At 40.1% G+C, this 57671-nt stretch carries 56 protein-coding genes and 1 pseudogene (2 of these 57 cut by a window edge); 52 read left to right on the top strand and 5 right to left on the bottom strand.

What is annotated here, in order from left to right:
• The 10 genes from DWX65_RS02815 to DWX65_RS02770 all read left to right on the top strand — a co-directional run.
• A protein-coding gene (locus DWX65_RS02815) for an alpha-amylase family glycosyl hydrolase (RefSeq protein ID WP_242997787.1) crosses the window boundary here: on the top strand, positions 1 to 3774 show its 3' portion. 801 nt of this gene lie to the left of the window's left edge; only the last 3774 of its 4575 coding nucleotides appear in the window; the start codon falls outside the window, past its left edge; the stop codon is at positions 3772 to 3774.
• A 254-nt stretch (positions 3775 to 4028) separates the two neighbouring features.
• Complete coding sequence (nifS, locus tag DWX65_RS02810) at positions 4029 to 5207, top strand: cysteine desulfurase NifS (RefSeq protein WP_117946666.1); 1179 nt, start codon at positions 4029 to 4031, stop codon at positions 5205 to 5207.
• Positions 5208 to 5231: 24 nt separating this feature from the next.
• Positions 5232 to 5669, top strand: coding sequence for a Fe-S cluster assembly scaffold protein NifU (nifU, locus tag DWX65_RS02805; protein WP_022242477.1), 438 nt, complete (start codon positions 5232 to 5234; stop codon positions 5667 to 5669).
• A 78-nt stretch (positions 5670 to 5747) separates the two neighbouring features.
• A complete protein-coding gene (locus tag DWX65_RS02800; RefSeq protein ID WP_117698181.1) occupies positions 5748 to 6182 on the top strand; it encodes an RrF2 family transcriptional regulator in 435 nt (144 codons plus the stop codon).
• Positions 6183 to 6336: 154 nt separating this feature from the next.
• On the top strand, positions 6337 to 7269 hold the full coding sequence (gene cysK, locus DWX65_RS02795; RefSeq protein ID WP_118172750.1) for a cysteine synthase A: 933 nt from the start codon (positions 6337 to 6339) through the stop codon (positions 7267 to 7269).
• A 74-nt stretch (positions 7270 to 7343) separates the two neighbouring features.
• A complete protein-coding gene (locus tag DWX65_RS02790; protein WP_022242480.1) occupies positions 7344 to 8651 on the top strand; it encodes an O-acetylhomoserine aminocarboxypropyltransferase/cysteine synthase family protein in 1308 nt (435 codons plus the stop codon).
• A gap of 80 nt (positions 8652 to 8731) precedes the next feature.
• Complete coding sequence (locus DWX65_RS02785; RefSeq protein ID WP_118172749.1) at positions 8732 to 9562, top strand: delta-lactam-biosynthetic de-N-acetylase; 831 nt, start codon at positions 8732 to 8734, stop codon at positions 9560 to 9562.
• Between the two features lie 83 nt (positions 9563 to 9645).
• Positions 9646 to 10011, top strand: a complete 366-nt coding sequence (locus tag DWX65_RS02780) for a CidA/LrgA family protein (RefSeq protein ID WP_118172748.1) — start codon at positions 9646 to 9648, stop codon at positions 10009 to 10011.
• Complete coding sequence (locus DWX65_RS02775; protein ID WP_118172747.1) at positions 10004 to 10696, top strand: LrgB family protein; 693 nt, start codon at positions 10004 to 10006, stop codon at positions 10694 to 10696. The genes DWX65_RS02780 and DWX65_RS02775 overlap by 8 nt, the downstream gene beginning before the upstream one ends.
• Before the next feature lie 46 nt (positions 10697 to 10742).
• The gene (locus DWX65_RS02770) at positions 10743 to 11399 is read left to right on the top strand and encodes a FadR/GntR family transcriptional regulator (RefSeq protein WP_118172746.1); all 657 of its coding nucleotides are present in this window, start codon (positions 10743 to 10745) and stop codon (positions 11397 to 11399) included.
• A 179-nt stretch (positions 11400 to 11578) separates the two neighbouring features.
• On the opposite strand, the gene DWX65_RS02765 is transcribed toward DWX65_RS02770, so the two are convergent.
• From DWX65_RS02765 to DWX65_RS02755, 3 genes and pseudogenes are all read right to left on the bottom strand, one after another.
• Entirely contained in the window at positions 11579 to 12085 is a 507-nt protein-coding gene (locus tag DWX65_RS02765; protein ID WP_117840842.1) for a flavin reductase, read from the bottom strand.
• Positions 12086 to 12196: 111 nt separating this feature from the next.
• Positions 12197 to 12610: pseudogene (locus DWX65_RS02760) on the bottom strand (peptidoglycan-binding protein); the annotation flags it as partial.
• A 27-nt stretch (positions 12611 to 12637) separates the two neighbouring features.
• Entirely contained in the window at positions 12638 to 14146 is a 1509-nt protein-coding gene (locus DWX65_RS02755; protein WP_242997786.1) for a recombinase family protein, read from the bottom strand.
• A gap of 100 nt (positions 14147 to 14246) precedes the next feature.
• Between DWX65_RS02755 and DWX65_RS14930 the strand changes: the two genes are divergently transcribed.
• The 15 genes from DWX65_RS14930 to DWX65_RS02695 all read left to right on the top strand — a co-directional run bounded on the left by DWX65_RS14930 (position 14247) and on the right by DWX65_RS02695 (position 22062).
• Complete coding sequence (locus DWX65_RS14930) at positions 14247 to 14393, top strand: hypothetical protein (RefSeq protein WP_158561490.1); 147 nt, start codon at positions 14247 to 14249, stop codon at positions 14391 to 14393.
• Between the two features lie 215 nt (positions 14394 to 14608).
• Positions 14609 to 14980 carry a hypothetical protein gene (locus tag DWX65_RS02750; RefSeq protein WP_118087305.1) on the top strand — a complete coding sequence of 124 codons (372 nt, stop codon included), beginning with the start codon at positions 14609 to 14611 and terminating at the stop codon, positions 14978 to 14980.
• Positions 14981 to 15003: 23 nt separating this feature from the next.
• Positions 15004 to 15198 carry a hypothetical protein gene (locus DWX65_RS02745; protein ID WP_118087306.1) on the top strand — a complete coding sequence of 65 codons (195 nt, stop codon included), beginning with the start codon at positions 15004 to 15006 and terminating at the stop codon, positions 15196 to 15198.
• A gap of 413 nt (positions 15199 to 15611) precedes the next feature.
• On the top strand, positions 15612 to 15860 hold the full coding sequence (locus tag DWX65_RS02740) for a type II toxin-antitoxin system Phd/YefM family antitoxin (RefSeq protein WP_118087307.1): 249 nt from the start codon (positions 15612 to 15614) through the stop codon (positions 15858 to 15860).
• Positions 15861 to 15864: 4 nt separating this feature from the next.
• Entirely contained in the window at positions 15865 to 16161 is a 297-nt protein-coding gene (locus DWX65_RS02735) for a Txe/YoeB family addiction module toxin (protein ID WP_118087308.1), read from the top strand.
• A gap of 449 nt (positions 16162 to 16610) precedes the next feature.
• Positions 16611 to 16859 (top strand): hypothetical protein, encoded by a 249-nt coding sequence (locus DWX65_RS02730; RefSeq protein ID WP_242997785.1) that lies wholly within the window; start codon positions 16611 to 16613, stop codon positions 16857 to 16859.
• Between the two features lie 157 nt (positions 16860 to 17016).
• The gene (locus DWX65_RS02725) at positions 17017 to 17319 is read left to right on the top strand and encodes a hypothetical protein (RefSeq protein WP_118172744.1); all 303 of its coding nucleotides are present in this window, start codon (positions 17017 to 17019) and stop codon (positions 17317 to 17319) included.
• A gap of 50 nt (positions 17320 to 17369) precedes the next feature.
• The gene (locus DWX65_RS02720; protein ID WP_118172743.1) at positions 17370 to 17591 is read left to right on the top strand and encodes a hypothetical protein; all 222 of its coding nucleotides are present in this window, start codon (positions 17370 to 17372) and stop codon (positions 17589 to 17591) included.
• 97 nt (positions 17592 to 17688) lie between these two features.
• Complete coding sequence (locus DWX65_RS02715; protein ID WP_147339125.1) at positions 17689 to 18024, top strand: hypothetical protein; 336 nt, start codon at positions 17689 to 17691, stop codon at positions 18022 to 18024.
• Between the two features lie 36 nt (positions 18025 to 18060).
• A complete protein-coding gene (locus DWX65_RS14810) occupies positions 18061 to 18306 on the top strand; it encodes a hypothetical protein (protein WP_147339123.1) in 246 nt (81 codons plus the stop codon).
• 141 nt (positions 18307 to 18447) lie between these two features.
• Positions 18448 to 18663 (top strand): hypothetical protein, encoded by a 216-nt coding sequence (locus DWX65_RS02710; protein WP_118172742.1) that lies wholly within the window; start codon positions 18448 to 18450, stop codon positions 18661 to 18663.
• Positions 18664 to 18865: 202 nt separating this feature from the next.
• Entirely contained in the window at positions 18866 to 19180 is a 315-nt protein-coding gene (locus tag DWX65_RS02705) for a DUF1878 domain-containing protein (protein WP_118172741.1), read from the top strand.
• 82 nt (positions 19181 to 19262) lie between these two features.
• The gene (locus tag DWX65_RS02700; RefSeq protein WP_118172740.1) at positions 19263 to 19835 is read left to right on the top strand and encodes a hypothetical protein; all 573 of its coding nucleotides are present in this window, start codon (positions 19263 to 19265) and stop codon (positions 19833 to 19835) included.
• Positions 19836 to 19916: 81 nt separating this feature from the next.
• Positions 19917 to 20078 carry a hypothetical protein gene (locus tag DWX65_RS14925; RefSeq protein WP_158564688.1) on the top strand — a complete coding sequence of 54 codons (162 nt, stop codon included), beginning with the start codon at positions 19917 to 19919 and terminating at the stop codon, positions 20076 to 20078.
• A 457-nt stretch (positions 20079 to 20535) separates the two neighbouring features.
• A complete protein-coding gene (locus DWX65_RS02695; RefSeq protein WP_118172739.1) occupies positions 20536 to 22062 on the top strand; it encodes a P-loop ATPase, Sll1717 family in 1527 nt (508 codons plus the stop codon).
• A 189-nt stretch (positions 22063 to 22251) separates the two neighbouring features.
• On the opposite strand, the gene DWX65_RS02690 is transcribed toward DWX65_RS02695, so the two are convergent.
• Positions 22252 to 23217: a SpoIID/LytB domain-containing protein gene (locus tag DWX65_RS02690; protein WP_118172738.1), complete on the bottom strand. Its 966-nt coding sequence runs from the start codon at positions 23215 to 23217 to the stop codon at positions 22252 to 22254.
• An 89-nt stretch (positions 23218 to 23306) separates the two neighbouring features.
• On the opposite strand from DWX65_RS02690, the gene truA reads away from it, so the two are divergent.
• From truA to DWX65_RS02565, 25 genes are all read left to right on the top strand, one after another.
• Positions 23307 to 24047, top strand: a complete 741-nt coding sequence (gene truA, locus DWX65_RS02685; RefSeq protein WP_118172737.1) for a tRNA pseudouridine(38-40) synthase TruA — start codon at positions 23307 to 23309, stop codon at positions 24045 to 24047.
• A 19-nt stretch (positions 24048 to 24066) separates the two neighbouring features.
• Positions 24067 to 25827 (top strand): single-stranded-DNA-specific exonuclease RecJ, encoded by a 1761-nt coding sequence (recJ, locus tag DWX65_RS02680; protein ID WP_118172736.1) that lies wholly within the window; start codon positions 24067 to 24069, stop codon positions 25825 to 25827.
• Positions 25828 to 25949: 122 nt separating this feature from the next.
• Entirely contained in the window at positions 25950 to 26888 is a 939-nt protein-coding gene (locus DWX65_RS02675; protein WP_118172735.1) for an alpha/beta fold hydrolase, read from the top strand.
• A gap of 14 nt (positions 26889 to 26902) precedes the next feature.
• Positions 26903 to 27985 (top strand): DUF1002 domain-containing protein, encoded by a 1083-nt coding sequence (locus tag DWX65_RS02670; RefSeq protein WP_117698170.1) that lies wholly within the window; start codon positions 26903 to 26905, stop codon positions 27983 to 27985.
• A 478-nt stretch (positions 27986 to 28463) separates the two neighbouring features.
• Positions 28464 to 30386, top strand: coding sequence for a DNA gyrase/topoisomerase IV subunit B (locus tag DWX65_RS02665; protein ID WP_117840847.1), 1923 nt, complete (start codon positions 28464 to 28466; stop codon positions 30384 to 30386).
• A 95-nt stretch (positions 30387 to 30481) separates the two neighbouring features.
• Positions 30482 to 32719, top strand: a complete 2238-nt coding sequence (locus DWX65_RS02660) for a DNA gyrase/topoisomerase IV subunit A (protein WP_118172734.1) — start codon at positions 30482 to 30484, stop codon at positions 32717 to 32719.
• Between the two features lies 1 nt (position 32720).
• The gene (locus tag DWX65_RS02655) at positions 32721 to 34043 is read left to right on the top strand and encodes a bifunctional folylpolyglutamate synthase/dihydrofolate synthase (protein ID WP_118172733.1); all 1323 of its coding nucleotides are present in this window, start codon (positions 32721 to 32723) and stop codon (positions 34041 to 34043) included.
• A complete protein-coding gene (gene folE / locus DWX65_RS02650) occupies positions 34033 to 34587 on the top strand; it encodes a GTP cyclohydrolase I FolE (RefSeq protein ID WP_022242494.1) in 555 nt (184 codons plus the stop codon). Before DWX65_RS02655 ends, folE begins: the two co-directional genes overlap by 11 nt.
• A gap of 13 nt (positions 34588 to 34600) precedes the next feature.
• A complete protein-coding gene (locus tag DWX65_RS02645; protein WP_118172732.1) occupies positions 34601 to 35107 on the top strand; it encodes an HD domain-containing protein in 507 nt (168 codons plus the stop codon).
• A gap of 66 nt (positions 35108 to 35173) precedes the next feature.
• Positions 35174 to 35992, top strand: a complete 819-nt coding sequence (gene folP / locus DWX65_RS02640) for a dihydropteroate synthase (protein WP_118172731.1) — start codon at positions 35174 to 35176, stop codon at positions 35990 to 35992.
• Positions 35985 to 37448: a 2-amino-4-hydroxy-6-hydroxymethyldihydropteridine diphosphokinase gene (gene folK, locus DWX65_RS15550; protein ID WP_330414730.1), complete on the top strand. Its 1464-nt coding sequence runs from the start codon at positions 35985 to 35987 to the stop codon at positions 37446 to 37448. Before folP ends, folK begins: the two co-directional genes overlap by 8 nt.
• The gene (locus DWX65_RS02630; protein ID WP_158564687.1) at positions 37435 to 38178 is read left to right on the top strand and encodes a CPBP family intramembrane glutamic endopeptidase; all 744 of its coding nucleotides are present in this window, start codon (positions 37435 to 37437) and stop codon (positions 38176 to 38178) included. Before folK ends, DWX65_RS02630 begins: the two co-directional genes overlap by 14 nt.
• Positions 38106 to 39011 carry a hypothetical protein gene (locus DWX65_RS02625; RefSeq protein ID WP_147339119.1) on the top strand — a complete coding sequence of 302 codons (906 nt, stop codon included), beginning with the start codon at positions 38106 to 38108 and terminating at the stop codon, positions 39009 to 39011. The genes DWX65_RS02630 and DWX65_RS02625 overlap by 73 nt, the downstream gene beginning before the upstream one ends.
• Positions 39012 to 39103: 92 nt before the next feature.
• Positions 39104 to 39355, top strand: coding sequence for a type II toxin-antitoxin system HicA family toxin (locus DWX65_RS02620; protein WP_118172727.1), 252 nt, complete (start codon positions 39104 to 39106; stop codon positions 39353 to 39355).
• Positions 39352 to 39687: a type II toxin-antitoxin system HicB family antitoxin gene (locus DWX65_RS02615; protein WP_118172726.1), complete on the top strand. Its 336-nt coding sequence runs from the start codon at positions 39352 to 39354 to the stop codon at positions 39685 to 39687. The genes DWX65_RS02620 and DWX65_RS02615 overlap by 4 nt, the downstream gene beginning before the upstream one ends.
• Before the next feature lie 53 nt (positions 39688 to 39740).
• Positions 39741 to 40514 carry a hypothetical protein gene (locus tag DWX65_RS02610; protein WP_118172725.1) on the top strand — a complete coding sequence of 258 codons (774 nt, stop codon included), beginning with the start codon at positions 39741 to 39743 and terminating at the stop codon, positions 40512 to 40514.
• A 214-nt stretch (positions 40515 to 40728) separates the two neighbouring features.
• Positions 40729 to 41346 carry a thioester domain-containing protein gene (locus tag DWX65_RS02605; RefSeq protein WP_118172724.1) on the top strand — a complete coding sequence of 206 codons (618 nt, stop codon included), beginning with the start codon at positions 40729 to 40731 and terminating at the stop codon, positions 41344 to 41346.
• A 589-nt stretch (positions 41347 to 41935) separates the two neighbouring features.
• Positions 41936 to 46489, top strand: a complete 4554-nt coding sequence (gltB, locus tag DWX65_RS02600; protein ID WP_118172723.1) for a glutamate synthase large subunit — start codon at positions 41936 to 41938, stop codon at positions 46487 to 46489.
• Positions 46490 to 46503: 14 nt separating this feature from the next.
• Entirely contained in the window at positions 46504 to 47997 is a 1494-nt protein-coding gene (locus DWX65_RS02595; protein ID WP_118172722.1) for a glutamate synthase subunit beta, read from the top strand.
• Positions 47998 to 48163: 166 nt separating this feature from the next.
• The gene (locus DWX65_RS02590; protein WP_117698471.1) at positions 48164 to 48952 is read left to right on the top strand and encodes a Cof-type HAD-IIB family hydrolase; all 789 of its coding nucleotides are present in this window, start codon (positions 48164 to 48166) and stop codon (positions 48950 to 48952) included.
• Positions 48953 to 49184: 232 nt separating this feature from the next.
• Positions 49185 to 49469 carry a co-chaperone GroES gene (gene groES / locus DWX65_RS02585; RefSeq protein WP_022242508.1) on the top strand — a complete coding sequence of 95 codons (285 nt, stop codon included), beginning with the start codon at positions 49185 to 49187 and terminating at the stop codon, positions 49467 to 49469.
• A gap of 67 nt (positions 49470 to 49536) precedes the next feature.
• The gene (gene groL / locus DWX65_RS02580) at positions 49537 to 51159 is read left to right on the top strand and encodes a chaperonin GroEL (RefSeq protein WP_022242509.1); all 1623 of its coding nucleotides are present in this window, start codon (positions 49537 to 49539) and stop codon (positions 51157 to 51159) included.
• A gap of 189 nt (positions 51160 to 51348) precedes the next feature.
• The gene (locus DWX65_RS02575; RefSeq protein ID WP_118172721.1) at positions 51349 to 52212 is read left to right on the top strand and encodes a DegV family protein; all 864 of its coding nucleotides are present in this window, start codon (positions 51349 to 51351) and stop codon (positions 52210 to 52212) included.
• Between the two features lie 131 nt (positions 52213 to 52343).
• Positions 52344 to 54083, top strand: a complete 1740-nt coding sequence (locus DWX65_RS02570; protein WP_158564686.1) for a zinc ribbon domain-containing protein — start codon at positions 52344 to 52346, stop codon at positions 54081 to 54083.
• An 11-nt stretch (positions 54084 to 54094) separates the two neighbouring features.
• On the top strand, positions 54095 to 54811 hold the full coding sequence (locus DWX65_RS02565; RefSeq protein ID WP_118172719.1) for a zinc-ribbon domain-containing protein: 717 nt from the start codon (positions 54095 to 54097) through the stop codon (positions 54809 to 54811).
• Positions 54812 to 54919: 108 nt separating this feature from the next.
• On the opposite strand, the gene DWX65_RS02560 is transcribed toward DWX65_RS02565, so the two are convergent.
• The gene (locus tag DWX65_RS02560) at positions 54920 to 56269 is read right to left on the bottom strand and encodes an MATE family efflux transporter (RefSeq protein WP_118172718.1); all 1350 of its coding nucleotides are present in this window, start codon (positions 56267 to 56269) and stop codon (positions 54920 to 54922) included.
• A 148-nt stretch (positions 56270 to 56417) separates the two neighbouring features.
• Here DWX65_RS02560 and DWX65_RS02555 point away from each other — a divergent pair, with 148 nt between their 5' ends.
• A complete protein-coding gene (locus DWX65_RS02555) occupies positions 56418 to 57305 on the top strand; it encodes a LysR family transcriptional regulator (RefSeq protein WP_118172717.1) in 888 nt (295 codons plus the stop codon).
• Between the two features lie 228 nt (positions 57306 to 57533).
• Positions 57534 to 57671 carry the beginning of an adenylosuccinate synthase gene (locus DWX65_RS02550; protein ID WP_118172716.1) on the top strand. It continues 1137 nt past the right edge of the window, so 138 of the gene's 1275 nt are visible here — the first part of the coding sequence; the start codon lies at positions 57534 to 57536; its stop codon lies beyond the right edge, outside the window.

Below are 57671 nucleotides of genomic sequence, written 5' to 3'. Positions count from 1 at the left end.
TCTTTGTCAGAGACAAAACCTGCTGATTGGAAATATGTTACAACCATTCATTATCTTGCATCAGGAATGGGAAGCACTATTTACAATCATATGTGGGGAGCAGATGCCTCTGCAACAGGAGCCGGTGTTGGAAAAGAATGGCCGGGCGGACAGATTTCAGAAAATGCTGACCATTCAGGATGGTATGATGTAGTATATACACAGGATGTAAAACAGAATTTCAGCTGCATTTTCAATAATAACAGTGGGGCACAGACGGATAATATTGATGTCTCTGTAACATCAACAAGTACTGAGCTCTGGGTTACCGGAACCAAAGCTGGTGGTGATACAACTGTATATAAAACAGCACCGGACAGCTGGGAGGCACCGGTTCCAGACCATACATTTACAATGTATTATTACAATGAAGATTTATCAACAGACACAGACATGGGAAAAGTTGATATGTGGATGTGGAATGCCGGATTAAATGGATCATATGTTTTTGATGAAACAGAATATGATGCTGCAAATAATGTGACATGGTTTAAAAAGACCATTACAGTTGCCGGCAGTAATGTGGGAAAAACAGTAGGATTAAAGGCACGTTATGACATAACACAGGGATGGGATGGCGGCTCTGATACCGCAGACCGTTCTTTTACAATAAGCGGTGATGAGAATGAAGTATTATATTATGTGGATGGTTCAGATCCGGTTCATGAGAAGCCTGTAATCGTACCAATGGAAAAGAGATACCTTGTATTGGATTATGAGAATCCAGGATTAAAAGAAAAAGGAATTACACCACAGTTCTATACATGGTCATCAGGATATGCTTCAGCATTAACCGATTTTACATACGTAGGTGGAGATAAATGGACAATAACAATTCCAGCAAAACCATCCTGTACAAAGGTTGATTTTTGTATCGCATTAGATTCAACAGTTGATCCGTGGATTAAAGATGGTGGAGACCATTCCGTTACATTCCCTTCTGACCAGAAGGTTATATACGCCAGCATGAAAGCCGGCAGTGAGCCGGAAATTGCTATGCCATATAATACTGGCTATGAAGTAGATGCAGAAAATCAACAGGTATCATATTACTATCGTGATGATGCTGCATTTGTAGATGGCACCTTAAAGGATATGACTGTAGCTGTTGACGTAAACGGAACAGAGTATCCAATGACATACAATGATACAACAAAGCGTTTTGAGTATGTAAAGAGTGGTTTAACAGATGGCAAAACACATTATCGTTACAAAGCAAATGGAACTTATGCTGTAGATGCATTCAATTCAAACAGCGAAAAGTACAATAATGCAGATTACTCATATTTTGAATACTATAAATTAAATGCAACAGTTACAGCAGAAGTTATGAATAAATCCTTTAACTACAACGAAAATGATGTTGTTAAGTTTAAGGTTGAACAGGATAGTTCAGATACGAAAACATTAGAAGTAGCTAGTGCTAGTATCGATGTTTCTTCCCTTGGCGGAAGCAATGCAATGCCGATTGAACCGGAATTGCAGGCAGTTACCATTTCTGCTACAACAGATACAACATTAGGAATTAAGACATTACCAATTACTGTAACAGACCAGTACGGTAATAAATTCAGTACTACAGTGGATGTTGAAATTACAGACCGTGTGAAGGAAAACAAAAATGATTTCGACTGGGATGAATCTGTTGTCTACTTTATGGTGACAGACCGTTTCTTTGATGGTAATGAATCTAATAATACAGCAAGTGGTGCAGATACATATGGAGACAATCCGGGACTGTATCATGGTGGAGATTTTGCAGGTGTAACAGCTAAGTTAGATTACTTACAGGATTTAGGTGTAAATACAATCTGGATTACACCAATAGTAGAGAATGTGAAAGGTGTAGCTGTAACAGATGAAGGTTCAGAAGATGTTCCTTATAATGCAGCATACCATGGATACTGGGCAAGTGATTTTACAAAATTGAATCCTACACTTGGTACAACAGAAGAATTTGAAACTATGATTAGCGAAGCACATAATCGTGGCATGCGTATTATGGTTGATATTGTTGTAAACCATGCCGGATATGGTACAGAATCAACATTTGCTGATATGCTAAGGGATAAGAGTGTCAGTGAAGGCGATATTAAATCATGGCAGTCTGGCTTGCCGGATTTTGCAACAGAGAAGGCAGATGTCAGAGCAAAATTAGTAGAATGGCAGACATCATGGATGAAGGATTATGGTGTTGACTATTTCCGTGTAGATACAGTAAAGCATGTTGACAGCACAACATGGGCAGCACTTAAAAATTCTACAACAGAAGTAAATCCGTCTTTCAAGATGATTGGAGAATATTATGGTGCTGGATATGCAGCAAATGGTAATACCTTAGGTAGTGGCCAGATGGATGCAGACCTTGATTTCGATTTTAATGATCAGGCAACAAGCTTTGTCAGTGGTAATATTTCTTCTGTAGAAAGTTTCCTTTCTGCAAGAAATTCTGCACTTAATAACACATACATGACAGGTCAGTTCTTAAGCAGTCATGATGAAGATGGATTTAAGGCTGCCTTAATGAAAGGAAAAGGATATACCGAGGATGAGGCAACATCAGCAGCGTTAGTTGCAGCTACCTTACAGCTTACTGCAAAGGGTATTCCGGTGATCTATTATGGTGAAGAAGTTGGTTTAAGTGGATTAAATAATTATCCATACCAGACTAATAGATATGACATGGATTTCTCACTGGCAACAGAGGACAATGTCACATATCAGCATTATAAGAATCTGCTGAGCATCCGTAATGCATACACAGATGTATTTGCAAGAGGAAGCAGAAAGGTTGTGGCAAGTTCTGATGAGGAAGGCTATGATGTAGTTTCAAGATCCTATGGAGGAACAACCTTATATGTTGGTATGAATATCAAGGATACCGCAAAAGAAGTAAAAGTTCCGGTTAATGCAAATGCAGGAAATACAGTTGTAAATCTTTATGATGGTAAAACATATACTGTTTCTTCTGATAAGACAGTAACAGTTACCATTCCGGCAGCAAAGGATGGCGGTACTGTAGTGCTGAGAGCAGATAAAAAGATTAATCTTGACATTACTGTTCCGGGTAAAGATTTCCAGGAAGTAATTGATACCATTGATGCTGTGGGAGATACAGCAAAGATTAATGTTACAATGCCAGATACCACAAAAGTTCCGGCAGAAGTATTCAATGGTATGATTGGAAAAGATATTACCATTACCTTCAAGCTGAACGACAACGTAAGCTGGATTGTAAACGGAAAGAACATTGTAAGTAAATTAAAAGATGCAATAGACCTCGGTGTAACCGTAGGTAAGAGCAGCATTCCGGCTGATAAGATTAAAGCATTAGCTGGAGACAACAAGACCATTGAACTTTCACTGGCACATGACGGAGCATTTGGATTTGATGCTACACTTCGTGTCAACGTTGGTGCAGAGAACAGTGGAAAATATGCAAACCTTTACTATTATAATGAAAAGACCGGAGCATTAGAATATGTTCAGGCTGTAAAGGTAAATGCAGACGGAACCGTTGATTTCAAATTCTCACATGCATCTGAGTATGTTATTGTACTTAGCAATACAGATATGAAACCAGCAGCATCTACAACTCCGAATGCAACACCTGTTGTAACAGCAGAGAAGCAGGTTAAGACAGGAGATAATACTCCGATTGCATGCATGGTAGTATTGTTATTCGTTGCAGGAGCAGCGGTAGTTGTACTTTACAGAAGACGTAAAAGAGTCTAAGCAGAGCAAAACTGCAAACAGGAGAGTTTAGTTTTTATAATGTATATCGTCTGAAATAAGAGGATAGATGGAAAGGGCAGCGAAAGCTGCCCTTTCCCCTTTTAACCCTCTTGGATAAATAAAAGTACAAAAGGAATAAATCCAGGCAGAAGATTGACATACTATTCTTAAGGTGTTATTCTTAGTTCCGACTGAATTACTTGGAAATAGGACGAAAATAGCTGATAAAGCAAATTGATAAAGGAGGAAAACCGATGGAATTAATCTATCTGGACAATGCGGCAACAACAAGAACGGACGAGCGGGTAGTGGAGGCAATGCTTCCTTATTTTACCCAGTATTATGGAAATGCATCTACCATTTATGCATTAGGTGAGGAAAGCCGCAAGGCAGTAACAAGGGCCAGAGATATTATTGCAGCAGGAATCGGTGCGAAACCGGAAGAAATATATTTTACGGCAGGTGGAAGTGAATCTGATAACTGGGCACTGAAAGCAACAGCAGAAGCTTATAAAGAAAAAGGAAAACATATCATCACCAGTAAGATTGAGCATCATGCAATTCTTCATACCTGTGAATGGTTGGAAAGACAGGGCTTTGAGGTGACTTATCTTGATGTGGATGAGAATGGACGCATCAATCCGGCAGATGTGGAAGCAGCAATCCGTCCGGATACCATTCTGATTTCTATTATGTTTGCCAACAATGAGATTGGCACCATCGAGCCGATTGCAGAGATTGGTGCAATTGCCAAGGCACATGGAGTTTTATTCCATACTGATGCAGTACAGGCATTTGGTCAGGAGCCAATCCAGGTAGATGAAATGAATATTGATATGTTAAGCAGCAGTGGCCATAAATTAAATGGACCAAAGGGAATCGGTTTCCTCTATATCAGAAAAGGTGTAAAAATCCGCTCCTTTGTACATGGTGGTGCACAGGAGAGAAAGAGAAGAGCTGGAACGGAAAATGTACCGGGAATCGTAGGCTTCGGTAAAGCTGCAGAACTGGCATTTGCTTCCATGGAAGAGCGTACTGCAAGAGAAAGAGAATTGAGAGATTATATGATTTCCCGTTTTGAAAAGGAAATCCCATATGTGAAAATCAATGGAGACAGAGAGCATCGTCTTGCCAATAATGTCAATGCATGCTTCCGTTTTGTGGAGGGAGAATCCATGCTGATTATGTTAGATATGAAGGGGATTTGTGCATCCTCCGGTTCAGCATGTACTTCCGGTTCCTTAGACCCGTCTCATGTATTGCTGGCAATTGGTCTGCCACATGAGATTGCACATGGCTCACTCCGCCTGACTTTAGGCGCAGATACCACCAAAGAGCAGATTGACACCACGGTAGACGCAATCAAAGAGATTGTTGCACATTTACGCAGCATGTCACCGTTATACGAAGATTTTGTAAAGAACCAGCAGTAATAGAGAAGAAAAGGAGTAACGATTATGTATAGTGAAAAAGTTATGGATCATTTTCAGAATCCGAGAAATGTAGGGGAGATTGAAAATGCCAGCGGAGTAGGAACAGTAGGAAATGCAAAATGCGGTGATATCATGCGAATCTATCTTGATATTGATGATAATGGTGTGATTCAGGACTGTAAGTTTAAGACCTTTGGCTGTGGTGCTGCAGTTGCAACCAGCAGTATGGCAACAGAACTGGTAAAGGGAAAGACCGTACAGGAAGCATTACTTGTAACCAATAAAGCAGTAATGGAAGCATTAGACGGACTTCCACCGGTTAAAGTGCATTGTTCCCTTCTGGCAGAAGAAGGTATTCATGCTGCACTTTGGGATTATGCTGAGAAGAATGGCATTGTCATTGAAGGCTTAAAGAAGCCGAAGAACGACATCTCTGAGGGTGAAGAAGAGGAAGAATATTAAAAACAACATATACCTATTGACATAGTAGGAAAAAAGGAATATACTGTACCCATAGACAAATAGAAATGGAGGTACAGTATGAAGATTTCAACAAAGGGACGTTATGCTGTCCGACTTCTTCTTGATATAGCAATGAATGATGAAGTTGAACCGGTACGTCTTAAAGATGTTGCGGAACGTCAGGATATTTCCATGAAATACTTGGAACAGATTATTTCTACACTGGTACGGGCAGGGTTTGTTAAGAGCATCAGAGGCCCCCAGGGAGGATATCGTTTATCAAAGACACCGAAGGAATATACGATAGGGATGATATTACGTCAGGTAGAAGGAAGTCTTGCACCGGTATCGTGTCTTGAGGATGATGTGAACACCTGTGAGCGTCAGTCAGAATGTGTAACACTTCGTATCTGGAAAGAATTAAACGATGCGATTAAGAGTGTAGTAGACAAGTATACGTTAGAGGATTTGATGGAATGGCAGCAGGATATCAGCAGCGATTATGTCATTTAAATGGACGAGGTCGATGTGTACCAATGAAACAAAATATTTTAAATAATTTATTTGAAAAAAGTCTTGACAATTGGTACACATCGTTTTATATTATATTTAATCCATATCAAACAGATAGGAAAAATATGAATTTAGGGAAAAGGAGATTATTATCATGGCAAACATTTATAAAGGAACATTAGGACTGATTGGAAATACACCATTAATCGAGGCAGTTAATTTAGAAAAGGCATATAACTTAGAAGCAAAATTACTTTTCAAACTGGAATATTTCAATCCGGCAGGAAGTGTAAAGGACCGTATTGCAAAAGCAATGATTGAAGATGCAGAAGTAAAAGGACAGTTAAAAGAAGGTTCTGTTATCATCGAGCCGACATCCGGAAATACAGGAATTGGTCTTGCAGCACTCGCAGCAGCCAAGGGATACCGTATCATTCTTACTATGCCGGAATCCATGAGTGTTGAACGTAGAAACATCTTAAAGGCTTACGGTGCAGAAATTGTTCTGACAGAAGCAAGCAAAGGAATGAAAGGTGCAATTGCAAAAGCGGATGAACTTGCAAAAGAGATTCCAAACAGCTTTATCCCTGGACAGTTTGTAAACCCTGCGAATCCAAAAGTACACAAAGAGACAACAGGACCGGAAATCTGGAAAGATACGGACGGAGCAGTAGACATCTTCGTAGCAGGAGTTGGTACAGGTGGAACCGTAACAGGAACCGGTGAATACTTAAAAGAACAGAAAGCAGATGTTAAAGTTGTAGCAGTAGAACCGGCATCTTCACCGGTATTATCCGAAGGAAAGAGTGGAGCACACAAGATACAGGGTATCGGTGCCGGATTTGTGCCAGATGTATTAAACACCAAAGTATATGATGAGGTATTTCCGGTAGAGAACGAAGATGCTTTCCGTGTTGCAAAAGAAATCGCACACAAAGAGGGTGTATTAGTAGGAATTTCTTCCGGAGCAGCAGCTTATGCAGCAATTGAACTGGCAAAGAGACCTGAAAATAAAGGAAAAACAATTGTAGCTTTATTACCGGACAATGGAGACAGATATTATTCAACAGCTTTATTTACAGAGTAATTTGCAGTAGAATGGAAAAAATCTGATGTAACATCAGAGTGACAGAAATAAATAACAGAACGGAGAAAAAGAAGATGAGCACAAAGAAAAGCAGAGCAGAACGTAATTTAAAATTTGAAACTTTACAGTTACATGTAGGACAGGAAAATCCGGATCCGGTGACAGATGCAAGAGCAGTACCTATTTATCAGACATCATCCTATGTATTCCGCAACAGCGACCATGCGGAAGCAAGATTTGGCCTTGCAGATGCAGGAAATATTTATGGAAGACTTACGAATCCGACAGAAGATGTATTTGAGAAGAGAATTGCAGCATTAGAGGGTGGAGTTGCAGCGTTGGCAGTAGCATCCGGAGCAGCAGCAATTACTTATACGATTGAAAATCTTGCACAGAATGGTGACCATATTGTAGCTGCAAAGAATATCTATGGTGGTTCTTATAACCTGTTGGAGCATACACTTCCACAGTACGGCATTACAACAACCTTTGTTGAGCCGGAGCCGGAAGCATTTGAAGCAGCAATCAAAGACAATACAAAAGCATTATATATTGAGACATTAGGAAATCCTAACTCAGACGTAGCTGATATTGAAGCCATCGCAAAAGTAGCACATGCACACAAGATTCCATTAGTCGTAGATAACACTTTTGCAACACCTTATCTGGTTCGTCCGATTGAGTATGGCGCAGACATCGTGGTACATTCTGCAACAAAATTCATTGGTGGACACGGAACAACAATTGGTGGAGTTATCGTAGACAGCGGAAAATTTGACTGGGAGGCAAGTGGAAAATTTGCATCTTTAACTGAGCCAAATCCAAGTTATCATGGCATCAGCTTTACCAAGGCAGTAGGACCGGCAGCATTTGTAACCAAGATTCGTGCAATCTTACTCCGTGATACCGGAGCAACTTTATCTCCGTTCCATGCATTTATCTTCTTACAGGGATTAGAGACATTATCCTTAAGAGTAGAACGTCATGTACAGAATGCATTGAAGGTAGTAGAGTTCTTAAATAACCATCCACAGGTGGAGCGTGTAAATCATCCTGCAGTAAGTACAGATCCAAAGCAGCAGGAATTATATAAGAAATACTTCCCGAATGGTGGCGGTTCTATCTTTACCTTTGAAATCAAAGGTGATGACAGAAAGGCAAAAGATTTCATCGACAATCTGGAAATCTTCTCCTTACTGGCAAATGTTGCAGATGTAAAATCTCTGGTGATTCATCCAGCATCAACCACGCATTCCCAGCTTAGTGCAGAAGAATTAGAAGAGCAGGGAATCAAACCGAATACCATCCGCCTTTCTATCGGAACAGAAAATATCGACGATATTATTGAAGACTTAGAGGAAGCATTCAAGGCAGTAGAGTAAATGACTGAAAGAACTAAAATGAAAAGCATGAGATAAAAGAAGTCTCATATACTTTAGAAAGAGTATATGAGGCTTTTTTTATGAAAAAATGGAAAAGGATACTGGCAGTGGCGGTAATGCTGGCATTGGTATTTTGTGCAGGCCGTGGGAGCGCAGTGCTGGTAAAAAACTGGCAGAATGGTGGCTTACTGGGAGTAAATGCAGTGGCATCTACAACAGAGAACTGGGGACTTGGATTTGGTGAATCGGGGACACAGCCAACCGGAAATGCCACACCGGAAGAATTGCGGAAATATAATACATATTTTATTGGTAATGGCGATGATAAGGTGATTTACCTGACCTTTGACTGCGGCTATGAGAATGGAAATACGGAGAAGATACTGGAAGCATTGAAAAAGCATGATGTAAAGGCGACCTTCTTTGTAGTAGGGCATTTCTTAGAGACCAGTCCGGATCTGGTAAGGAAAATGGTGGAAGAAGGTCATACCGTAGGAAACCATACTTATCATCATCCGGATATGTCAGAAATTGCAGATGTATCGTCATTTCAAAAGGAAGTTGAAGATGTCAAGTTACTTTATGAAGAGATTACAGACAAGGAGATGGTTAAATTTTACCGGCCGCCTCAGGGGAAATACAGTGAATCAAATCTGAAAATGGCAAAAGAATTAGGTTATTATACTTTTTTCTGGAGTCTTGCCTATGTGGACTGGGATCCGGATAATCAGCCAACAAAAGAAGAGGCCTTTGAAAAACTCACCGGACGTATTCATCCGGGAGCTGTTGTGCTGCTGCACAATACTTCAAAGACCAATGGTGAAATATTAGATGAACTACTTACAAAGTGGGAAGAGATGGGCTACCATTTTGGTACTCTGGATGAGTTAATCGCTGGTTCTAATTCTTAGAAAAAATTCTTAAATAAAACTTGTCTTTTTACTTCTTTTGTATTATACTCTTTGATTGGTAATACCAATCGGAGGATTTAGAAATGAAGTATTTTAGACAGTTTTTTTTAATTCTGGCAATTTCTTTTGCTGGAGAAATTCTGCATATGGTGCTGCCATTACCGGTTCCTGCAAGCATTTACGGACTGGTGTTAATGCTGCTTGCTCTGGTAACGGGTATCGTTAAGATAGAACAGGTGAAGGACACTGCGATATTCTTAATTGAAATTATGCCGGTGATGTTTATTCCGGCAGCAGTAGGACTTCTGGACTCCTGGAGCGTTCTGCGTCCGACTATTGTGCCGGTGATTGTCATTACAGTACTTACGACGATTATTGTTATGGCTGTGACCGGAAGAGTGACGCAGCATGTGATACGAAAGGGAAGGGAGAAAGAAGAAAATGAATAATTTTGCAGGAGATACCCTTTTCTTTGGTGTAGTGATCAGTCTCATTGGATATGAAATCGGAGCGCTGTTAAAGCGCAAATTAAAGCTGGCACTGTTTAATCCGCTTTTGATTTCTATTATTTTTGTTATTGCTGTATTAAGTGTATGCAGGATTGACTATGACAGTTATTATGAAGGTGCAAAGTATTTAAGCTACCTTTTAACCCCAGCAACGGTATGCCTTGCTGTTCCATTGTATGAGCAGCTGGAATTGTTAAAGAAACATAAAAGTGCCATTGCAGCAGGAATTATATCCGGTGTCATTGCAAGTATGGGAAGTGTGCTTCTTTTTGCGGTGATATTTCATCTGAATCATGAGGAATATGTAACCCTTCTGCCAAAATCCATTACCACAGCAATTGGAATGGGAGTATCTGAAGAACTTGGAGGAATCGTAACGATTACGGTGGCAGTAATTATCATTACCGGAGTCTTGGGAAATATGATTGCAGAAGTGGTATGCCGTGTATTTCATATAGAAGAGCCGGTGGCAAAAGGACTGGCACTCGGTACTTCCGCCCATGCAATCGGAACCGCCCGGGCCATGGAAATGGGAGAAGTAGAAGGAGCAATGAGCAGCCTTGCCATTGCAGTAGCAGGACTTCTGACAGTAGCAGCAGCAACTGTATTTGCTAATTTTTATTGATGTATTTATGATACAATATTTTTGCAAGGGATGAAAGGAGATTCAGATGAAGGACAGAGAGTATAAGAGGGTAATGGCATTCGTAAAAGATGGAATACGGAGTGGGGAGTTTCAGGTAGGCAGCAAGCTGCCAACAGAACGTGAAATGGCAGAAACACTTGGTATGTCACGTCCATCTATCCGGGAAGCATTAAAGAGTATGGAGAATATCGGATTGATTGAAAGCCAGCAGGGCTCCGGCAATTATATCTGCTGCAACATGGAAAAAAGCCTTTCAGAAGTAATTAATATGATGCTGCTATTGCAGCAGATAGATAAGGATGAGCTTGCAGAGGCACGCTGCCTTTTAGAACATGCGATAGGTCTTCTGGCAGCTAAAAACATGAGTAAACAGGATATTGTGGAGTTAAAAGCACTGGCAGAATCTATGCAGAATGCTGACCAGCAGAGAAGTTATGAGATTGACCGGGAGTTCCATCAGAAATTAATATTAGGTTCCGGCAACCGCTTCATGATTGCGATTATGCAGGTATTTTCTGAAATTTATAAGGAAAGTATCCGAAAAGGCTGGGAAAATGCAGATGCAGAAAAATTTGAAAAAATGTGGAAGCTTCATGTACAGATTGCAGAAGCAATTGAAACGGGAGACCAGAGAAAAATCGATGCTGCCGTACAGGCACATTATGATATTATTCATAAGTAAAATGATGGTAAAAAAATGCCCGGCAGTGGTTCCTTTTTAGATGAGTCTGAAAAGAACCGCCGCCGGGTATTTTACATGAGTAGCGAGAAAAATCGCATGCCTGCATATGCAGATTTGGCGAGCACCGCGATAACTGCTGGAAACGTGCAAAGCATGTTTCCCATGGTTACGCAAGTAGCTTAGCGGGCAAGTACTTCTAAGATTTCTCCTACATACATGGTGTGAAGGTTGCCATCGGCATACCAGCTGCTTTCGATAGAAGAATCAATAAACTGGTCCGGAGTCATCTTTGTAGCAGATAATTTACGGCAGATAAATACCAGATTTCCTTCGTCAATATAAGGTGTGTCCTTGCAGTAATCAAGATGCATTCTTGCATTTTCAATTTTATTTTCATCACGTCCGGAAACAGCTCCAAGATATTTTAAAGCTCCTTTATTGGACTCATCTAAAAAGGTCAGTGAAAATGTCTCTCCATTATCAATAAATTCTTTGGTATAGCGTGTATCTCTTACAAAGATGTAGACAACATTTTTGCCCCAGAGGACACCAACACCGCCCCAGCTTGCAGTCATTGTATTTGCTTTCTTCTCATCACCTGCTGTGATTAACATCCATTCTTTGCCGATTTTAGTAAACGGATTCATTTCCACGAGGTCAATTGGATATGGTTGAAATGTATGCATTATTTTTCCCTCCAGTAAATTCGTAATATGAATTTAGTATAGCATTGTATTTTCATAATTACTATGGGTTTGTGGTAAAAAGAATTCCCGAAAAGGTTTAAGTTATGAAATTTATTGATATAATTCTGCAATTCTTGAAACAGCCACATAAATTTCGGAAATACGGTACCAGGTACGGAAATCTACAATTCCGGTAACCGGAAGCCCAAAGATGGACTGGAATTTTTCTACGGCAGTTTTGGTTGCAGAACCATAAATGCCATCCACGGCAATAGTCGGAAGCGCAGGGTAGTTACGTGCAATCCGGTTCAGCTGCTCCTGCAGCATCCGCACCTTATCCCCGGTAGAACCAACCTCAAGGTTGCTGCCCGGCCAGGAAGCAGGCACACCACTGATTTCATCCGCCGTGTTGATATACATACTGCTGCCGTAATAATAGCGCAGAATCTCAATGGTGGAATATCCCTGGTCGGCTAAGTATTTCGAACCCCACTGAGTCAACCTTTTCCCATTTGCGTATGTAGTACGTCTAAAACCTTATTTTATGCGGGTTTAGAGGGTGTCGGAGCAGTAGAGATAGATGCTTAATTCTTTCTTTTCACTGTCATAGACAATTTTATCTACAATGGATTTTAGCGCATTGCTTTTGGTTACGGTAGAGACATCCTCACTGGAAAGTATCTCATATACATTCTTAAGCCGGTTGCGCATGAGTTCCCTTGTATCTGTCTCAGATGGAACAGGAGCAGGGGTTAATTCTTCCAGCCGGCTTTCTATTTCTGCCCGTTCTTTGAAAAGAATGGCTTTATTGTCCCGGTATTCTTCTATGGTATCAATGCCATCCCGGTAAGCCTGCCGGATACGTTCTTCTTTTTTCTCAATGTCATGCAGTCTTTCGGTGAGTATCGCATGGGCGGACTGGGCGGCTGGTTCTTCTGACTTGATGATTTTAAACTGGAGCGGTCGAACACCTTCCATAATTTCTTTCAGACCTCCCAACACGGCAGGTTCTAGTTTCCGGGCGGAAATCTGATGGGACACGCTGCATTTTCCTTTTAAATATCCATAGCATTGAAAATTCGTATATGTCCGTCCGTATCGTTTATCCTTATGAATGGAAGTGGAGAGGGAGCGTCCGCAGGTGTGACACTTTACCATGCCGGATAACCAGTGCCGGTGCAGTTCTGGTGGCTTGGCATATTTGGGTGTGTATTCTGCCTTGATACGCTGCTGTGCTTTTTCGTACTGTTCTGCACTGATAATCGGCTCATGGCTGCCATCTCTTATAATCCATTCGGATTCATCCTTTAATGCTTTATTATCGTTGGAATGACGGTTCCAGACAGATTTTCCAATATAAGTAGGGTTGCTTAAAATGTAGCCGATACTCCGCCGTTCAAATGGCTTCTTATGTGAGGTAAGATAGCCGAGGTTATTTAAGTGTTTTGCAATTGCAAACATACTGGCACCGTCTTCGGTATACATATCGAATATCGTATGTATGATAAGAGCTTCTTCTGGCACAATAACGGGAGTTTCTTTGGCATGCGGTACTTTATAGCCTAAAGGCGGTCGAGCCTGATTTCGCCCTCTTAAAGCGTTCTCAGTCATACCTCGCACAACCTCACCGGACAGACGGATAGAATAATATTCATCCATCCATTCTATGATTCGCTCAATCAGGGAACCAAAGGGACCATCCACCAGTGGCTCGGACACGGAAATGACTTCTACATGGTCTTTCCGGAGCATGGACTTATAGACAATGGATTCTTCCTGATTTCTGGCAAATCTCGAATACTTCCATACCAGAATTACATCAAAGGGATGTTCTTTTGATTTGGCATGGGCAATCATATTTTGGAACTGCGGACGTTTATCCGCTTTACGTCCGGATATGCCATCTTCTTCATAGATGTACTGATTGGAGATAATGATATTGTTCTTGGAAGCATAATCTAAGAGCAGCCGCCTTTGAGCGTCCGGGGAGAGTTCTTCCTGCTTACCGGTAGATACCCGGATGTAGAGGGCACCGGTACGCATGGAGGTGTTGTCGGTCATGTTATCACTCCTTTGTTAAGTGTATGAAAAAAGCACATAAATATGAAATCAGGAAATGAAGTACAAGTACTGTAGCATATGATATACTGGAGGTGGCGGTATGAAGGTAAATGTTTATATTCGATTTGGTGAGGATGAGAATTATCGGAATGTTAATACATTAACAGTAGATGAAAAGAAATGTGCCGGAAATAAATTAAATCAGCAGGCAGCGGATAGAATTGTTTTAGTACCAAAGACGATGTGAAGAAAATATATAATATAATTCAGAAAAAACAGAATGCAATATGCCGGGAGGCAGGCCGGAGAGTTCCGGCTTGCCTAACCCTTAAGTTTTAGATATAAATAACAAAACCAAGCAATCATGTGAATACCTCCTGTATATATTATATGCAGTATTGATATATGTATGAGGAAAAGGATGAGAACATTAGGTGAAAAATAGGGAAGGTACTAAGAAAAATGGGAAAGAGAAAAATAAAAAGCATGAAGAGAATGGTTGAAAGAAAGAATGGCAAAACAGCAGTAGAAATTATAGAATATTTTAAAAGTGGAGAGAGTCATCCAAATGAAATATTTCAGATATATGAAGAACTTTCAAAATTTTCGGAAAAGGAAATTGAAGAAGCAATAAAAGAAACAAGAATAGGGGATGCAATAGGAATGAGTTATATTACCGCAATTGAAATGAAGAAAAATGGAAGATGGGATACATATTTGGAAGAGTGGGAGAAGAATAAAGACAAAACAGGAAGAGAACGGTTGGAAAAGTATTTACATGAGCGCGGATTAGATTATATGTTAAACGTTAATCAGGTAAATAGAAGAGAATAATTAAAAACATCAAGGAAAGAGCAATGACAGATATTAAAGAATTACGAAAAAAGATTAGGGAATATGAAAGAAAGTATACGGTTACTGAAAATTCAAGTGAAGCAGACAAATTAATTGCAAAAATACGAAAGAAAAAACATGCAAAAGAAGAATTTTTTGAAACTCAAAATGAAGTAAGGGTTTTCTTAAAATCGAATGCATCTGAAGCAGATAAATAAAAAGTACTTGGATATATAGAATCTTTATCTATGATATGTGCAGCAATCAGAGAGGGAAGACTTGCTATGGATGATAAATAGGTTTTATATAAGTAATTAATTTGATATAGCCGACTTCTATGTATAAGACACTTGAGATAGTATTTTTAGAATATTTAAATATATTTACTTGACGTACGTAAAAACGTACGCTATAATAATTATGACATAAAAAATCTCGTCCATTCATAATAATATAGAATATAAAGAAAATGATATTACAGTGTAAAAGATACAAATTTAGGATACGGTACTAATCAAAATACAGATATAGATACACAGGAATGTTCGAGAAGTTTTACTAAGGAATTTACAAAAAATTTTAGATGAAAAATTAGTGTAAGGAAATACAGAAATAGAAAAGGAGATTTATTATGTCAGCAATTAATATAACAAACGCAAGAAAGGAACTCTACAATCTGGTAGAAGAAGTCAATCTCTATAGTGAACCGACTTTGATTGTAAGTAAGAAGGGGAATGCAGTTCTTGTTTCTGAAAATGATTGGAATGCAATTCAGGAAACGGTATACCTTAATTCAATACCTGGAATGGTTGAATCTATAAAAAAAGGAATGGAAACGCCGATAGAAGATTGTGTATCAGAAGAAGATGTAGAATGGTAATTTTATGTACAGAATTGTCTATACTAAGCAGGCTGTGAAAGATATTAAAAATTTAAAAAGTGTCAGGCTCGACCAAAAAGCAAAAAGATTGGTTGAAGTCATAAAAGACAATCCCTTTCAAAATCCGCCACCTTATGAAGCACTTGTTGGAAATTTGGAAGGCGTTTATTCAAGAAGAATCAATATACAGCATAGGCTGGTTTATCAGGTTTATACTGAGCCTGTGGAAGTAGATGGAGTTGCATATGAGGGAACGGTAAAAATAATCAGAATGTGGACGCATTATGATAAAGTTCGCTAAGAAGAAGCATCGACGGAAAGAAACATCTTTCTGAAGGTGCTTGTTCTATTTGGAATAAAGTTAAAATTTCCAGAGATAATTGAAGAATTCAAAAGATGATAGGAGAAAATAAATTGATACCAGATTTTTGAAACCGGAAAATATAATCATAGATCCAGAGATGGAAAAATTGGAACTGCAATAGAAAAATATGAAAAACATTTTGGGGAAGGATTAAATACAGAATCTTATATATGGTCGGTAAAAGAATGGTGTAAGAGTGTGGATATTTGTATTAAGGAAGAAAAGACATTGGATGAACTACTGGGAGAGGAACATGATCCGGAAGCAGATGAATGATAGGAGTAATTGTATCTTATAGAAATATGAGATATAATGCAGATGCAATAAAAATTATGGTTAAATAAGAGAAATGAGATTCCTCATAATATAAGCAGGGTAAAATAATTATGCGCACATATTATTATATATCAGATTTAAACAAAGTTGGAAAAGAGGAAGAGTTCATCCCTTATATTTATGATAAGATAAGAGGGTGGGTCGTAGACCAATCTAATATTCTTATGGATAGAATATTAGGATATGATGACACTGAACCGGAAGATTCTACATATAGGATTGGAAATTTAGATAGGCTTGATAGAATAACAGAGATAACCGAAGAAGAAGCATTGAGGAAAATAGAAGAAATGAAGTAGATACCACTAGCCTTTAGGTCAGTGGTATTTTTATATCAATTTTAATTTTCAAAGAAGTACAAGTGCTCCAACATATGATATACTGGAGGTGATAGTATGAAAGTAAATGTTTATATTATATGCAGTATTGATATATGTATGAGGAAAAGGAAAAAGGATGAGAACATTTCAGATAGACAGTGAACCTAAGCGTTTGTATTTCACTAATTATAATAGAATAGAGGAAGAAATTCTGTTTCAAAATATTTTTGCAAAATTAGAAAGTTGTAAAGAAATTGAAATAGGCAGAAAACAAATAGGTCCGTCGGAAGACTTATACAAATGCAAATGGTCAGATTTTTCATTCTGCTTGGTGTATGACATTGATTATGGAACATATATTCAGGCGGATAATGAAAAAGTAATTCAAAGGTTGAAAAAAATTTTTGAAGATGGAAGACTTGATATGGATGATAAATAGGAGTTTTATATAGGTAATTAATTTGATATAGATTTAAAAGGATGAGAATGATGTTGAAATTTTTATTGGAAAAGGTTGTTGGAACAAAATATTACTATTCATATTTTCCAGAAGGAAATAGAACTGCGGCTGGTCTGGTTGTAATAGATTATGATAACAATTTAAGGGAAGTTATAAAAGAATCGGAAGAGGATTTTGAAAATATATATGCAATTCATGCATTGCATGGCATAAAAAGGGGACAAACAGATGGAACGGTGGCTTGGTGCTAGAATTTTAGTAGCCGACTTTTGTATATAAGACACTTTACACTGAGCCTGTAGAAGTGGATGGAATTGCGTATGAGGGGATAGTAAAAATAATTAGAATGTGGACTTAGTAAGAGAAAGTTCGCCAAGAAAAAGCATTGATGGAAAGAAACTTCTTTCTGAAGGTTCTTGTTCTATTCAAAAGATGATAGGAGAAAATGAAATGATACCAGATTTTTTGAGAAGAGAAAACAAAACTATGAAGGTAGATCCAGATGTTGAAAAAATGGGAATTGCAGTAGAAAGGTATGAAAAACATTTTGGGGAAGGAGTAAATACAGAGTCTTATACTTGGCCGATAAAAGAATGGAGCAGGATTGTAGATATTTGTATTAAGGAAGAAAAGACATTGGATGAACTACTGGGGGAGGAGCATGATCCGGAAGCAGATGAATGATAGAAAAAGGAAAGAAATTGAATTTATAAATGGGATATGGTACATTTAAGGTGTAAGGGCAATAGTTCAAGAGGAGAACGCTGCGGCGGAACGACGTTTCCGAACAACCGTAGAAATCCCGGTGCAACTCCGGGTGACTTACATAAGGTAGAAGATAGTTTAGGCTGGCAGAACAGGTTGATTGACAAGGCATCGGTTCAATTCCGGTTGACTACCAGGAGGATATATCATAACGGTATATCCTTTTTATGTTTGAAAAATAATAAGGATGAGATTTTTTAATATAAAAAATGGAGGTGACTGAATGAAGCTGAGTAAAGCGGTCAGAAGGCTGCCAAAGTATAAATCTAGAGAAGAAAAGATAGAAGAGTAATGGTGTTAATACAACTATGAAAATCCCAGAGCAGATAGAGAGGATTGGAAATGTCAAATAATACAAGATATTTAGTTCTTACTGATTATGATAATAGAGGAACAGTTATTAAGCAGGAAGGAAGAAAATTTTATGAATATAAGGATGGTGAATGGGTAAGACGTGGGCTTGGAATTGGATATTTTTTACCAGATGCGCCAGAGTTTGAATGCTATGAGGAGATAACCGAAGAAGAAGCATTGAAGAAAATAGAAGAAATGAAGTAGATACCACTAGCTTTTAGGTCGGTGGTATTTTTATATATGCTAAATTCCTTATATTACACAGAGAAAATGTTTCTTTTGATGAAAGAGGTGGAGAATGAATAATTTTGAATTTGTCGATAACACTCGACTTTTGCACAGCGAAAATTGAATATTGTCGGTTATGGTGATATAATTTTTGCATTAATCTTGAAAGGGGAAAATAATGTCTAACATTGAAAAATTATTTAAAGAGTATAATGTAACAAAAGACGAGCAACGCAAAATTATGGATATAATGGATAAATACAAAGAACGAATTTCAGATGGAGTTTCAGTATCTAGTGCTGAATTTGAAAATGACATTATATCTGTTTTTGGTGGGTATGTTTCAGCAACGGGACATACTCCAGCAATAGAGTACCATTTTTGTGAATTTGTTGCTAAGGATTTCATGGAGGATAGAAGGTGGGAAGAAGTATTTGTAGTACTATATGGTGGCTTTGCAAAATACGGAGGAAAAATTGAAAATAGATCATAAGAACATTTACTAATTATTAGGATTTTAATAATAAAAAAAGTATTGTTTTGAAACATATTATTAAGTTGAAAGGACAATGGAAATGAAAATAGTAATAATATTGATGATGTCTTTAGCACTTTTTTGCGTAATAAGAGCAATAACTATTTTGCTTTACATGTTGATTGAAAAAAAGTATAAGGTAAAAGATGATGGAGAAAAGTTTGAATTAATTTTATCCATTTGTTTTTATTGGATTTACATCTTTTGCTTTTTAGTGGCAGCGAAAAATGTTTCAACAATTTATAAGTTGAGTAATCTGGAATGGTATATTATATATACATATATAGGAATGATATCAGTGGTGTGGTGTTATTTTAGTTGGAGACTTAAGTGGAATGCAAGACCTCAATTTGCAAAAAATGAAAAAGAAATGATACTAAAAAAAATCATAGTTTTTTTAGGTGTTATGATACTGTCCTTTGCCTATGGTTATATTCAATTAAATCAGAAATTTAGTAGTGATAATACTGCGGAAGATGCTAATATCTTATTAATGGCAATAGTAAATATAACGATAATTCCTGAAATTATTGCACTTGATAGGGTTCTTAATCAAATAAAGCTCTATATTAATTCGAAGGAAAAAAATAGTGCAAAACCTTGTAATAAATAATTTAAATTTATGGGAAGTTCTTAGAAAAAGGCAAAGTAGCTTGGGATAGGAACAATTGTAAACTTTACATTTCCTGAGTTAATGGAATCAACTATAGTTGAGGAATATGAAGTGCATGGAACTAATGGTGATGCAAAAGTAATGATAGTGAATCTACAAGAAGTTATTCAAAATCAAGAGTATCAATTTGACTTTATTGTGAAGAAAGAAAAAAGAGAATTAGTAGCTAAACTAATAGACTAAAACATAAAAATAAGTTCTAATTAACTGAGAATCAAGAGTCGAATATGCAGAGAAATCTGTGTATCCGGCTCTTGTTTTATTGTGACAGAGGTGGAAAAGTGAATATTAATAGCAAGATGAAAAAACTCCAGATGGCAATATTACAGAGTGTTTTGGTAATCAACATTAATTGCTGCTAGTTTTATGCAGCAGAGCTAACCTAGGATGTCATTATGATTATGAGTAATAGTATTTAGAAGACATAGAAAAAACAGTTAATATATGTGACAGTAATATATAAATTTATTTTTGGGGAGATACATTATTGTGGCAAAAATGTGCCAGTTTATGAGAAAAGTATGGTGCTTAGATTATTTAGAAGTGGTCAATTCAGTAGTAAAAGTTATAAATAATATGAGTATTATTTGTAATTTATTTGTGTTATAATTACAAGAAAAATAAGATATAGGAGTATGTTATGGAGAATTTAATAACATTAGATGACATTTTTATAGGTAAGGCGGATGGTCTTGCAGAAGCTAAAAGAAGTGATTTTACAACCTTATTTTATAACGGAAATAAGAACTATAATTTATTAAAGGAAGATAAATCTAAATTTATAATATCAGGAAGAAAAGGAACAGGAAAAACTATTCTCGCAAAGTACTATGAAAAAGAAATGGTAAAAGAGGGCAGTTTAGTTAAGTTTGTTAATGGTAATGATCTTCTATTTAGGCATGTGAAGGAATTGGGAACAGAGAACATTAGTGATAAATGTATTGCTTCTTTTATAAAGTATACGATATTGTTTGAAATGTCTACATTGATAATTGATAACAAAAAGGAAGTTATCAAAAAAAGCAATTTATTGCAAAGAATTAGAACTAAAAAAAGAATTAGAAAATTAGCAGAACTTATATCAGAAAGAAGGTATGAGGGAAATTTTTCACTAGAGTCATTTTCAAAAGAGATGAAAGAAAAAAGTGAGGCAAATATATCTGCTAGAAATAAGAAATCTATGGTGGGAGCTGAAAGAGAACAAACTAGAAAAGAAAATTATTCCAAAAATTCGTATTTTGCGGTTGTTGATAATATGGAAAATATTGTTATGGAATTAATGAAAGATGTATCATTGGCACTTATATTTGATGATATAGATGAGTATACAGAAAAAATATCTGAAGACAAGAAATTTCAATTGTTTCTTATAAAAATTATTGAAATAATATATGAAGTTAATGAAGATTTATGTAATTATACAAGTGGTGATAGTAAGATTATCTTATTAATTAGATCTGACATTATAGATTCATTGCAAACAAATTCCAGTAACATAAATAAAATTATTATAGACTCGCAAATATTATTAAATTGGATTGGAAAAATGGATGGAGGAAAACCAGAAAATAATCCATTATTTGATTTGATTTTAACTAAAATCAAGAATAGTAATGAAAAATTAAGGGAGAAAACAACAAGTGAGATATTTGAAATGTTTTTTCCAAAGAAAATTGATGGAATAAGTACTGTTAGCTATATATTTAGACGTAGTCATGGAAGACCGCGAGATGTTGTTAATTTGCTTAATATTATAAAGAAAGAGAATGGGGGAGCTACATTTTTCAAGGAGCAATTTTTTAAATCAGCAGAGAAGGAGTATTCTAGGTGTTTTAAGGATGATTTGAAAAATGAAGTATCTTTATACTATGATAGTAATATTATTAATTCAAGTTTTAGGTTAATAACTTTGATAGGAAATATAACTTTTTCATTAAGTGAAGCTCAACAAGTAATTAATGATTGCAAAGATGATGTAACGCCACTTACTGATGCAAAGGAATTTATTAATATAATGTATGATGTTGGGGCAATAGGAAATTATAGGATAGTACATGGAAAAAGAAGGTATACATTTAAATATAGAGAAGATGGAGCAGATATTCCGGACTATAGATATTTGTTTACGGTTCATCAGGGATTAAGAAAGAGTTTGTTGAGAAAATAATAAAAAGAGTTGGATAATCCAACTCTTTTTATTTGGCATCTTACAGCCAGTATTTAAGAACACAGAGGTTCTCTAAATCTATATATACAAATTAAAGTAATAATCAAATATATTAAATTATATTAGCACTATAGAAAAAATGTGTCAATATATAACAAAAATAAATTTATTTTTTGTTATATATTAGTATCATTTTTTGTAATAAAAAATTAGTTTATAACATAAAAATTTGCAAAGCTCGCATTCGATTTTTCCATCCCTACGCACCCACAAAAAGGGCATCCAGTTCGGGCAACTTACCCGCTGCCCGTCACAGTACTGGGTCAGAATCGGCTGGCGGACGTTCGGGCGGGAAAGGTAGCTGTTAAACATCTCATCAACGATATTGGAAATGTTGGAAAAAATGTTTCTGCCGTAGACAAATTTGTGGTCAAAGGCGGTGGAAGAAGTAATGGTAAAATCATAGCCTTTGTTCCGGTACCACTCCGTATACACCCGGTTCAGGGTAAAGGACATAATCGCTAAAATATTTGCACGGAGAGCTGCATCCGGCCAGGTAGCATAGATTTCGCTGGAGGCAACATTTTTGATGTAATCCCGGTAGCGGACATAGTAGTCGTTGGCGGAAGAATCGCTTGGCGGTCCGTCATGGACAATGACATATTCCGGGATGACAACACGGCTTAAGACAATTTCGCCGCTTTCATTCATCGGCTTGATTTCATCCTCTGGGATTTTCGGCGGAAAATTCCCATAGAGAGTGTTGGCAGTAATAACAATATTTTGTTCCGGGGGATTTTCCACGGTGGCAGTTTCCATCCGGACATTTTGGATGGAAGTTTTATCCGGCAGAACGGAGATTCCGGAAATGTTGATGGGACGGTAGCCGGACGCATTTACCTGAATGGTATATTCCGAGTAAGGCTGGAATTCAGAAGGTTCCATGCTATATTCTAAGGGGGGAGCCGGCAGTTCAACTGCTGCAGTCTGACCGGAAATGTCAGTTGATAGTTCTTCAATGATTTCAGTAGGATTTCCCGTATAGGAAAGACGGATGGAGGCATCTTTAATAGGGAAAAAGCCACGCTCTGTGGTGACATGAATCCGCAGTTGCCCCATGTCCGTGGTTTTTTGCATATAAGAAAGGTTTGACATATGGAAACCTCATGATATTTATTCCATAAAGTATATGCCGGAAAGCGGGAAAACGTGTTATACTGTTGCAGAATGAATGGAGAAATAACATGACAAATTATAAAATGATATTGCAATACGATGGCAGCAGATACAGCGGATGGCAGGTGCAGGGAAATACAGAGCAGACCATTCAGGGAAAGCTGCAGTCGGTATTGGAGAAAATGACAGGGGAAGAAATAGAGATACATGGCTCCGGAAGAACGGATGCGGGCGTGCATGCCATGGGACAGGTGGCAAATTTTAAACTTCAGAGCGCATATGAACCGGAAGAGATAAAGCGGTACTGTAACCAGTATCTGCCGGAGGATATTGGGGTATTAGAGGTATCCGAAGTACCGCTTCGGTTTCACAGCAGATTAAACGCAGTAAAAAAGACTTATTGCTACCGCATTTTCTTAGGGGAGAAGCCGGATGTATTCCGGAGAAAATATGTAACACCGGTGGCAGAAAACCTGAATATTAACAAAATGAAGGCAGCGGCGGAAGTGCTGCTTGGAACCCACGATTTTACTTCTTTTTGCGGCAACCGTCATTTCAAAAAATCGGCAGTACGGACGATTTATGAGATTCGGATAGAAGAGAAAAAGGATGAACTTGACATTTTTTTTACCGGAAATGGATTTTTACAGAACATGGTGCGAATCCTTACCGGAACACTGTTAGAAGTTGGAACGGGAAAGCGGGAAGTTCGTGAGATGAAAGAAATATTAGAGGGCAAAAACCGCAGTCTGGCAGGACCAATGGCAGCAGCAAAGGGACTGGTGCTCATAAATGTGGAATATGAATAGATAAGGCAGAGAAAGCTTCATGGAGAAATGGATTGAAATCAGAAAAGGCGGCAATTTCATGGAAATGGCAAAGAAATATGGAATTGACCCACTGATTGCCCGGATTATAAGAAACCGGGATATAATAGACGAAAAAGAAATTACAGAATATTTGTATGGTGGAAAAGAGGCATTACATAATCCACATTTATTAAAGGATGCGGATAAAGCTGCAGAAATTATTGCAGAGGGCATTGCAGGGAAAAAGGCCATGCGTATCATTGGTGATTATGATATTGATGGTGTCAATGCAACCTATATTTTGTTAGAGGGAATCCGCCGGTGCGGCGGCAATGTGGATGCTGCAATCCCGGACCGGATGAAAGATGGTTATGGAATCAATGAGCATTTAATCGAGCAGGCATTGTCCGATGGAAAAGAACTTTTGATTACCTGTGACAATGGAATTGCTGCAATCAACGAGATTAATTTTGCAAAGGAAAAAGGAATGACCGTTGTGGTAACAGACCACCATGAGATTCCTTATCGTAATACAGAACAGGGAAAGGAATTTCTACGGAGCAATGCGGATGCCATTGTAAATCCCAAGCAGGCGGATTGTCCGTATCCCTGCAAAGGAATCTGCGGAGCAGTAGTGGCGTGGAAGCTGGTGCAGGTGCTTTATGAGAGAATGGATATTCCGGTGGTAGAAGCAGATATTTTTATTGAAAATGCAGGCTTTGCAACGGTGGGGGATGTCATGGACTTAACCGGAGAGAACCGTATTTTGGTGAAGCTTGGGTTAAAAGCGTTAGAGCATACGAAGAATCCCGGAATGAAAGCGTTGATTGCAAAAAACAAGCTTTCTGACAAGCCGTTGAGTGCATATCATATCGGCTTTGTATTGGGACCATGTATCAATGCCAGCGGCAGACTGGATACGGCAAAACGTTCCCTGGAGCTGCTGCTTGAGCGGGATGAAGTAAAGGCTTCTGCACTGGCAGGCGAATTGGTGGAGCTTAACGAAAGCCGGAAATATATGACACAGCAGGAGACACAGAAGGCATTGGAACAGATTGAAAAGGAAGGCCGGGAAAAAGATAAAGTATTAGTGGTTTACCTGCCGGAATGCCATGAGAGTCTTGCAGGAATCATTGCCGGAAGAATCCGGGAAGCCTATCAGAGACCGGTATTTGTACTGACCAGAGGAGAAGAAGGAGTCAAAGGCTCCGGTCGTTCCATCGAAGCCTATTCCATGTTTGATAAAATGACGGAAGTGGCGGAGCTGTTTACAAAATACGGCGGACATCCTATGGCAGCAGGACTTTCCATGCGGGAAGAAGATATTGATAAATTGCGGGAACAGCTTAATCAGAAGGCAGAACTTTCTGAAGAAGATATGGCAGAGGTGGTAAGGCTGGATGCGGTGCTTCCGATGTCCTATTTTACGGTAGATACCATCCGGCAGTTAAGTGTGCTGGAGCCTTGCGGAAAGTCCAATACCAGACCGGTATTTGCAGACCGTAATATTAAGGTTACAAGAGCCGGTATAGTGGGCGTAAACCGGAATGTGTTAAAGCTTCATTTGCTGGATTCAAAGGGGAATCCGGTGGCAGGAGTCTATTTTGGAGAAGTGGAAAAATTTCTTACATTTCTCAGTGAAAAGTTTGGCAGTGAAGAAGTGGATGCAGCTATGCATGGAAAAGAAAACAGCATACAGTTTGCAGCCGTTTATGAGCCGGCAGTGGACACTTACAGTGGAAGAGAAAGTGTACAGGCAATAATACGGCGTTTTAGGTAAAACTTTAGGGATTTAAGAAAAATTTAATAGAGTATTATGGTTTTTGCAGGACGCATCGGTTGTAAAAAGTGCAGAATCATTGTAAAATATAAGGGATTTATAACATACAGGGGGTATATTATATGACGAAAGAGGAAGTATTTTCTTTCCCTTCCGCAGATGGACGAACCACAGTTCATGCAGTACGATGGACTCCGGAAGATGGAAAGTATCGTGCAGTTTTACAGATAACACATGGTATGGTGGAATATATTGAGCGCTACCGGGCTTTTGCAGAATTTTTAAATGACAATGGTTTTCTGGTGGTAGGTCATGATCATATCGGACACGGCGAATCCGTTGTATCTAAGGATGAATGGGGATTTTTTGCAGAGCATCCCAGCGATACGGTGGTTGCTGATATGCATACACTCAGGGAGATAACACGGAAAGAGCATCCGGGTGTGCCTTATTTTATGTTAGGACACAGCATGGGTTCTTATATGCTTCGGAAATATCTGGCGATACATGGAGAGGGGCTTACCGGTGCTATAATTATGGGAACCGGCTGTATTCCGGACAATACCACAAAGCTTGCCATGTTTATTGCAAAGCTGCAGGCAGCTTTTCTGGGCTGGCACCACAGAAGTAAATTATTGCAGAAATTATCTTATGATAAATACTATCATCAGTTTGACCTGACAGGAAAAGATGCTTCCAATAGCTGGCTGACCAAGGATGAAGAAATAGTAAAAACCTATTATGCAGACCCGAAATGCACGTTTGTATTTACGGTAAATGCTTATATGGGACTGTTTGAGGCAGTTCTTTTTGACAACCAGCAGGAAAATATTGAAGCAGTTCCAAAGAGTCTTCCGTTATTCTTTGTATCGGGAGCAATGGATCCGGTGGGCGGCTGCGGCAGCGGCGTAAAGAAGGTATATAATAAATTTGATGCAGCCGGCAAAGAGGATATTACCTGGAAATTATATGACAACGACCGTCACGAAATCTTAAATGAGACAGACCGTGATGTTGTATATCATGATATTCTGGCATGGATGAATGTTCACCTTGCCTGAAAAAGGAGGAAAAAATGAAAAAACATATCAAAAAAATAATGGGAATGGGATTGGCATGTATGCTGTTTCTTGGAGTGCCATTTCAGGCATCCGCAGCAGAAGTGACAGGAACACTGTCTACAGAGACATCATCGGAAAATGGTACTGCAGCAGGCGGAGAGAACAACGGTTCCGATGCAGCAGCCAATACAGATAATGGAGCAGCAGCCGGCACTCCGGAAAGTGGAGCAGCTGCAGATAATCCGGCAGCGGCAGAAGATAAGGCAGATGACAATGTCGTGATCAAAGAAAGCGATAAACCATATCTGGCACTGGGTGCTGATCTGTCTGAGGAGCAGAAGAATACAGTATTAAGTCTGATGGGCATTGATCCTGCACAGCTTGATAATTATGATGTAGTTACAGTAAACAATTCCGAAGAACACCAGTATCTGGATGCATATATTCCATCTTCACAGATTGGAAGTAAATCCTGGTCTTCTGTAGTAATCGTAAAGAAAGATAAAGGAAATGGAATCAATATTTCCACCAAGAATATTTCATACTGTACAGTTGGTATGTATAAGAATGCACTGGTAACAGCCGGAATTGAAGATGCGGACATAATTGTTGCAGGACCACAGAATATTTCCGGAACAGCAGCTCTGGTAGGTGTGTTTAAGGCATACCAGGAGATTACCGGAAAAGAACTTCCACAGGAAAATGTAGATACTGCATTAAATGAGCTGGTTTTAACCGGACAGTTAGAGAGCAGCACTGGTGCAGATGCAGAATCCGTAGAAGGACTGGTTGCATACTTAAAACAGCAGATGGCAGAAAACAATCTTACGGATGATGCAAGTATCCGTGATGCCATTGATGAAGCAGCAGATAAATTTGATGTTGCACTGACAGAAGAGCAGAAAGAGCAGTTATTAGACCTGTTAAAGAAGATTGGCAATCTGGATCTTGATGTAGACAGCCTTGTAAATCAGGCGAAATCCATTTATGACAAGATTGAAAACCTTGGTGCAGACGGCATCTTTGATAAGATAGGCAGCTTTTTCTCCAACCTGTTTTCCTCTATTGCAGATTTCTTTAAGAATCTGTTCAATTAAATAAGACAGGACAATTTTATAAAAGAGATTTCAGACAACTACCGGTTCGCCCGGTAGTTGTTTTTTTGAAAGATCAGGTGCCAAATGGAGAAATCAAATTTTGGATATGGCAAAATTGTACAAAAACATATCTATTTGTGACTTTGGAAGCAAATTAGAAGTTCTTAATGTACCTGCCATGATACAGCAACATTCTGACATGGATGTCAGAATGAGTCCTAAAGAGCCCGGATGGCTCGTTTAGGACGGTTGCGTGATATTTCTATATTTAATCAGGTACATTTAGAACATCTTATTTGCATACAGTGGAACAAATAGATATGCTTTTGACCAATTTGCCAAATAAAATATATGAGAAGCCCATTTCCTTCCTGATCAAACAAAATAGAAAACACATGTTTGCCAAAAAAATCTCCATGTGTTATACTAGCCGCAGGGCTTCTTTTGAAGCAGTTTTTAGAAAGAAAGGAATGGAACAATGGCGAAACAGGAAACATATGATGCAAGCAGTATTTCCGTACTGGAAGGACTGGAAGCTGTCCGGAAGAGACCGGGAATGTATATTGGAAGCGTCTCAAGAAAAGGATTGAACCATTTAATATATGAAATCGTGGATAACTCGGTAGATGAGCATCTTGCTGGTGTATGTGATACCATCCGTGTTACATTAGAGGCAGATGGCTCCTGTACCGTAGAAGATAACGGACGGGGAATTCCGGTGGGAATGCATAAGAAGGGCGTATCGGCAGCCCGTGTGGTATTTTCTACTCTGCATGCCGGCGGAAAGTTTGATAATGCAGCATATAAGACCAGCGGTGGTCTTCATGGAGTAGGTTCCTCCGTTGTAAATGCACTTTCTACTTATATGGATGTAGAAATAAGCAGAGATGGTTATGTGCATCATGACCGCTATGAGCGTGGCGTGCCAACGGTAGAGCTGGTAAACGGACTGCTGCCGACAATTGGAAAGACGAAAAAGACCGGAACAAAGATTAATTTCCTGCCGGATCCGGAAATCTTTGAAAAGACAAGATTTAAAGAGGATGAAGTAAAGAGCCGTCTCCATGAGACTGCATATTTAAATCCTGCTTTAACTATTATTTATGAAGATAGACGTGGGGAAGAAGTAGAACATATTGAATATCATGAGCCGGATGGAATCATTGGATTTGTAAAAGAGATGAATCAGAATAATGAATGTCTCCATGATGTCATTTATTATAAAGGAGAATCTGAGGGCATTTCTGTTGAAGTGGCATTCCAGTATACAACAGAATTCCATGAGAATGTGCTGGGCTTCTGTAATAATATTTACAATGCAGAGGGCGGAACCCATCTGACCGGTTTTAAGACAACCTTTACCCAGGTGATTAATTCCTATGCAAGAGAGCTTGGCATCTTAAAAGAAAAGGATGCAAACTTTACCGGAACAGACGTAAGAAATGGAATGACTGCCGTTATTTCTGTGAAACATCCGGACCCAAGATTTGAGGGGCAGACGAAAACCAAGCTTGATAACCAGGATGCGGCAAGAGCCACCGGAAAAGTAACCAATGATGAAATTCAGATGTACTTTGACCGTAACCTGGATACTTTAAAGGCAATTATCGGATGTGCAGAAAAAGCAGCAAAAATCCGTAAGACAGAAGAGAAAGCGAAAACCAATCTTTTAACCAAGCAGAAATTCTCCTTTGATTCCAATGGAAAACTGGCCAACTGCGAAAGCCGTGATGCCTCCAAATGTGAAATCTTTATCGTGGAGGGAGATTCTGCGGGTGGTTCTGCTAAGACTGCAAGAAACCGAATGTTCCAGGCGATTCTTCCGATTCGTGGAAAGATATTAAATGTAGAGAAAGCAAGTATTGATAAAGTATTGGCTAATGCAGAGATAAAAACCATGATTTATGCATTTGGCTGCGGATTTTCCGAAGGATATGGAAATGACTTTGATATCAGCAAGCTTCGTTATGATAAGATAATTATCATGGCAGATGCGGATGTGGATGGAGCACATATTTCAACGCTGCTTCTGACTTTGTTTTACCGGTTTATGCCGGAACTGATTTACGAAGGTCATGTCTATATTGCGATGCCGCCTTTGTATAAAGCGATGCCAACTAAGGGAGAAGAGGAATATCTTTATGATGATGCCGCCCTTGCCCGCTACCGTAAGACACACAAAGGCTCCTTTACACTGCAGCGTTACAAAGGTCTTGGAGAAATGGACGCACAGCAGCTTTGGGAGACAACCTTAAATCCGGAAACAAGGATGTTAAAACAGGTAGAAATCGAAGATGCCAGAATGGCATCGGATGTAACAGAGATGCTGATGGGAACGGATGTACCACCGCGTCGTAAATTCATCTATGATAATGCAAAGGACGCAGAACTTGACATATAAATTTCTATGAATCCGTAAGGAATTGCTGACAGCATATTTTTATGGATGTATGGGAAATGATAGAAGCAGAAAATCAGGAAGGAATTGGATAGATTATGGAAACGAAAGAGCAGATTATCCGCACCGAGTATTCGGAAGTAATGCAGAAATCTTATATCGATTATGCCATGAGTGTTATTATCGCAAGAGCACTGCCGGATGTCAGAGATGGCTTGAAGCCGGTACAGCGAAGAACACTCTATGATATGCACGAACTTGGCATCCGTTATGATAAACCTTACCGTAAATGTGCCCGTATCGTGGGAGATACCATGGGTAAATATCATCCGCACGGTGACAGCTCCATTTATGATGCACTGGTGGTAATGGCCCAGGAATTTAAGAAAGGCCTGCCACTGGTAGATGGCCATGGTAACTTTGGTTCCATCGAGGGAGATGGAGCGGCGGCGATGCGATATACCGAGGCTCGCCTGCAGAAGATTACCCAGGAAGCATACCTTGCGGATCTGGATAAAGATGTAGTAGATTTTGAGCCAAACTTTGACGAAACAGAAAAAGAGCCGGAAGTACTTCCAGTAAAGGTGCCGAACCTTTTGGTAAACGGAGCAGAGGGTATTGCCGTTGGTATGGCAACCAGCATTCCACCACATAATTTTGGCGAAGTCATTGATGGTGTCAAAGCATATATGAAGAATCCGGATATTACAACGGAAGAAATGATGAAATACATCAAGGGACCGGATTTCCCGACCGGTGGAATTGTGACCAACCAGGATGAACTGCTTTCCATTTATGAGACTGGAATCGGTAAGATTAAGGTTCGTGGAAAAGTAGAGATTGAAGCAGTAAAAGGCGGAAAAGAGCGCCTGATTATTACGGAAATTCCATACACCATGATTGGAGCCAATATTGGAAAATTCTTAAATGATGTCTACAGTCTGGTGGAGACTAAGAAGACGAATGATATTGTAGATATTTCCAACCAGTCATCCAAAGAGGGAATCCGCATTGTTATCGAACTTCGAAAAGGAGCAGATGCACAGAATCTTTGCAATCTCCTTTATAAGAAGACAAAATTAGAAGATACTTTTGGTGTCAATATGTTGGCAGTAGCAGACGGAAGACCGGAGACTCTGGGACTGGTTCCGATTATCCGTCACCATGTAAAGTTCCAGTATGAGCTTGCTACCAGAAAATATAAGACATTACTGGCAAAGGAACTGGATAAGAAAGAGATTCAGGAAGGTTTAATCCGTGCCTGCGATGTCATTGATTTAATTATTGAAATCTTAAGAGGAAGCCGTAATATCAAGGATGCGAAAAACTGCCTGATGAATGGTGTGACAGAGAATATTAAATTCAAAACGAAAGAATCCGAAAAGAAAGCTTCGAAGTTAAACTTTACAGAACGTCAGGCAACAGCAATTTTAGAGATGCGCCTCTATAAGCTGATTGGTCTGGAAGTGGAAGCATTGATGGATGAGCATAATACCACATTAAAGAATATCGCAGAATACGAAGATATTCTTACCAACCGCAGTACAATGGCGAAGGTAATTATGAAGGAATTGGATGGTCTTAAGAAAAACTATTCCAGAGAACGCCGTACCCATATCGACAATGTGGAAGCTGCTGTTTATGAAGAAAAGAAGATGGAAGAGATGGAAGTGGTCTTCTTGATGGATCGTTTTGGCTATGCGAAAACCATTGATGTAGCGGCTTATGAGCGTAATAAAGAAGCAGCAGACAGCGAGAACCGTTATGTACTTCATTGTATGAATACCGGAAAAATCTGCATCTTTACCAATACCGGACAGATGCATCTGCTGAAGGTAGTCGATTTGCCGTTTGGAAAATTCCGTGACAAGGGACAGCCGATTGATAATGTAAGTAATTATGACAGCTCTAAAGAGCAGTTGATTTATATCACGGATCTGGCAGCACTGTGTACGCAGAAGCTTTTATTTGGAACGAAGACAGCCATGTTAAAACAGGTGGATGGAAAAGAATTTGACGTAGCAAAACGTACCACAGCAGCCACGAAGCTTACAGATGATGATGCAGTTATATTCGTAGCACCGGTAGAAGAAAATATGACTATTGTTATGCAGTCGGCAAAGGACATGTTCCTTAGGATCGCAGCAGATACGATTCCTGAGAAGAAGAAGGGGGCAATCGGAGTCTGCGGAATGAAGCTTGCAGCAGGGGATGAACTGACCAACATCTATGCACTGGGTGAGGAAGAACCGCCAGTGGTCATGGTAAAAGATAAAGAAATTGCATTGAACCGGCTTCATATTGGAAACCGTGCAACCAAAGGAGTAAAGAAATAAATTGACATATCAGCAGGCACTTGCATTTGTAGAAGAAACAAAAAAATATGGCAGTATACTAGGACTGGACAGTATCCGGGCACTGATGAAAGAATTGGGCAATGTGCAGGAAGACTTATCTATTATTCACATTGCAGGAACTAACGGAAAAGGTTCCGTTGGAGCAATGCTTCAGGCAGTATTGGAAGAAGCCGGCTTAAAGGTAGGCAGATATAGTTCCCCGGCAGTCTTTTCCTATCGGGAAATCTGGCAGATAAACGGAAAAGCAGTTTCCGAAGAAGCATACGCTGCCTTGATGGAAAAAGTAAAGACAGCCTGTCTTACACTGACAGAAAAAGGACTTCCGCATCCGACCTCCTTTGAGGTGGAGACTGCAGCAGCGTTTTTATATTTTAAAGAAGAAGCCTGTGATGTGGTGTTATTGGAAACCGGCATGGGGGGAAGAGAGGATGCAACCAATCTGATTACCCATCCCATTTGCAGTGTCATTACTTCTATCAGCATGGATCATATGCAGTTCCTGGGAAATACGTTATCAGAGATTGCATCTGCAAAGGCTGGAATCATAAAAGAGAACTGCCCGGTGGTATCTGCCTGGCAGGAAGATGCTGTGAAAGAGGTTCTTGTCAAGGAGGCAGAGCGGCTTAAAGCACAGCTGTACCAGCCGAGGAAGGATGCCATAAGAAATCTTTTGTATGATATGAATGGAATGCAGTTTGATTATGTAAGAGAAGACAATTCACAGTGGAAGATAAAGCTTCCGCTGACCGGAGCCTATCAGGCAGCCAATGCAGCCTGTGCGCTTAAAGTAATAGAAGTATTGAAAGAGAAAACATTTCCGCAGCTTACCTTATCTGTGATACAAAATGGCTTTCAGAAGGTCTGCTGGAATGGACGTTTTGAACGTGTTTTAGAGGAACCATTATGCATTCTGGATGGTGCCCATAATGAGGGCGCAGCACTGCAACTTGCAAAAACGCTGGAAAACTGTTTTACAAATCGTAAGATAACCTATATAATAGGGGTGCTTGCTGATAAGGCACATGAGAAGATTTTAAAGATAATGCGTCCTTATTCGGAAACTGTATATGCGGTAACGCCGCATAATGGCAGGGCACTTCCGGCAGAGAAGCTGGCGGAGGAAGCGAAGGCAGCAGGCTATCAAACAGTAATAACAGAACCTTTGATTGAAGATGCGGTAAGACATGCAATTGCTGAGAGCTCGGGAGAAGATGTGGTGCTGATATTTGGCTCCCTGTCATATCTTGCAGAGGCAAAGCAGGCTGTCATACAGTATCGGGAAGGACAGAAGAATGATAGATAAAGAGAAAGTGGAAGCAGGTGTACGACTGATATTAGAAGGCATTGGCGAAGATGTGAACCGGGAGGGATTACTTGAGACTCCGGATCGTATTGCACGGATGTATGAAGAAATCTTTGGCGGAATGGACATGGATGCCGCAGAGCCTTTAAAGAAAAGATTTCATGCCAGCAATAATGAGATGGTAGTAGAAAAGGATATTACTTTTTATTCTACCTGTGAGCATCATATGCTTCCATTTTATGGGAAAGCCCACGTTGCTTATATTCCAAATGGAGAAGTAGTCGGCATCAGCAAGCTGGCAAGAACCGTGGAAATCTATGCAAGACGGCTTCAGATTCAGGAGCAGCTTACGGCACAGGTGGCAGATGCACTGATGGAGCAGTTAAAGCCGAAGGGTGTCATGGTCATGATGGAAGCAGAGCATATGTGTATGACGATGCGTGGTATTAAGAAGCCGGGCAGCAGGACGGTTACTTATGTGACCCGTGGTATCTTTAATGAGGATGAGCGTCTGGTAAATAAATTTTTCCAGATGGTACGTTAGATATGGTGATGAAATGGAATATGTAGTAAGACTTTTGCATCAGGAGCAATACCAGGAAAACGTAAAGAAAATTGCCCGTCTGGAAGCGGACAGAATCTATTGCAGACATAATATGGAACATTTTATGGATGTGGCACGTCTGGCACAGATTCGCAATTTAAAGGAGCAGCTTGGTTTGGACGAAGAGATGATATATCTTTATGCCCTGCTTCATGATATCGGTCGTATGAAAGAATATGAACAGGGAATCTCTCATGCAGTGGCATCTGCCGAATTTGCAGGAGAGATTTTTGCGACTATAGGCTATCCGAAGGAAAAAGGAGCTATCATCTGCCAGGCAATTCTGGCTCACCGCAGGGAGACCTGCAGTGAGCTGCACGGGGAGAAATTATGGCAGACAGCATTTACACAGCTTATGAAATGGGCGGATAAGGCATCCCGTATGTGCTTTGCCTGTGAAGCAGCAGACAGCTGCAAGTGGAGTGAAGAAGAGAAAAATAAACCGGAGACCTGGTTTTAAGCTGCCAGGCATCCGCAAGAAGCTGTTGGTAGCAGGTTCTACAGACAGCATAAAAGGAGAAGAAAAATGAGAATAGGCAATCGGACATTTGACACAGTAAATCATACTTATGTAATGGGAATCTTAAATGTAACACCGGATTCTTTTTCGGATGGAGGAAGTTATAACCAGTTAGACCTTGCATTAAAGCATGTAGAAGAAATGATGGCACAGGGGGCAGATGTCATCGATGTGGGTGGAGAATCCACAAGACCGGGTTATACAAAGATTTCTGATGAAGAAGAAATTGAGCGTACTGTTCCGGTGGTAGAAGCAATTGTAAGCCGTTTTGATGTGCCGGTTTCCGTAGATACCTATAAAAGTAAGGTGGCAGAGGCTAACCTTGCGGCAGGAGCACATCTTTTAAATGACATCTGGGGATTGAAAGCAGATGATAAAATGGCTGGCGTGATTGCAAAATATGATGCCGCATGCTGTCTGATGCACAACCGCAAGGAAGCAGATTATAAGAACTTTATGGAAGATATGAAAAATGATTTGCGGGAAACATTACGTCTTGCAAAGGAAGCGGGGATTCGTGAAGATGGCATCATGACAGACCCGGGTGTAGGATTTGGCAAGACTTATGAGAATAATTTAGAAGCCATCCGATGCGTGGGAGAACTGAATGAACTGGGCTATCCGGTGCTGCTTGGCACATCCCGGAAGTCAGTAATCGGTCTGACACTGGATGTTCCGGCAAAGGAACGTGATACAGCCACAGCAGTAACCAGTGCTTATGCCGTATGGGCACATTGCGGATTTGTCCGCGTACACAATGTGCGTGCCAATGCAGAGGCAATTAAGATGGCAGAAGCAATCAGGGATGGAGGATTACATGGATAAAATTATCATAGAAAATCTCGAGCTATTTGCAAATCATGGAGTGTTTCCGGAGGAGACAAAGCTTGGACAGAAGTTTCTAATCAATATGGAACTTTATTTACCAACCAGAAAAGCAGGATATTCGGATGATTTGACAGAATCGGTAAATTATGGAGAAGTCAGCCATTTTGTAACAGAATTTCTGACGACACATACCTATAAGCTGATTGAAGCTGCAGCAGAGCAGACAGCACGGGCAGTGTTATTGCATTTTCCATTGATTCAGAAATTAAAATTTTCCATACATAAACCATGGGCACCGGTGGGACTGCCTTTATCAGATGTGGCAGTGGAAATAGAACGGGGCTGGCATAAGGTATATCTTGCCTTTGGTTCCAATATGGGCGACCGGAGAAAATATATTGAAGATGCCATTGAAGAACTGCGGAACTTAGAAGACTGCAAGGTAGGAAAGGTATCTGATATCCTCGAGACAGAACCTTATGGCGGTGTGGCAGAAGGCGCATTTTTTAATGGATGTCTGGAACTTCGAACCCTGTATACACCGGAAGAATTATTGGAGAAGCTTCATGCCATAGAAGCTCATGGCAACCGGGAGCGTAAGATGCGCTGGGGCTCAAGAACGATAGACCTTGATATTTTATTTTATGATGATGAAGTGATATCTACCCCGGAACTTACGATTCCGCATATTGATATGGCAAACCGCCTGTTTGTGTTAGAACCGCTGTGTGAAATCGCACCATATCTCTGGCATCCAGTGTTAAAAAAGACGGTGCTTCAGATGAAACAGGAACTGAAGGGCAGAAAAGACATTGTTTTATTTGATTTGGATGGAACCATTACCAATTCCAAGGAAGGAATAACAAAGTGTGCCCAGTATGCCCTAAAGGCATATGGTATTGACGAACCGGATGCAGATAAGCTTGAATTCTTTATCGGACCGCCACTTAAAAATACTTTTATGGAACATTATGGCATGGATGAAGAGACCGCAGTAGCGGCAGTAGCCAAGTACCGGGAACGCTATCATCCAACCGGTATCTTTGAATGCAGCCTTTTTGATGGCGTTGAGGATGCTTTGAAATCTCTCAAGCGAAAAGGCTATCGTATCGGACTGGCATCCAGCAAGCCGGAAGAATCCTGCCGGCGTATTTTGGAGCATTTTCATATCCTCTCCTATTTTGATGAAGTGGTGGGAGCCACAATGGATGGCAGAATAGACAGCAAATATGAGGTGCTGCAGGAAACGATAAAGCGGATGCATATTTATGATACCACCGAAGCAGTATTGATTGGAGATACCAGATTTGATGTGTCAGGAGCCAAAGAAGCACATATGGACTGCATCGGTATCACTTATGGATTCGGAACGAAAGAAGAGTTGCAGGAGGCTGGTGCAAAAGCAATCTGTGACAGTATCGAGGAGGCGGCAGAATATATTGAAAGATTATAAGTTACTTCGCATCTGGGAAGTGATTTATCCCATTGGTATTTATTTTGTAGTAACCAACGTTGTGATGTTTGTGTTAAATATCATCCATGCAATGACCAATGAAAATTATATGATTTATCAGATTATTGCAACGGTGATAGCATTTCCCTTTATCTATGCTTTCTATCGGAAAGAGGATGGCGGGAAAATGGCAAATCTGCTACGAACCATTTTATTTGCAGCAGCCGCAGGCTTATTTGGCGTAGTGTTAAATAATCTTATCGGATATACCGGCTTAAAAGAAACATCGCAGAGCTATCAGGAAGTAAGTGCTGCTTTTTACGGCAGTACTCTGGCATTAGAAATCCTTGGAACCTGTATCATAATTCCGTTCTTAGAGGAACTTCTTTACCGTGGCATCGTTTACCAGCGTTTGAAAGCGTTTTTGGGAGTGAAGACGGCAATTGTATTATCGGCAGTAATATTTGGAGCCATGCATTTTAATCTGGTGCAGTTCCTATATGCCACAGCGGTAGGCCTCTTGCTGGCAGTCATCATGGAACAGGAAGGGCTTGGCGCAGCCATGGCAGCCCATATGGTAACGAATCTGGTATCGGTACTTCGAAGCGAGACAAAGCTGTTTCATTTCATGGATGCATCCATGACGGGAAGCGTCATATGCACCGTGGTGGAGAGCGTGCTGATAGTGGTGTTGCTTGTGCTGGCTTTCCGTGGTGGAAAAGAGAAGTAAAGGTAAAAATTATGTATGTGTTTAATAATATGGTAGGATCCACAGGTACTGGATATTCGTTAAAAGGAAAACGATTAGAGTTTGGCATGGGTGGTAAATGGTATAAAGCAGATTCCTTAGGGTATGAGGGTGCAGTGGAATATGCAGTATCAAAAATATTGAAACATTCAAATATTAAGGATTATGTGTCATATCAGTTAGAAATTATTAATTATAATGGAGATACTTTTAATGGTTGTGTATCCATTGATTTTTTGCAATTAGGACAGCAATTGGTTACTACAGAAAATTTATATGAGATGAAGTACAAAAAGTTTGTAGAAGAAAGATTGGAAGCATTGCCTTTGCAAAATAGAATAGAAAAATTTGTGGATGATGTAAAAAGTATTACAAGATTGAATGATTTTGGAAAGTATTTAACTTTTTTATTGGAATTAAATACTTATACATTAAATGTGGACCGAAATTTTTTCGATATTTCGTTAATTCGGAAAGAGGATGAATGTTATTTATATTGCCCGATATATAATAATGAAACAGCATATCTTTCGGATACGCAAAACAAATATCCATTAGAAAAGAATATTAATACACTTATAGCCGAGGTACGTGAAACCTCGCGTTTTCAAAATTTGAATATAGCGGTAGACTGTTGTCAGAAATTGTATGGTACACAATTTAAGGTAGGTCAATATGAAATGTCGGAAGAGATATTAGAGATAAAAGAACTGTATGGGAATAAAATCTATTCAAGAATATGTGAAATAGATGAACATCAGAAAATAATGCATCCAGAGTTTTGCTGGGATGATGTCAGAACAGAATGTTTTTAATGGCAAGGTATAAAAGGCATATATGTGAGTGCAACTGATTTTAGTTGCATCTGCCATGGGTAGGGAGTATAATATAAAAGGAGAAGTAATTTATGAGCAAAAAGGACAAATTATTAGAGAAACTTTTGCAGAAACCAAAAGACTTTACCTTTGATGAAATGGTATCATTACTTTCCTATTTGGGATATGAATTAAAACAGGGAGGCACTGGTTCAGGGGTAAAATTTATAAAGGATGGTTCTAATGAAGTGATAAATTTTCATAGACCTCATCCTAATGGGACATTAAAACGCTATATTTTAGACCAGGTGATTGAAAAACTAAGAAAGGATGGCGTATTATGAGTGACTTACTATCATACAAAAATTATAATGGTACAGTAGAGTTTTCGAAAGAAGATAATTGCTTATTTGGTAAAGTAATCGGTATTAAATCGCTGATTTCCTATGAAGGGGCATCCGTAAAGGAATTAGAGCAGGATTTTCATAATGAAGTGGATGAATATCTTGAGGATTGTAAGGAGAGAAATATTGAACCAGAGCAACCTTATAAGGGGACTTTTAATGTAAGAATTAGTCCGGAATTGCATAGAACTATTGCAATCTATGCTATGGAGCATGGAAAAAGTTTAAATGCTGCGGTGGAAGAGGCAATCGATAATATGGTTAAGCTGTAGTGTTTGTTATATTATAATTGACAAAAAAAGAAAAGCTGATGGGAGGAATCATTATGAAGAAAAGATTAGCGATGATTGTAACAATGTTGATGGTAACAGTAAGTATGGCAGCCTGCGGCGGGAAAAAAGATACTACCGCTGATAAGGAATCTGTTATAAATACAGAAGCTACCGAAGAGGTAGTAGAGACAGAAGAGCCGGCAACGGAAGAATTGGAAGCAGCTACAGAGACAGAAGAGCCGGAAACAGAGGCAGTTGCAGAGCAGGAGACCACTGGAAAACTGGAGAGCAATACTTCCAGTGCAGAGAATACTGCAGCACAGCCATCTGACAATAATACAAGCAAATCAAATAAGAGCAACAGCAATTCCGGCAATAAGGCAAGTGCAGGCAGTACTGCATCAGCCGGAACAACGACCAGTAATGCCAGTGGAACAACTGGAAGCAGCAATAGCAACACCAATGCTTCTAACAATAATGCAACTCCGGCACATGTTCATACCTGGGTGCTGCATGAGGGAAGCGGTCATTATGAGACGCAGGTTGTTAAGGAAGCCTGGGACGAGCCGATATATGAAACACAGGTTAGGGATATTTGCAATCAGTGTGGAGCAGATGTGACAGATAATGCAGTAGAGCATGCAAAAGAACATGCTTTGGCAGGTGAAAACGGTGGACATCATACAGAAGTTGTAAAAGTTCAAGTTGGAACACAACATCATGATGCAGAAACACAACAGGTATGGGTACAGGACGTGGCTCCTTATGCACAGTGTAGTGGATGTGGAGAAATTGGACCGGTAGGTTCCGGCATATCCATTAATTAATGGAATAGATTTTGTATAAAGATGGTAAGAGAAGGATTCAAGGTGATTTTACTTTGAGTCCTTTTTTTATAGATACTTGTACCGAAATTCGGTACGTATAGCTTAGTGGAAGGGAGGATAGAAAACAAAATACAAGGGTAACTGAGAACTGATAATGATATCGGTTCTTTTTTTATGCTTTCTTTTAGCAAATGGAAGGAGGAAAACGGAAAGTATGAAGAAATTTAGCGTAAAACAGAAGTTAAAAGCGTTCATGGCTGCAGCATTGTGTTTCTGTATGGCAGCCAGTCCGCTGACTGCTTTTGCGGAAAGTTTACCGGAGCAGGAAGAATCGATTCTTTCAGATAACTTTGATGAACTGGTACGCAAGGCGGAAGAAGAAAACAAAGAGCATGAAGCGGAGCAGATTGCTCTTAACAGTGCCGATGAGGGATTGGTAGTTAAAACTTATGCCTCTGGAAACTATGATTTTAATGTAGATTTAACCGTAGGAAAGACAATTAATTACAATGGCTATCAGACACACCAGTATAGTCTTTCAGATGGAACTGTAGTTTATTGTCTGGAACCAAGTAAAGCAAATCCGAGCAATGGGCAGTATACCGCTTCTGTGTCCAATGATGCACTGCTTTCAGCAGTAGCCTACTATGGATATGGTGGACCGGGATATGAAAGTGATAAGGGTATGTATAACATGATGCAGGAGAATGTTCGTCCTTATGCTTATGTAATTACTCATATGGCTTTATCCTGGGTGTATGATGGCTGTAGTGATGATTCTGATGCCTTTAAGGGGAATGCAGCTACTGCAGATGGTGTTAAAACATGGTAAATCTTATGGATATTGATGCTTATTTGCCTTTTCATCGAAATACAGATATATAATAAGGGCTGTTAGGGGTACTGGGAATTTCGTTTGATATACTGGCAACGCTGGCACAGGGATGTGCCGGCGAGGTGCATATGAACATGGATGTGAATTTGCACCGGTTGCCGGATAGGCAAAAAAGTATATCGAAATTCCCAGTGCCCCTTACAGTCCTTATGTAATATCCGTATTCGATGAAAAGGCAGATACACTCAAAATCTTCCTAAGAAATTCCAGAATAACAGAGAAACAATTCAGACACAATTTAAAATAGCAGGCAAATTCAAAAGGCTTATGAAAAAATATTTTCAACAAAAAACACGTTGAATTGTTTTGATAAGCCTTTTTTATATACAAAAAAACAATAAATATAAATACAATAAGAGTATATGAAATGAATTATCTAATAATCAGACAATAGCAAGAAAAAAACTATTGCAAAGTATATTGCGGCGGGTGTAAACTTATTTCAGAAAACGAAGCACTTTAAAGCAGCAGAGTGCAGGTAACAAAGTAAGACAGAAAATAAAGAGAAAGCAGAAAGGGAACGATTATGACAGAACAGTGGAATGAAAGTACAGCAGTAGCACAGGGTATGTATAATCCAAATTTTGAACATGATAACTGCGGTATCGGAGCTGTGGTAAACATCAAAGGTATCAAATCCCATGCTACAGTAGAGAATGCTTTAAAGATTGTAGAAAACTTAAAGCACAGAGCTGGTAAAGATGCAGAAGGAAAAACCGGTGACGGTGTTGGTATTCTGCTTCAGGTATCACACAAATTTTTCTCTAAAGTAGCAAAGGAATCAGGGATTGAGCTTGGTGGAGAAAGAGATTACGGTGTCGGAATGTTTTTCTTCCCACAGGATGAGCTGAAACGGAATCAGGCAAAGAAAATGTTTGAGGTTATCGTGGAAAAGGAAGGAATGAAATTCTTAGGATGGAGAAAAGTTCCGACTGACCCGGATAAACTGGGACAGAAAGCAGTAGACTGTATGCCATATATCATGCAGGGATTTGTAAAACGTCCAGCTGAAGTAGCCAAGGGACTTGATTTTGACCGCCGGCTGTATGTGGCAAGACGGGTATTCGAGCAGTCCAATGATGACACTTATGTAGTATCCCTTTCCAGCCGAACCATCGTATATAAGGGAATGTTTTTAGTAGACCAGCTGCGTCAGTTCTTTGCAGACCTTCAGGATAAAGATTATGAATCTGCAATCGCAACCGTACACTCCAGATTCTCAACCAACACCAATCCAAGCTGGGAGAGAGCACATCCGAACCGTTTCATTGTACATAACGGAGAGATTAATACCATCAAAGGTAATGCAGATAAGATGCTTGCCCGTGAAGAAACCATGGAGTCCGAAGAACTGAAAGGGGAACTGCAGAAAGTCCTTCCGGTTATTAATTCCGAAGGTTCTGACTCAGCAATGTTAGATAATACCTTAGAGTTCTTAGTAATGAGTGGAATGGATTTACCACTGGCAGTTATGATTATGATTCCGGAGCCATGGGCAAATAACAATACCATGTCCCAGAAGAAGAAAGACTTCTATCAGTACTATGCGACCATGATGGAGCCTTGGGATGGACCGGCATCCATACTTTTCTCAGATGGAGATGTCATGGGAGCCGTTCTTGACCGTAACGGATTAAGACCTTCCAGATATTATATTACCGATGATGACCAGCTGATTCTTTCTTCCGAGGTTGGAGTGCTTGATATTGATCCGACCAAGATTGTCGTAAAAGAAAGACTCCGCCCGGGTAAAATGCTTCTGGTAGATACTATTCAGGGAAGAGTCATCAATGATGATGAATTAAAAGAGTATTACGCAAGCAAACAGCCTTATGGTGAATGGCTTGACCGTAACCTGATTAAACTGGAGGATTTAAAGATTCCAAATCAGCGTGTTCCGGAATATACCAAAGAAGAGCGTCAGAGAATGCAGAAAGCATTCGGTTATACTTACGAATCACTGCGTGAAGCAATCCTTCCGATGGCATTAAACGGAGGAGAAGGAACTTCTGCAATGGGTATTGATACTCCGCTGGCAGCACTGGCAGGAGACCATCAGCCACTGTTTAATTATTTTAAACAGTTATTTGCACAGGTAACAAACCCGCCAATTGATTCCATTCGTGAGAAAGTGGTTACATCCACTACCGTATATATCGGAGAAGATGGTAACCTGCTGGAAGAAAAGGCGATTAACTGCCAGGTATTAAAGGTAGATAACCCGATTCTTACCAACACAGATTTGATGAAAATCAAAAATATGAAAGTAGAAGGCTTCAAGGTTGTGGTTCTTCCTACTACATATTATAAGAATACAAGCCTGGAAAAAGCATTGGATCATCTGTTTGTAGAAGCAGACCGTGCATACCGTGACGGTGCAAATATCCTGATTCTTTCCGACCGTGGCATTGATGAGAATCATGTGGCAATCCCATCCCTTCTGGCAGTATCCGGTTTGCAGCAGCATCTGGTAAAGACCAAGAAGAGAACTGCAGTTGCCATGATTCTGGAATCTGGTGAACCAAGAGAAGTACATCATTTTGCAACATTGCTTGGTTATGGTGCCTGTGCAATCAACCCATATCTGGCACAGGATACCGTAAAGCAGTTAGTAGACGAGCATATGTTAGACAAGGATTACTATGCAGCAATCCATGATTACAATCAGGCAATTATCAGTGGTATCGTAAAAATTGCTTCCAAAATGGGTATTTCAACCATTCAGTCTTATCAGGGTTCTAAGATTTTTGAGGCAATTGGTATTGACTCCGCAGTAATTGATAAATATTTCACAAATACCGTAAGCCGTATTGGTGGAATTACACTGGAAGACATTGCAAAAGATGTAGATACTCTGCATTCTGCAGCCTATGATCCATTGGGATTAGAGACAGACCTTACTTTGGACAGCAAGGGACGTCACAAGATGAGAAGTGGCGCAGATGTTCACCTTTATAATCCGGCAACCATCCACCTTTTACAGGAATCAACCAAACGTGGAGATTACAACCTGTTCAAACAGTACACAGACCTTGTGAACAGTGAAGAACGTGATGCCAATATTCGTGGACTGATGGATTTCAATTTCCCGAAAAAAGGTGTTCCGATTGAAGAAGTAGAAAGCGTAGAGTCTATTGTAACAAGATTTAAAACAGGTGCGATGTCCTATGGTTCTATTTCCAAGGAAGCCCATGAAACACTGGCAATTGCCATGAACCATTTACATGGTAAATCCAATACCGGTGAGGGTGGAGAAGATCCGGACCGTATCGCAAGTAAACATACAAGCTTAGACAGATGTTCTGCAATCAAGCAGGTAGCGTCCGGCCGGTTTGGTGTAACCAGCCGTTACTTAGTCAGTGCAGAAGAGATTCAGATTAAGATGGCACAGGGTGCAAAACCTGGTGAAGGTGGACACCTTCCGGGCAAGAAAGTATATCCTTGGATTGCAAAGACAAGACTTTCCACACCGGGTGTATCCTTGATTTCGCCGCCACCTCATCATGATATCTACTCCATCGAGGATTTGGAGCAGTTGATTTATGATTTGAAGAATGCCAACCGTGATGCAAGAATTTCCGTAAAACTGGTATCAGAAGCAGGTGTGGGTACAGTCGCAGCCGGTGTTGCCAAAGCAGGAGCGCAGGTAGTATTGATTTCCGGATATGACGGTGGTACCGGTGCAGCACCAAGCAGTTCTATCCATAATGCAGGACTTCCTTGGGAACTTGGACTTGCAGAGACACACCAGACTCTGATTATGAACGGACTTCGTAATAAGGTAAGAATCGAGACAGATGGTAAGCTGATGAGCGGCCGTGATGTAGCAATTGCTGCATTGCTTGGAGCAGAAGAGTACGGATTTGCAACTGCACCGCTGGTAACCATGGGATGCGTGATGATGCGTGTATGTAATCTGGATACCTGCCCTGCCGGAATCGCAACACAGAATCCGGAGCTTCGGAAACGTTTCGCGGGAAAACCGGAATATGTAGAAAACTTCATGCGGTTTATTGCAGAAGAATTAAGAGAAATCATGGCGAAGTTAGGCTGCCGTACCATTGATGAAATGGTAGGAAGAAGTGACCTTCTCCGGGTAAGAGAGGATTTGACAGACCGGGAAAAAGAAATCGACCTTTCCAAGATTTTGAATAACCCGTTTGCAGGACCAAAGGAGAAAGTTACATTTGATCCAAAACATGTATACGATTTCGAACTGGAGAAGACCAAGGACGAAACTGTACTGTTAAAACAGCTTTCTTCTGCACTGGATAAGAAACAGAAGAGAAGCATTGATGTAGAAGTAAGCAATACAGACCGTTCCTTTGGTACCATCTTTGGTTCCGAGATTACAAAGAAATATGACGATACTTTAGAGGAAGATACCTTTATCGTAAAATGTACCGGTGCCGGCGGACAGAGCTTTGGCGCATTCATTCCAAAGGGACTTACCTTAGAGCTGGTAGGAGATTCCAACGATTACTTCGGAAAAGGACTTTCCGGTGGAAAACTGGTTGTATATGCTCCGGCAGGTGTGAAATATAAGAAAGATGAAAATATCATCATCGGTAACGTGGCACTTTACGGTGCAACCAGTGGTAAAGCATTTATCAGTGGTGTGGCAGGAGAACGTTTCTGCGTACGAAATTCCGGAGCATCTGCAGTAGTAGAAGGTGTCGGTGACCATGGCTGTGAATACATGACCGGTGGACGTGTTGTTATCCTTGGTAAGACTGGCAAAAACTTTGCAGCCGGAATGAGCGGCGGTATCGCTTATGTATTAGATGAGGACAACGACCTTTATACCAGACTGAATAAAGAAATGGTATTCTCAGAAGAAGTTGGAAACAAATATGATGTTATGGAATTAAAAGATATGATTAAAGAACACGTAGCTTTGACCAATTCTGAAAAGGGAAAAGAAATCTTAGATAACTTCAGTGAGTATCTGCCGAAGTTCAAGAAAGTAATTCCATACGATTATAACCGTATGTTAATGGCAATTGTTCAGATGGAAGAAAAAGGATTGTCTTCCGAACAGGCACAGATTGAAGCATTTTATGCGAATACAAGAAATTAAGGAGGGGACGCAAAATGGGAAAACCAACAGGATTTATGGAATATGACAGAGAGAATGCAGCAGCGGTTGCACCAAAGGAGCGTATCAAGAACTTTAACGAGTTCCATACCCCTCTCTCAAAAGAGAAACAAAGAGTACAGGCAGCACGTTGTATGAACTGCGGCGTGCCGTTCTGCCAGGCTGGTATGAATATCATGGGAATGACCAGCGGATGTCCGCTGCATAATCTGGTACCGGAGTGGAATGACCTTTTGTATACCAACAACTGGGAGCAGGCATATAACCGTCTGACCAAGACCAACAACTTCCCGGAATTTACCTCAAGAGTATGTCCGGCACTTTGTGAAGCAGCCTGTACCTGTGGACACTGGGAAGACCCGGTAACCTGTAAGGCAAATGAGCATGGAATCATTGAAAATGCCTATGAAAAAGGATATGCTGCAGCAAAACCTCCAAGAGTCCGTACCGGAAAGAAGGTTGCAATCATCGGTTCCGGTCCTGCCGGACTTGCAGCAGCAGACCAGTTGAATAAAAGAGGACATTCCGTTACCGTATTTGAAAGAGATGACCGTGTCGGTGGACTTTTGATGTATGGAATCCCGAATATGAAGCTGGAAAAATGGGTTATTGACCGTAAGATTAATATAATGAAAGAAGAGGGTGTCGAGTTTATTACCAATGCCAATGTTGGAAAAGACATCAAGCCGGCAAAACTCTTAAAAGAATATGACCGTGTCATCTTAGCCTGTGGAGCAAAGAATCCAAGAGACATCAAAGCTCCGGGCAGAGATGCAGAAGGCATTTACTTTGCAGTAGATTTCTTAAAGGCAACTACCAAGAGCCTTTTAGATTCTGAGCTTAAAGATAACAAATATATTTCTGCCAAGGGAAAGAAAGTAGTTATCATCGGTGGTGGAGATACCGGAAATGACTGTGTCGGAACTTCTATCCGTCACGGCGCAGCCAGTGTCATCCAGCTTGAAATGATGCCAAAGGCACCGGATGAACGTGCTGAGAACAATCCATGGCCGGAGTGGCCGAGAGTCTGCAAGACAGACTACGGTCAGGAAGAAGCAATTGCCATGTTCGGCTCCGACCCTCGTATTTACCAGACAACCGTAAAAGAGTTCTTAAAAGACAAGAACGGTAAGCTCTGCGGATTAAAAACCGTAAAATTAGAGGGCAAAAAGGATGAAAAGACCGGACGGATGCAGATGGTGGAAGTACCGGGCTCTGAAAGCAAGTTAGATTGTGATCTGGTTCTGATTGCAGCAGGCTTCCTTGGAACAGAAGATTACATTGCCAAAGCATTCGGCGTAGACTTAAATGCCGGAACCAATGTGGCAACAGAAGCCGGTCATTACAAGACCAACGTGGAAAATGTCTTTACAGCAGGAGATATGCATCGTGGACAGTCCCTTGTAGTATGGGCAATCCGTGAAGGAAGAGAAGCAGCCCGTGAAGTAGACGAAAGTCTGATGGGATATTCTTATCTTTCCGTACAGTAATGAAAATTACAATATAATGATAGAAGAAAGTCGTCTGACTATGGTGCACCGGAGGGTGAGCTGTGGCAGGCGGCTTTTTCGTGGTTGACACATTCTGCTTTTGGGGCATAAAATAACCCTTGTGACAAAAAGAGCGAGAAGAAAACAGCGAAAGGACATAAAGAGAATGAGCAGGAAAGCAGTATTTTTTGATATTGATGGAACATTGTGGGACGAGCATTTTGTGATACCGGAGAGCACAAAGGAAGCAATCCGGAAGCTGCGGGAAAATGGACATCTGGCATTTCTCTGCAGCGGAAGAACCAGAGCATTTATTCAGGATGAAAGATTGCTGACACTGGGATTCGACGGAATTGTGGCAGGCTGCGGTACCTGGATAGAGATGGATGGAAAAACACTTTTTTATAAAAAATTAGAACAGGAATTGATAGAGGATACCATACATATATTAAAAGAGTATGGAATTCCTACGGTATATGAGGGAAGCCGGAATTTGTATATGGATCTGGAAGAATTTGAAGAAGACCCTTATGGCTTGAAACTAAAAGAGACATTGGGAGAGGATTTGCTGCCGGTAACGGGAAATGAAGCAATTATGGAAATCAGTAAGTTTTCCTGCTCCACACCGGATGATACTTATCTTAAGGTACTTTCCCATCTGGAAGAGAATTTCACACCGCTGGTGCATGATGCGGCATGTGCAGAGTTTGTTCCAAAAGGATTTTCCAAAGCGTCCGGCATCGAAAAAACCTGTGAGCTTCTTGGTATTGAGAAAGAAGATACCTATGCATTTGGAGACAGTATCAATGATGTGGAAATGTTAAAGCATGTGCAGCATGGAATTGCCATGGGAAATGGTACCAAAGCAGCAAAAGAAGCAGCGGATTATATCACAGCACCATTGCACGAAGACGGCATTTATAAGGGATTGGAGCATTTTGGACTGATTTCATAAACAAATCTAAAAAAAGTATTAAATCGTTACAAATTGAAGAAAGTGAGAAAACGAGAGAAAAAACGAGATATTAAGAGTAAATATAAGAAAACAAGAGAAAAATAAAAAATGGTCAGGCTTGCGAAAAAGAGACGCAGAAACTATTATATGACTATCAGTTAGCACTCGGTTTGAATGAGTGCTAATAAAAAAGAAAGAAAACAAAGAGACCGAATCAAGGAGGCAATGAATCATGAAATTAGTACCATTATCAGACAGAGTTGTATTAAAACAGTTAAAAGCAGAGGAAAAAACCAAATCCGGAATTATCTTAGCAAGTGCTGCACAGGAGAAACCACAGGAAGCAGAAGTAATCGCAGTTGGTCCTGGCGGAGTGGTAGATGGCAAAGAAGTTACCATGCAGGTAAAAGAAGGACAGAAGGTTATTTATTCTAAATATGCCGGAACAGAAGTAAAACTGGATGGCGAAGAATATATCATCGTAAAGCAGAATGATATTCTTGCAGTAGTAGAATAATCGAATTGATAATTGGTAAATAAAACAAATAATAAAATAGGAAAATAGAAGAAAGAGGTAAGAAATTATGGCAAAGGAAATCAAATATGGAACAGAAGCCAGAACAGCATTAGAGGCTGGAGTTGATAAACTGGCAAATACAGTCAGAGTAACAATCGGACCAAAAGGAAGAAACGTTGTACTGGATAAATCATATGGCGCTCCATTAATCACAAATGATGGTGTTACCATTGCAAAAGAAATCGAATTGGAAGATGCATTCGAAAATATGGGGGCACAGCTTGTAAAAGAAGTAGCAACCAAGACCAATGACGTTGCTGGTGATGGTACTACAACAGCAACCGTTCTTGCACAGGCAATGATTCAGGAAGGAATGAAGAACTTAGAGGCTGGTGCAAACCCAATCGTTTTAAGACGTGGTATGAAGAAAGCAACTGAAAAAGCAGTTGAAACAATCGCAGCAATGTCTTCTAAAGTAACCGGAAAAGACCAGATTGCAAAAGTTGCATCTATTTCCGCAGGTGATGAAAGCGTTGGCAACATGGTAGCAGATGCAATGGAAAAAGTTTCCAATGATGGTGTTATTACCATTGAAGAGAGCAAGACCATGCAGACAGAGCTTGACCTGGTAGAAGGTATGCAGTTTGACCGTGGATACATTTCCGCATATATGTGCACAGATATGGATAAGATGGAAGCAGTTTTAGATGAGCCGTACATCTTAATTACCGATAAGAAAATCAGCAACATTCAGGAAATCCTTCCACTGTTAGAACAGATTGTTCAGTCCGGTTCCAGACTTCTTATCATTGCTGAAGATATCGAGGGTGAAGCTTTAACTACATTGATTGTAAATAAACTGCGTGGAACATTTAACGTTGTAGCAGTAAAAGCTCCAGGATATGGCGACAGAAGAAAAGAAATGTTAAAAGATATCGCTATCCTTACCGGTGGTCAGGTAATTTCAGAAGAAGTTGGTCTGGAATTAAAAGATGCTACTATGGCACAGCTTGGCCGTGCAAAATCTGTTAAGGTTAAGAAAGAGAACACCGTTATCGTTGATGGTGAAGGAAATAAAGAAGAAATCCAGGCAAGAATCGGCCAGATTCGTGCACAGCTTGAAGAGACAACATCTGAATTTGATAAAGAAAAATTACAGGAAAGACTTGCAAAACTGGCAGGCGGCGTAGCAGTTATCCGTGTTGGTGCTGCAACAGAGACAGAAATGAAAGAAGCAAAACTTCGTATGGAAGATGCTTTGAATGCAACAAGAGCAGCAGTCGAAGAAGGAATCATCGCAGGTGGCGGTTCTGCATACATCCATGCATCCAAAGAGGTTGCAAAGCTTGCTGAGACATTGGAAGGTGATGAGAAGACCGGTGCAAAGGTTATCTTAAAAGCATTGGAGGCTCCATTGTATTACATTTCCGCAAATGCAGGTCTTGAAGGTGCAGTTATCATTAATAAAGTAAAAGAGTCCGCTCCTGGTATCGGATTTAATGCAGCAACAGAAGAATATGTAGATATGGTAGAAGCTGGTATCCTTGACCCGGTTAAGGTTACAAGAAGTGCTTTGCAGAATGCAACATCTGTAGCATCTACATTACTTACAACGGAATCTGTTGTAGCAAATATCAAAGAAGATGCTCCTGCAATGCCGGCAGGAAACCCAGGTATGGGAATGATGTAATAAGAAAATAAAATATATTACTGAAAAGTAAGGATAGAGAGCTCCTGGCTGCGGATAATGCAGTCAGGAGTTTTGCTATGCAGTTTTTTTCCTGATGTTAGTTTTTGGGGGCAGTTGTTTTGATTTGCAAAATATGTTACAATTATTTCATTGTGTAACATGAAGTCTGAATAGCAAGGAGGAAGAAAAATGGGAAGGGTAGTTATTCTTACAGACAGTTCCAGTGGAATTCGTCAGGCAGAAGCGCAGCAGTTAGGGATTAGCGTATTACCAATGCCTTTTTTTATAAATGGTGAAATACTGTTTGAGGATATCAATCTGACACAGGATACATTTTATGAGCATCTGACAGATGGAGCTGAGATTTCAACATCCATGCCGGCAGTAGGAGACCTTACAGACCGTTGGGATGAGCTTTTAAAAGAATATGATGAAGTTGTATACATTCCATTATCCAGTGGATTGAGCAGTTCCTGTGAGACTGCAACAGCATTATCCATGGACGATGAATATGAAGGAAAAGTATTTGTAGTAAATAATCAGAGAATTTCTGTAACACAGAAACAGTCCGTATTTGATGCAATCAAACTGGCAGAAAGCGGCAAGAGTGGAAAAGAGATTAAAGATATTTTAGAGGATGCAAAATTCCAGTCCAGCATTTATATCATGGTAGATACCCTCTATTATCTGAAAAAGGGTGGAAGAATTACACCGGCAGCAGCAGCACTGGGAACATTGTTGAAATTAAAACCGGTATTACAGATTCAGGGTGAAAAGCTGGATGCTTTTGCAAAAGCCAGAACGGTAAAGCAGGCAAAAAGCATTATGATAAAAGCAGTAAAAGATGACTATGCATCCCGCTTTAAGGAGTGTCAGGATGAGATGCAGCTTTGTATTGCATACACTGGAGATATAAGTGCAGCGATGGAATTCCGCAAAGAAGTGGAAGCAGAATTTGGGATTACAGACATTATGATGGATCCGCTTTCTTTAAATGTATCCTGCCATATCGGACCGGGAGCATTAGCACTTGCCTGTGCAAGAAAATTATAAGATTTAAAGTGTAAATTCTCGGTAAAATTGATTGACCAACCACAAAATATTGTGTAAAATTGAAATAGTTTAACTTGTTAATGCATAAAAGCAAGTAACATATCATGGTAAAACCAAGGAGGAAAATGAAAATGGCATTTTGTGGAAATTGTGGCACACAAGTGGGTGATGATGCAGATTTTTGCCCGAATTGTGGCCAGAAATTAAAAGGGGAGATGGAACAGCCGGCAGAGCAGGCAACACCGGTACAGGAACAGCCGGCAGAGCAGGAAACACCGGTACAGGAACAGCCGGCAGAGCAGGAAACACCGGTACAGGAACAGCCGGCAGAACAGGAAGCACCGGTACAGGAACAGCCGGCAGAACAGGCAGCACCGGTACAGGGACAGCCGCAGCAGGAAACACCAGTACAGGGACAGCCTCAGCAGGGACAGTTCCAGAGTCAGCCGCAGCAGGGACAGTTCCAGAGCCAGCCGCAGCAGGGACAGTTCCAAGGACAGTTCCAGAGCCAGCCGCAGCAGGGACAGTTCCAAGGACAGTTCCAGGGACAGCCACAGCAGGGACAGTTCCAGGGAAGACCACAGCAGGGACAGTTCCAGGGACAGCCGCAGCAGGGACAGTTCCAGGGAAGACCACAGCAGGGACAATTCCAGGGACAGCCACAGCAGGCACGCCCGCCTAAGAAACCATTTAAGATGACGAAACAGTTATGGGCATTGCTTATTGCAGTCATTGCAGTTGTAGTAGTTGCAATTGTTGCACTTGTGGTAGTGAAGAATCAGAAAAAGAAAGTAAATATCAACGATTATATTTCTGTAGAGTATAACGGCTATGAAACAGCAGGAACAGCATATGTTGATTTCGACGAGACCGGATTCAGTGAAGCTGTTATCAAGGCACAGGGAAAGAAACTTAAAAATGTAAAATCTCTTGATGACCTTGACTGGAGTGACCTCACAGATTTGATGGGAAGCAGTAACTGGGATTTGATTGACAGTATTACTTTTGATGTGAAACCGGATTCAGACCTGTCAAATGGTGATGTGGTAACCGTTACTGCTTCATGGAATGAAGATTATGAGAAAAAAGCAGGAGTTAAAATTCTTTCCAAAGAACAGGAATTTACAGTAGAAGGACTGGAAGAAGTAAAAGAAGTTGATCCGTTTGAAGATATCGAGGTAACCTTCTCAGGAACACCACCTTATGTATATCCAGACTGGACCAATAATTCAGATGATGATTACTTACGTTATCTGTGGTTCAATTTTGAAGATTATGACAGTCTTGATGTCGGAGATACCGTAACTTTAACTGTTGATGAGTCAGAAGAGAATGCATTGGCAAATGGTTACAAATTCACACAGACATCAAAAGAATATATTGTATCCGGAGTAGATTCTTATGTAACATCTGCTGCAGATATTTCAGCAGACAATCTGGATTCCATGAAAAATGAAGCAACAGATGCGTTAGATGCATATTTTGCAAATAACAATTCCTATATTGGAAATTCCGGATTCAGTTATGAAGGTTCATATTATCTGGTTGCAAAAAACAGTGATACATGGGGTGATACGAACGTCCTTTATCTGGTATTTTCGACAACTGTAACAAGTGCAGAAAATGCATTTGAGCCAACTGTTGTATACTTCCCGGTAAAATATACAAATATAATGGCATTATCTGATGGAAGCCAGAACTTCAATACATACGGTGATATCGAAGGATATACTGAATTAGAGTATGATGATGGATGGTATAATGTTGAGGGTTATACAGATGGGGCACAGATGTTTAATGATCTGGTTGTAACACAGAAAGTTGATTATACTTACGAAGTAACTGATAATTTAACTCAGTTTGGAAACTAAAGGAGAAGAAAATGAATTCTGGAAATGATTTTACAAAGCACATTCATGTGAAAAATATCATTCGTCTGTTATCTATTTTATTAATGGTATTTTTCTTTGTGCCATCATTTATGGTATCCTGTGCAGGATATGGAAATATTAAAATCAGCGCTTTTAAAGCTATGACAGGTATTAAGATAGAGGGCGAAAGTGTAACAGACCCGAAAATAATCTGCATCATAATGCTGCTGCTTCCAATCGCTATGCTGGCTCTCTGGTGCTTAAAGAGCGTATTAAAAGACAAAATTGCTGCAATCGCATCCGGAAGCTGTGCAGTTGTTGACTTTATTTTCTGGATTGCACTTTGCGTCGGAGTAAATAAGGAAGCAACAGATAATTACTGTACAGCGAAGGTTACAGCCGGATTTATATTTAATATATTGTTTATTCTGGCAATTGTAGTGTTGGATCTGTTGATTATTATCAACGTACTTCAGGCTGAGAAACCATTAATCAGACAGAAAATGATGAACGGATATCAGGGAATGCCACAGCAGAATATGTATGGAAATGTGCCACCACAGCAGGGACAGTTCCAGGGACAGCCAATGCCGCCACAGCAGCAGGGACAGTTCCAGAGCCAGCCAGTACAGCCACAGCAGCCAGTACAGCCGGTATGCAGTAAATGTGGTGCTCCGCTTGTAGCTGGAAATAAGTTTTGTACCAAGTGCGGAAATCCGGTTGCATAAACTGGAATATGAAATAAGTAATAAGTAATAAGTAAAGTAGAAGCCCCATCGTCTGATTATTCAGAGAATGGGGCTTCTTTTCTGCTGCAGCATTGCAGGTTCAGGATTTTATACAGCTTGACTGCGGAGCTGTTTCTTTTTCCGGTTCTTCCAAATGAGATAGGAAATCATAAGCGGTACACCGGCACCAATCCATGCTACCGGGCTTGCCAGACGGACTGACCAGTATCCATATGGATTTAAAAGGAGCCATACGACACCGACACGGCAAATCATTTCAAAGATACCGCTGACCATAGGCATGATACCTTTTCCAAGTCCCTGCAAAGAAGTACGATAAAGGTAAATAAGAGCAAGAAAGAAGAAAAAGCAGCTGATGGTATTTAAGTACTGTGTGGCATAACTGTAAATGGCTTCCGTCGGTTCGCTTAAGAAAAGGGAAACAATGGAACGGCCAAATACAGTACAGATGAATGCAGCAATTGCAACAGTTCCAAGGGCGATTCCAAAGGCCTTCTTCATGCCATCGAAGATGCGTTCGTATTTTCCAGCACCTAAGTTCTGACCACAGTAAGTAGACATTGTGGTTCCAAGAGCCGGCATTGGCTGGGTAGAAATCTGTTCTACTTTGGATGCAGCAGTAAAGGCTGCAACAGCACTGGAACCAAATACATTTACTGCAGACTGAAGAATCATGGAACCAACAGCTATCAGAGAGTAGTTCAAGGCCATCGGGATACCAAGTCCCATCATCTGGGCGGTTGTCACGCGGTCGATGTAGTAATCACTTTTTCTGGTGCGGAGAATCGTGAATTTACGGTACATATAAATAAGACAGAGAGCAGCGGAAATACCCTGTGAGATTACGGTGGCATATGCAGCACCTGCAACATTTAATTTTAAAGTTACAATACAGAATAAATCCAGCACAATATTAAGGGCAGAGGAAAACAGCAGGAAGTATAAAGGAGTCTTGCTGTCGCCAACACCTCTTAAAATTCCGGAAACAACATTGTACATCATACTGGTAATGATACCCCAGAAGATAACCCGGATATAAGAGTCTGCCATATCAAGAATATTATCCGGTGTGTTCATAAAGATTAAAAGCTCCCGGGAAGTAGTAACAGTCAATGCGGTAAGAATCATGGAAATGATTATGGTTAAGATGAAGGATAAAGCAACAATATGCTTTAAACGGCTTTCATCCTTTGCACCGAAAGCCTGTGATACCATAACACCGAATCCCTGGGCAAGTCCGGATGCAAAACCAAGTACCAGAAACATGATAGAACCGGTTGCACCTACAGCAGCCAGGGCATCTTCTCCCAAAAACTGTCCTACAATGATGGTATCTACCATACTGTAGAACTGCTGGAACAGATTTCCGAACAATACAGGAAGTGAGAAGAAAAGAATTAATTTCAGTGGATTTCCGGTTGTCATATCTTTCGTCATAATTATAAGCTCCTTTCAAAATTTTTTGCAGAAATGTTCTGCACTATATGAGAAAAAAGTACTATATTCTTTGGAAACGGGATTAGTATACATTGGTAAAATAAAAATGACAATGTAAAAATCAATTTAATTATGGTATAATTCGCTCATGAATACGAATTTAGAATATTACAAATTTTTTTATTATGTAGGAAAACTTCACAGTATTACATTGGCAGCAGAAGAACTGAATGTTTCACAGCCGGCAGTGTCCCAGGCAATCCGTAATTTGGAGCGGGAGCTGGGAACCACCCTTTTCATGCGGACATCCAGAGGGGTGCGTCTGACTGCAGAGGGGCAGACACTTTACGGCTATGTGCAGCGGGGCTATGAGACCATCCGGGAAGGTGAACGCAAATTCCTTGAAATGCAGGAGCTGACCAGCGGAGAAGTATGTATCGGAGCCAGCGATATGACACTGCAGTTTTATCTGCTTTCTTATCTGGAACAGTTTCATGAGCAGTATCCGAAAATCAGGATTACAGTTACCAATGCACCAACACCGGAGACACTGAAATATCTGCAGAGCGGCAGAATCGATTTTGGTGTAGTCAGCACACCTATGGAGACAACGAAGAATATGCATGTGATTCCGGTGCGTGAGATAGAAGATGTCTTTGTGGCAGGACGAAAATTTGAATATTTAAAGGGCGGTAAATTAAGCTATAAAGAATTGGAACATCTGCCGGTTATGTGCCTGGAGGGAAATACTTCTACCAGAAAATATGTAGAGGAATTTCTGCTGGGAGAAGGCGTTGTGATTCATCCGGAGATAGAACTTGCCACCAGCGATATGCTGATACAGTTTGCAAAAAGGAGCCTTGGCATAGCAAATGTGGTCAGGGACTTTGCCCAGGAAGAAATTGAAAAGGGGGAACTGTTTCAGATTACATTTAATAAGAAGATTCCTGTCAGACAGTTCTGTATTGTTTCGGATGACAGGGTTCCGTTGACTGCGGCAGCAGAAAAATTGTTGAAATTATTACAACATAAGTAAAACTTATATCGAGTATAAGGAATATTGACTTTACTTATAATATCTGATTCGGTATAATCAGAAAGTAAGAAGCAGAGAACTGGTTTTTACACCGGTTCTTTTTTACTTTACAGGAAATTGCTTTCCGGTAAAGTAAAAAACGCTCCGCGAGTAGCTCGTAAAGCGTGTTTCTCATAGTTACGCGAGCAGCGAGAAGAACATATTTCTTATTATAAGGAGGAAATAAAAATGGTTACAGCAGTAGTTGGTGCAAACTGGGGAGATGAAGGAAAAGGCAAGATTACTGATATGCTTGCAAAGGAAGCAGATATTATTATCCGTTTCCAGGGTGGTGCAAATGCAGGACATACTATCGTAAATGATTAC

The sequence above is a fragment of the Roseburia sp. AF20-18LB genome (genome assembly GCF_003461185.1).
Classification (GTDB): domain Bacteria; phylum Bacillota; class Clostridia; order Lachnospirales; family Lachnospiraceae; genus Roseburia_C; species Roseburia_C amylophila.
This window is presented reverse-complemented; position numbering and strand designations above follow the sequence as displayed.

Coding starts and splice junctions, on each gene's coding strand:
- DWX65_RS02620 (WP_118172727.1), top strand. CDS start 39,104: ATGAGCAAAAAGGACAAATTATTAGAGAAACTTTTGCAGAAACCAAAA.
- DWX65_RS02730 (WP_242997785.1), top strand. CDS start 16,611: ATGCGCACATATTATTATATATCAGATTTAAACAAAGTTGGAAAAGAG.
- DWX65_RS02700 (WP_118172740.1), top strand. CDS start 19,263: ATGAAAATAGTAATAATATTGATGATGTCTTTAGCACTTTTTTGCGTA.
- DWX65_RS02575 (WP_118172721.1), top strand. CDS start 51,349: ATGGGAAGGGTAGTTATTCTTACAGACAGTTCCAGTGGAATTCGTCAG.
- DWX65_RS02670 (WP_117698170.1), top strand. CDS start 26,903: ATGAAAAAACATATCAAAAAAATAATGGGAATGGGATTGGCATGTATG.
- DWX65_RS02625 (WP_147339119.1), top strand. CDS start 38,106: ATGCACCGTGGTGGAGAGCGTGCTGATAGTGGTGTTGCTTGTGCTGGC.
- DWX65_RS02755 (WP_242997786.1), bottom strand. CDS start 14,146: ATGACCGACAACACCTCCATGCGTACCGGTGCCCTCTACATCCGGGTA.
- DWX65_RS02595 (WP_118172722.1), top strand. CDS start 46,504: ATGGGAAAACCAACAGGATTTATGGAATATGACAGAGAGAATGCAGCA.
- groES (WP_022242508.1), top strand. CDS start 49,185: ATGAAATTAGTACCATTATCAGACAGAGTTGTATTAAAACAGTTAAAA.
- DWX65_RS02800 (WP_117698181.1), top strand. CDS start 5,748: ATGAAGATTTCAACAAAGGGACGTTATGCTGTCCGACTTCTTCTTGAT.
- DWX65_RS02645 (WP_118172732.1), top strand. CDS start 34,601: ATGGAATATGTAGTAAGACTTTTGCATCAGGAGCAATACCAGGAAAAC.
- DWX65_RS02570 (WP_158564686.1), top strand. CDS start 52,344: ATGGCATTTTGTGGAAATTGTGGCACACAAGTGGGTGATGATGCAGAT.
- DWX65_RS02735 (WP_118087308.1), top strand. CDS start 15,865: ATGTACAGAATTGTCTATACTAAGCAGGCTGTGAAAGATATTAAAAAT.
- DWX65_RS02560 (WP_118172718.1), bottom strand. CDS start 56,269: ATGACGAAAGATATGACAACCGGAAATCCACTGAAATTAATTCTTTTC.
- recJ (WP_118172736.1), top strand. CDS start 24,067: ATGGAGAAATGGATTGAAATCAGAAAAGGCGGCAATTTCATGGAAATG.
- folP (WP_118172731.1), top strand. CDS start 35,174: ATGAGAATAGGCAATCGGACATTTGACACAGTAAATCATACTTATGTA.
- DWX65_RS02695 (WP_118172739.1), top strand. CDS start 20,536: ATGGAGAATTTAATAACATTAGATGACATTTTTATAGGTAAGGCGGAT.
- DWX65_RS02775 (WP_118172747.1), top strand. CDS start 10,004: ATGAATAATTTTGCAGGAGATACCCTTTTCTTTGGTGTAGTGATCAGT.
- DWX65_RS02605 (WP_118172724.1), top strand. CDS start 40,729: ATGAAGAAATTTAGCGTAAAACAGAAGTTAAAAGCGTTCATGGCTGCA.
- DWX65_RS02555 (WP_118172717.1), top strand. CDS start 56,418: ATGAATACGAATTTAGAATATTACAAATTTTTTTATTATGTAGGAAAA.
- DWX65_RS02675 (WP_118172735.1), top strand. CDS start 25,950: ATGACGAAAGAGGAAGTATTTTCTTTCCCTTCCGCAGATGGACGAACC.
- cysK (WP_118172750.1), top strand. CDS start 6,337: ATGGCAAACATTTATAAAGGAACATTAGGACTGATTGGAAATACACCA.
- DWX65_RS02740 (WP_118087307.1), top strand. CDS start 15,612: ATGTCAGCAATTAATATAACAAACGCAAGAAAGGAACTCTACAATCTG.
- DWX65_RS02765 (WP_117840842.1), bottom strand. CDS start 12,085: ATGCATACATTTCAACCATATCCAATTGACCTCGTGGAAATGAATCCG.
- DWX65_RS02720 (WP_118172743.1), top strand. CDS start 17,370: ATGTTGAAATTTTTATTGGAAAAGGTTGTTGGAACAAAATATTACTAT.
- DWX65_RS02710 (WP_118172742.1), top strand. CDS start 18,448: ATGTCAAATAATACAAGATATTTAGTTCTTACTGATTATGATAATAGA.
- DWX65_RS02565 (WP_118172719.1), top strand. CDS start 54,095: ATGAATTCTGGAAATGATTTTACAAAGCACATTCATGTGAAAAATATC.
- DWX65_RS02660 (WP_118172734.1), top strand. CDS start 30,482: ATGGAAACGAAAGAGCAGATTATCCGCACCGAGTATTCGGAAGTAATG.
- DWX65_RS02785 (WP_118172749.1), top strand. CDS start 8,732: ATGAAAAAATGGAAAAGGATACTGGCAGTGGCGGTAATGCTGGCATTG.
- DWX65_RS02790 (WP_022242480.1), top strand. CDS start 7,344: ATGAGCACAAAGAAAAGCAGAGCAGAACGTAATTTAAAATTTGAAACT.
- gltB (WP_118172723.1), top strand. CDS start 41,936: ATGACAGAACAGTGGAATGAAAGTACAGCAGTAGCACAGGGTATGTAT.
- DWX65_RS02590 (WP_117698471.1), top strand. CDS start 48,164: ATGAGCAGGAAAGCAGTATTTTTTGATATTGATGGAACATTGTGGGAC.
- DWX65_RS14930 (WP_158561490.1), top strand. CDS start 14,247: ATGAAGGTAAATGTTTATATTCGATTTGGTGAGGATGAGAATTATCGG.
- groL (WP_022242509.1), top strand. CDS start 49,537: ATGGCAAAGGAAATCAAATATGGAACAGAAGCCAGAACAGCATTAGAG.
- DWX65_RS02750 (WP_118087305.1), top strand. CDS start 14,609: ATGGGAAAGAGAAAAATAAAAAGCATGAAGAGAATGGTTGAAAGAAAG.
- DWX65_RS02780 (WP_118172748.1), top strand. CDS start 9,646: ATGAAGTATTTTAGACAGTTTTTTTTAATTCTGGCAATTTCTTTTGCT.
- DWX65_RS02705 (WP_118172741.1), top strand. CDS start 18,866: ATGTCTAACATTGAAAAATTATTTAAAGAGTATAATGTAACAAAAGAC.
- DWX65_RS02770 (WP_118172746.1), top strand. CDS start 10,743: ATGAAGGACAGAGAGTATAAGAGGGTAATGGCATTCGTAAAAGATGGA.
- truA (WP_118172737.1), top strand. CDS start 23,307: ATGACAAATTATAAAATGATATTGCAATACGATGGCAGCAGATACAGC.
- DWX65_RS02745 (WP_118087306.1), top strand. CDS start 15,004: ATGACAGATATTAAAGAATTACGAAAAAAGATTAGGGAATATGAAAGA.
- DWX65_RS02615 (WP_118172726.1), top strand. CDS start 39,352: ATGAGTGACTTACTATCATACAAAAATTATAATGGTACAGTAGAGTTT.
- folK (WP_330414730.1), top strand. CDS start 35,985: ATGGATAAAATTATCATAGAAAATCTCGAGCTATTTGCAAATCATGGA.
- DWX65_RS02725 (WP_118172744.1), top strand. CDS start 17,017: ATGAGAACATTTCAGATAGACAGTGAACCTAAGCGTTTGTATTTCACT.
- folE (WP_022242494.1), top strand. CDS start 34,033: ATGATAGATAAAGAGAAAGTGGAAGCAGGTGTACGACTGATATTAGAA.
- DWX65_RS02610 (WP_118172725.1), top strand. CDS start 39,741: ATGAAGAAAAGATTAGCGATGATTGTAACAATGTTGATGGTAACAGTA.
- DWX65_RS14810 (WP_147339123.1), top strand. CDS start 18,061: ATGGTACATTTAAGGTGTAAGGGCAATAGTTCAAGAGGAGAACGCTGC.
- nifS (WP_117946666.1), top strand. CDS start 4,029: ATGGAATTAATCTATCTGGACAATGCGGCAACAACAAGAACGGACGAG.
- DWX65_RS02665 (WP_117840847.1), top strand. CDS start 28,464: ATGGCGAAACAGGAAACATATGATGCAAGCAGTATTTCCGTACTGGAA.
- nifU (WP_022242477.1), top strand. CDS start 5,232: ATGTATAGTGAAAAAGTTATGGATCATTTTCAGAATCCGAGAAATGTA.
- DWX65_RS02690 (WP_118172738.1), bottom strand. CDS start 23,217: ATGTCAAACCTTTCTTATATGCAAAAAACCACGGACATGGGGCAACTG.
- DWX65_RS14925 (WP_158564688.1), top strand. CDS start 19,917: ATGGAATCAACTATAGTTGAGGAATATGAAGTGCATGGAACTAATGGT.